This is a genomic window from Haladaptatus sp. AB618, from assembly GCF_024136965.1.
Classification (GTDB): domain Archaea; phylum Halobacteriota; class Halobacteria; order Halobacteriales; family Haladaptataceae; genus Haladaptatus.
The window spans coordinates 1-57,671 of sequence record NZ_JAMYJX010000015.1 but is presented as its reverse complement, the minus strand read 5'-3'; the positions used below and the strand labels follow the sequence as shown (position 1 = coordinate 57,671).

The 57,671-nt window shown below is 51.4% G+C and carries 38 protein-coding genes and 1 pseudogene (1 of these 39 running past the window's edge); 19 read left to right on the top strand and 20 right to left on the bottom strand.

What is annotated here, in order from left to right:
* From NKF26_RS23430 to NKF26_RS23420, 3 genes are all read right to left on the bottom strand, one after another.
* Positions 1-1,063 carry the beginning of a VirB4 family type IV secretion system protein gene (locus NKF26_RS23430; protein WP_253234990.1) on the bottom strand. It extends 2,156 nt beyond the left edge of the window, so the window shows 1,063 of its 3,219 coding nt (coding positions 1-1,063); it begins with the start codon at positions 1,061-1,063; its stop codon lies beyond the left edge, outside the window.
* Between the two features lie 56 nt (positions 1,064-1,119).
* On the bottom strand, positions 1,120-2,214 hold the full coding sequence (locus tag NKF26_RS23425) for a hypothetical protein (protein ID WP_253234989.1): 1,095 nt from the start codon (positions 2,212-2,214) through the stop codon (positions 1,120-1,122).
* 276 nt (positions 2,215-2,490) lie between these two features.
* Positions 2,491-2,982, bottom strand: coding sequence for a hypothetical protein (locus NKF26_RS23420; RefSeq protein WP_253234988.1), 492 nt, complete (start codon positions 2,980-2,982; stop codon positions 2,491-2,493).
* Between NKF26_RS23420 and NKF26_RS24550 the strand changes: the two genes are divergently transcribed.
* A complete protein-coding gene (locus NKF26_RS24550; RefSeq protein WP_369682187.1) occupies positions 2,945-3,352 on the top strand; it encodes a helix-turn-helix transcriptional regulator in 408 nt (135 codons plus the stop codon). The genes NKF26_RS23420 and NKF26_RS24550 overlap by 38 nt on opposite strands.
* The gene (locus NKF26_RS23410) at positions 3,342-3,644 is read left to right on the top strand and encodes a hypothetical protein (RefSeq protein WP_253234986.1); all 303 of its coding nucleotides are present in this window, start codon (positions 3,342-3,344) and stop codon (positions 3,642-3,644) included. Before NKF26_RS24550 ends, NKF26_RS23410 begins: the two co-directional genes overlap by 11 nt.
* A 166-nt stretch (positions 3,645-3,810) precedes the next feature.
* Here NKF26_RS23410 and NKF26_RS23405 read toward each other — a convergent pair.
* Both NKF26_RS23405 and NKF26_RS23400 read right to left on the bottom strand, forming a co-directional pair.
* Positions 3,811-4,128, bottom strand: a pseudogene (locus NKF26_RS23405) (geranylgeranylglyceryl/heptaprenylglyceryl phosphate synthase); the annotation flags it as partial.
* 329 nt (positions 4,129-4,457) lie between these two features.
* The gene (locus NKF26_RS23400) at positions 4,458-5,351 is read right to left on the bottom strand and encodes a hypothetical protein (protein WP_253234985.1); all 894 of its coding nucleotides are present in this window, start codon (positions 5,349-5,351) and stop codon (positions 4,458-4,460) included.
* A 150-nt stretch (positions 5,352-5,501) separates the two neighbouring features.
* Here NKF26_RS23400 and NKF26_RS23395 point away from each other — a divergent pair, with 150 nt between their 5' ends.
* The 3 genes from NKF26_RS23395 (at position 5,502) to NKF26_RS23385 (ending at position 8,567) form a co-directional block, all read left to right on the top strand.
* Positions 5,502-6,650: a hypothetical protein gene (locus NKF26_RS23395; RefSeq protein ID WP_253234984.1), complete on the top strand. Its 1,149-nt coding sequence runs from the start codon at positions 5,502-5,504 to the stop codon at positions 6,648-6,650.
* Positions 6,651-6,666: 16 nt separating this feature from the next.
* A complete protein-coding gene (locus NKF26_RS23390; protein ID WP_253234983.1) occupies positions 6,667-6,846 on the top strand; it encodes a hypothetical protein in 180 nt (59 codons plus the stop codon).
* A gap of 596 nt (positions 6,847-7,442) precedes the next feature.
* Positions 7,443-8,567, top strand: coding sequence for a hypothetical protein (locus NKF26_RS23385; protein ID WP_253234982.1), 1,125 nt, complete (start codon positions 7,443-7,445; stop codon positions 8,565-8,567).
* 724 nt (positions 8,568-9,291) lie between these two features.
* Here the strand turns inward: NKF26_RS23385 and NKF26_RS23380 are convergent.
* Positions 9,292-10,146 (bottom strand): hypothetical protein, encoded by an 855-nt coding sequence (locus NKF26_RS23380; protein ID WP_253234981.1) that lies wholly within the window; start codon positions 10,144-10,146, stop codon positions 9,292-9,294.
* Between the two features lie 795 nt (positions 10,147-10,941).
* Positions 10,942-11,841 carry a transcriptional regulator FilR1 domain-containing protein gene (locus tag NKF26_RS24545; protein WP_253234980.1) on the bottom strand — a complete coding sequence of 300 codons (900 nt, stop codon included), beginning with the start codon at positions 11,839-11,841 and terminating at the stop codon, positions 10,942-10,944.
* A 408-nt stretch (positions 11,842-12,249) separates the two neighbouring features.
* Between NKF26_RS24545 and NKF26_RS23370 the strand changes: the two genes are divergently transcribed.
* Positions 12,250-13,587: a cytochrome P450 gene (locus tag NKF26_RS23370; protein WP_253234979.1), complete on the top strand. Its 1,338-nt coding sequence runs from the start codon at positions 12,250-12,252 to the stop codon at positions 13,585-13,587.
* 80 nt (positions 13,588-13,667) lie between these two features.
* The gene (locus NKF26_RS23365) at positions 13,668-14,087 is read left to right on the top strand and encodes a helix-turn-helix domain-containing protein (protein ID WP_253234978.1); all 420 of its coding nucleotides are present in this window, start codon (positions 13,668-13,670) and stop codon (positions 14,085-14,087) included.
* A 445-nt stretch (positions 14,088-14,532) separates the two neighbouring features.
* Here the strand turns inward: NKF26_RS23365 and NKF26_RS23360 are convergent, their stop codons facing one another.
* A complete protein-coding gene (locus NKF26_RS23360) occupies positions 14,533-15,735 on the bottom strand; it encodes a Cdc6/Cdc18 family protein (protein ID WP_253234977.1) in 1,203 nt (400 codons plus the stop codon).
* Positions 15,736-16,331: 596 nt separating this feature from the next.
* On the opposite strand from NKF26_RS23360, the gene NKF26_RS23355 reads away from it, so the two are divergent.
* The 4 genes from NKF26_RS23355 (at position 16,332) to NKF26_RS23340 (ending at position 18,403) form a co-directional block, all read left to right on the top strand.
* Entirely contained in the window at positions 16,332-17,114 is a 783-nt protein-coding gene (locus NKF26_RS23355; protein ID WP_253234976.1) for a ParA family protein, read from the top strand.
* On the top strand, positions 17,111-17,575 hold the full coding sequence (locus tag NKF26_RS23350; protein WP_253234975.1) for a hypothetical protein: 465 nt from the start codon (positions 17,111-17,113) through the stop codon (positions 17,573-17,575). The genes NKF26_RS23355 and NKF26_RS23350 overlap by 4 nt, the downstream gene beginning before the upstream one ends.
* A gap of 106 nt (positions 17,576-17,681) precedes the next feature.
* On the top strand, positions 17,682-17,987 hold the full coding sequence (locus NKF26_RS23345; protein ID WP_253234974.1) for an AbrB/MazE/SpoVT family DNA-binding domain-containing protein: 306 nt from the start codon (positions 17,682-17,684) through the stop codon (positions 17,985-17,987).
* On the top strand, positions 17,984-18,403 hold the full coding sequence (locus tag NKF26_RS23340; protein WP_369682186.1) for a PIN domain-containing protein: 420 nt from the start codon (positions 17,984-17,986) through the stop codon (positions 18,401-18,403). Before NKF26_RS23345 ends, NKF26_RS23340 begins: the two co-directional genes overlap by 4 nt.
* A 49-nt stretch (positions 18,404-18,452) precedes the next feature.
* On the opposite strand, the gene NKF26_RS23335 is transcribed toward NKF26_RS23340, so the two are convergent.
* A complete protein-coding gene (locus NKF26_RS23335; RefSeq protein WP_253234972.1) occupies positions 18,453-18,872 on the bottom strand; it encodes a hypothetical protein in 420 nt (139 codons plus the stop codon).
* Between the two features lie 331 nt (positions 18,873-19,203).
* Here NKF26_RS23335 and NKF26_RS23330 point away from each other — a divergent pair, with 331 nt between their 5' ends.
* The gene (locus NKF26_RS23330) at positions 19,204-19,443 is read left to right on the top strand and encodes a hypothetical protein (RefSeq protein WP_253234971.1); all 240 of its coding nucleotides are present in this window, start codon (positions 19,204-19,206) and stop codon (positions 19,441-19,443) included.
* An 81-nt stretch (positions 19,444-19,524) separates the two neighbouring features.
* Positions 19,525-20,235, top strand: coding sequence for a hypothetical protein (locus NKF26_RS24540; protein ID WP_369682185.1), 711 nt, complete (start codon positions 19,525-19,527; stop codon positions 20,233-20,235).
* Positions 20,236-21,277: 1,042 nt separating this feature from the next.
* Here NKF26_RS24540 and NKF26_RS23320 read toward each other — a convergent pair.
* The 8 genes from NKF26_RS23320 to NKF26_RS23285 form a co-directional block, all read right to left on the bottom strand.
* Positions 21,278-24,193 carry a queuine tRNA-ribosyltransferase tRNA-guanine transglycosylase gene (locus tag NKF26_RS23320; protein WP_253234969.1) on the bottom strand — a complete coding sequence of 972 codons (2,916 nt, stop codon included), beginning with the start codon at positions 24,191-24,193 and terminating at the stop codon, positions 21,278-21,280.
* Positions 24,194-24,549: 356 nt separating this feature from the next.
* Entirely contained in the window at positions 24,550-27,546 is a 2,997-nt protein-coding gene (locus NKF26_RS23315) for an AAA family ATPase (RefSeq protein ID WP_253234968.1), read from the bottom strand.
* Positions 27,543-29,216, bottom strand: coding sequence for a hypothetical protein (locus NKF26_RS23310; protein ID WP_253234967.1), 1,674 nt, complete (start codon positions 29,214-29,216; stop codon positions 27,543-27,545). Before NKF26_RS23310 ends, NKF26_RS23315 begins: the two co-directional genes overlap by 4 nt.
* 477 nt (positions 29,217-29,693) lie before the next feature.
* Positions 29,694-30,500 (bottom strand): hypothetical protein, encoded by an 807-nt coding sequence (locus NKF26_RS23305; RefSeq protein ID WP_253234966.1) that lies wholly within the window; start codon positions 30,498-30,500, stop codon positions 29,694-29,696.
* Complete coding sequence (locus tag NKF26_RS23300; protein WP_253234965.1) at positions 30,493-30,636, bottom strand: hypothetical protein; 144 nt, start codon at positions 30,634-30,636, stop codon at positions 30,493-30,495. Before NKF26_RS23300 ends, NKF26_RS23305 begins: the two co-directional genes overlap by 8 nt.
* Positions 30,637-30,878: 242 nt before the next feature.
* The gene (locus NKF26_RS23295) at positions 30,879-31,211 is read right to left on the bottom strand and encodes a hypothetical protein (RefSeq protein ID WP_253234964.1); all 333 of its coding nucleotides are present in this window, start codon (positions 31,209-31,211) and stop codon (positions 30,879-30,881) included.
* Positions 31,208-31,588 carry a hypothetical protein gene (locus NKF26_RS23290; protein ID WP_253234963.1) on the bottom strand — a complete coding sequence of 127 codons (381 nt, stop codon included), beginning with the start codon at positions 31,586-31,588 and terminating at the stop codon, positions 31,208-31,210. Before NKF26_RS23290 ends, NKF26_RS23295 begins: the two co-directional genes overlap by 4 nt.
* 56 nt (positions 31,589-31,644) lie before the next feature.
* Positions 31,645-32,127 carry a hypothetical protein gene (locus NKF26_RS23285; RefSeq protein WP_253234962.1) on the bottom strand — a complete coding sequence of 161 codons (483 nt, stop codon included), beginning with the start codon at positions 32,125-32,127 and terminating at the stop codon, positions 31,645-31,647.
* A gap of 1,327 nt (positions 32,128-33,454) precedes the next feature.
* Here NKF26_RS23285 and NKF26_RS23280 point away from each other — a divergent pair.
* Together NKF26_RS23280 and NKF26_RS23275 are read left to right on the top strand one after the other, a co-directional pair.
* Complete coding sequence (locus NKF26_RS23280) at positions 33,455-35,416, top strand: hypothetical protein (protein ID WP_253234961.1); 1,962 nt, start codon at positions 33,455-33,457, stop codon at positions 35,414-35,416.
* 185 nt (positions 35,417-35,601) lie between these two features.
* Positions 35,602-39,087 carry a helicase-related protein gene (locus NKF26_RS23275; protein WP_253234960.1) on the top strand — a complete coding sequence of 1,162 codons (3,486 nt, stop codon included), beginning with the start codon at positions 35,602-35,604 and terminating at the stop codon, positions 39,085-39,087.
* Positions 39,088-39,101: 14 nt separating this feature from the next.
* On the opposite strand, the gene NKF26_RS23270 is transcribed toward NKF26_RS23275, so the two are convergent.
* From NKF26_RS23270 to NKF26_RS23260, 3 genes are all read right to left on the bottom strand, one after another.
* On the bottom strand, positions 39,102-40,448 hold the full coding sequence (locus NKF26_RS23270) for a DNA cytosine methyltransferase (protein ID WP_253234959.1): 1,347 nt from the start codon (positions 40,446-40,448) through the stop codon (positions 39,102-39,104).
* A 46-nt stretch (positions 40,449-40,494) separates the two neighbouring features.
* Complete coding sequence (locus NKF26_RS23265; RefSeq protein ID WP_253234958.1) at positions 40,495-43,437, bottom strand: helicase-related protein; 2,943 nt, start codon at positions 43,435-43,437, stop codon at positions 40,495-40,497.
* A gap of 116 nt (positions 43,438-43,553) precedes the next feature.
* On the bottom strand, positions 43,554-47,618 hold the full coding sequence (locus NKF26_RS23260) for a TaqI-like C-terminal specificity domain-containing protein (RefSeq protein WP_253234957.1): 4,065 nt from the start codon (positions 47,616-47,618) through the stop codon (positions 43,554-43,556).
* A 266-nt stretch (positions 47,619-47,884) separates the two neighbouring features.
* On the opposite strand from NKF26_RS23260, the gene NKF26_RS23255 reads away from it, so the two are divergent.
* The 4 genes from NKF26_RS23255 (at position 47,885) to NKF26_RS23240 (ending at position 57,164) form a co-directional block, all read left to right on the top strand.
* Complete coding sequence (locus tag NKF26_RS23255; RefSeq protein ID WP_253234956.1) at positions 47,885-51,685, top strand: helicase-related protein; 3,801 nt, start codon at positions 47,885-47,887, stop codon at positions 51,683-51,685.
* 8 nt (positions 51,686-51,693) lie between these two features.
* On the top strand, positions 51,694-53,646 hold the full coding sequence (locus NKF26_RS23250; protein WP_253234955.1) for a hypothetical protein: 1,953 nt from the start codon (positions 51,694-51,696) through the stop codon (positions 53,644-53,646).
* A 51-nt stretch (positions 53,647-53,697) separates the two neighbouring features.
* Positions 53,698-54,639 carry a phospholipase D-like domain-containing protein gene (locus tag NKF26_RS23245; protein ID WP_253234954.1) on the top strand — a complete coding sequence of 314 codons (942 nt, stop codon included), beginning with the start codon at positions 53,698-53,700 and terminating at the stop codon, positions 54,637-54,639.
* A gap of 281 nt (positions 54,640-54,920) precedes the next feature.
* Positions 54,921-57,164, top strand: a complete 2,244-nt coding sequence (locus NKF26_RS23240) for a DNA cytosine methyltransferase (protein WP_253234953.1) — start codon at positions 54,921-54,923, stop codon at positions 57,162-57,164.
* The last annotated feature ends 507 nt before the right edge of the window (positions 57,165-57,671 follow it).

Genomic DNA, 57,671 nt, shown 5'->3' with positions numbered 1-57,671 from the left:
ATGGCGTGTCGGTCGTCTCCACTGCTTCAGGTCGTGGACTGTCGCCGTCCTCGGCACGATGTGGCCACACCGCTGCATCGACGTCTTTCGTCACACTGCTGGCGTCAAAGGAGTGCTCGGTGCCACTCCAGTACCGACCCAGGAGGAGCGCATGCTCAGCTGGGCCGACTTGCGTCGTCTCACACCCGTCGGTACTTCCGAATGCCCGTGAAAGCCGAGAGAGCCGACTCTTCACTTCACGCTGCATCCGTCTACGTTTGGCATCCCACTGTTCGTCGTCGCTGCCGAACAACAGCGACCGGATCTCACTCTCGTCGGTCGTGTCCGGCACCGCCACTTCGTCCGGGCGAACTTCGACGACGAGATAGTGCTGCCATTCCCGTGCATCGAACCGCGGAAAATCGGTGTTCTCGGTCCACTGAATAACGCTTCGAAGGAGCTCTCGCGCTAGCTTCCACTCCTCGCCCGCGTACTCCGAGGAATAGAGTTTCGCCCGATACTTCTCGGTCACATCGTGGGGGTCAATCTCCAGCGCCGTGCTGAACAGGCGGAAATTGAAATCGCTCACGTGTTGGTCAAGTTCGCCACGAATCCGGCCAATCATTTCTCTGGCGTCACTCGTCTCTTGCATCGTCGTATTTCGACCAGAGATCCGTGCTAGGGCAACGAGTCGCCCGTCGTCCATCTCGGCAGTGCCGTCGGCGTGGATTCGATTCACTCCGTGGACAGTCGCCGCTTCATCGCCTGACTTTGGGAAGCCGCGCTTGGCCTTCACGTAAGCGATCGGGGTTTTGATGCGATCAAGTCCCGTCGAGTACTCGCCCGATGAGACGGCCAGTCCAATACCACCGAGTCCACCAAGCACGCCCACACTGGCACCCAGCAAGGAGGGGCCGAGTGGGGCACCGAATAGGGCGGCAAGACCGCTGGCACCGACGATACCGGCACCGGGCGTGCCGTAAAGCAGGTCGTTTACTTTGAATCCCTGATAATCGAGCCCGGAATCGACGAATGGCGGTACGAGTTGACTCGGGTCCTTCGGTGCATCTGCGTTGTCTGTCATGGGTAAGGCCCGTTCCCAGCCTTGCACCGGGATGTCGGCGTGAACCGAAACGGGGGTCAGTCGTATCGCTGCAGTATCTCACGACCCTGATTCAACTCGTAGTCAGCGCGTTCTTGCTCCTCGCGTACGTCTTGGGCGTCGATACCGCCGTCTGCGTTCAACGCGTTGTTTACTGAATCGTAGTTTACAGTGTCCTCCGTTGCCGACGTGCCAGCGCTAAACGTCGAATTATCCGATTGTTCCCAACTGGAACCATCGTTGCTCTGGTAGTCTTGGTACTTCTCGTGAACATTGTGGCCGACGCGATTGCCCGCTTCGCCGATGTATTTCCCTGCTTTGCGCTGGTTCGCTGCTGAAGTCCCAAGGGCGATCGAGGCGGCGTCATTCGCGTGGGCTAGCATCTCCTTCGGGAGAACGAGCAACGCGAAGACGAGTCCTCCAACGACGAGAATGAACGTCTCTAGTACGCCGAGTGCGCCTGATGTCCAGGGCAAATCAGCGAGTAACCGAAGGACGAGTGCCTGAAAGAGTTTCGTGACGATCACGACGCCGAAGAGATAGACGAAGGTGTCACCAATGCTCTTCAGAAAGCCCGAATACGCACGACAGGCCCAAGAGAGCGGCCACAAGAACACGCACACATAGATGAGGGCTCGCTCGAGGCCGAGGATGAGGAGCCCGACGGCGATCGTACCCGATTGAAGAAAGCCGAGGAGGACACCGAGACCAAGGCCGACACCGAGTTTCGCGAGTTTTGCGTTTGTTTGGATGAACTCGGCACCGTTGGGGGCAACTGACATTGCAGTCTCGTTCGCCAGATGGAGTAAGAGCGGCGGGATAATCCAGGTCGTCGCAACCATGACAAGCGCGATGCCGACGCGCTTCCACGCCTGACGTTTCTCGTACGGATCCGACCGATAGAAGGACATCCCGAAAGCCGCCATCAACACGACACTCGCGAGACCGGCCGTCCACGCCGAGGCTTTGTACACACCCGGCCACAGGCCGTTTTGAGGATTAACCCACGTACTCGGCCTATCTGGTTGGCCGGGTGCAGGCACCGCAGCGACGCCGTCGCGGACCATATTCGGGATACCCTTCCCGATACCGAGGAAAATTCCGGCGATGGCTTTGAGTTCTCCCCTCGCCATGTCAACCGGGTTGATCGATGGAACCAGCCCTCCGAGATACCCACCGCCGTCGCTACTGTTCCCACCGTTTGTCGAATTATTCGATGGTGCCGTTGTCTGGCGGTCACCCGGACTAGCGCTCCAGTGATTCTGGGACGTCGTTGAGTTGGTTGCACTGGCTGAGTGTGCCGTGACCGGAACGGCAAGGGACGCGACACTCACGATGAGAAGGAGCACCACCAGCCAGCTACTGGGTCTGTTCTGTATCATAGTCGGAAGAGGAGTGCCTGAACGCACTCACATTATATTCGCAAAATTCACGCACGAAAGCGTGCTCACGCCAGCCTTGTCGAGGACAACAGCGAATAGTGGGAAAAACCACGCACCACAGAATGTGATCACCGCTCCACGCGCCGCGTCACGACCCTCTTTCTTTTTATCAGAGCGAGCGCTCCCCATCTTCAGCCAGGCCATTGCACCGCGGAATGCGGCGAGCAGAAACATCCCCATCGTGATCATTCCGAACGCGAGTGTAATGACGGGACCAAGGCCAGACGAACACATCACGTCGCCTGCCTCCTGAGTGGCTTGGGCCGCCACTGGGACTGAAAACGCCGCCGTTGTGGCGACGATGCCGACGCTGCGACGAATGAATCGAGTGGGAATCGCTTCACACTTCTCAGTCACCAAGTCCACCAGTGCGTGATACTCCTGGATCGAATCGTCTGTCAATCGGTGAAATCGGTCAGAGATGTGTCTCTGGGCCGATTTCGGCTTTTGTTCATCCATTGTACTCACTCCCACATCTAGAGGGCTAGATAAATACCTTACGCACACACTGAGATGCCGTATACTACCGAACGAAGCCAGTGTGTGCGTAACCTATTTATGTCATACCCTAGGGCTGTACTATATGCTCCCACACAAATCCAGCAATAGAGTCTCTCTCACAAATGTCGACAAGGAAATTCTCGCACTCCTCCGTAAAGGACGGGCAACACAATCATACATCGTCGACGAAACGGGCCGCTCGCGTCAATACGTTCACAACCGACTCGGGATACTCACTGCTGCTGGGTACCTCAAGAACATCCATGCGAAAACGGCCTTGTACGAGTTAGTCGGTGATCCGCTTGCTGACGAGGAAAATGGAGGATAAGGACATGCAAATCCCACCTCTATCGATCGAAGCACCGAACGAAACTGCGCGAGATACACTTCGCCGACACGTCGCGGTACTCATTGGTATTGGCAAACTCATTCTCGTCGGAATTCTTATTCAGATACTGGTTCTCGGAACGACCGGTGGTATCGCTCTGTATGTCCTCAACGTCTCGAATTATGTCGGTGGTTGGATGGTTATTTTCTCGTGGTTTATCGCCGCGTATCTGATCAAACTCTATGGTCGCAACATCTTCCCGGTAAACGCCGACCAATTCACTCGGATTTGAGACCTCACTCCCTTCATGTATTCTGCTACCGTTGAGGTAGCAGCGTCTGAACGCCGATACGCCAGCAGGCTATCCAAGTTAGTATATTATACTAACCTCTGCGCGACCGATTGTAGACTCATTCTTTCAATCATCCCAATCATCCCTTGAATAGTGAGAGACACGATTATAGCTCGTGATGCGCATCCTTTGCTCCACGAACCGTCTCGGCGACGGCCTCGATACCAGCGTCATGAAGTACATCACCGACAATGACCGTATCAGCGACACTCGCCATCTCGTAGGCAGAGTCGTAATCGTGAATCCCGCCACCGTAGAAGAGCTGGGCTGACGAGAGTGCATCTCGTGCGGCAGCCACGACAGCTGGATCACCAAGAGTGCCGGAGTATTCGAGATAGACGATTTCTTGGCCAAGGATCTGTTCGGCGAGTTCAGCATAGGCGACGACGTCATCGGTCTCAAGATTACAATCCACCTGCGTATACTAGATTTAGCGTAGTGTATATTTTCAAAAATAATAGGCACAAATCTACATTAACAGGCTGAAGATAAGAATGTTGATGATACTATGACAGATAAAATCTATGCGTCATCTTTATCGTTTTAGGGATCCTACATTATCTTGACCGCAAGAAGGACCATGAGATGATTGATGTGATTTGTGCAAATCACATCGAGTGTGGTAGATCAGTTAGTACTCGTGGGCGGGTATGACGCGTGTCAAAACCGAGCCTCAGGTGTAACGGGGACACGCATCCTTCTAGTTCCTTTGATTAATGAGATTCTATGATTGCTAAGGTAGAGGCAGATATATCAATACGTAAGATAAGATTCAAAAGCACTTGATATAGAAGGATGTGGTGCATTCGTGGCTACATATTCACATATCTCTTTTTTGTCGCCTTCACTCACGCTTTCTCTAGTATCATTAGTTCCGTAGGGGGCGATTTTTCCATTAAACCACATAGATATTCGTTCCGGGACTGTCATCCCATATGCAGTTGGAATAGATAGAGGCTCATACTCTATCGAATTGGGAATAGTAGCTGCTTTCGCCCAACGATCTTCGTTTTTTAGCTTCGCTACTGGTGGATCCAATTGGTTGAAGCTATCATCAGATGATTTACATTCGGCGATTCTGTGAGAAAGGAGTCTCGCTAATAGTGAAGTGGGATAATAAGCATCTGCTTCTACACAATTTACAAGAGGAATATCTGTTCTTTCACGCAATTTAGTGATTCTCCAGTGTACTGGGCGGGTTGACTCAATACCACCACGGATAATCGTGATGGGAAATTGAGTGTCGTTTCCGAGTAGATCATCAATTAAAAGAGCGGAGAGAATAGGGAAAACCTCTTCAGGTTTTTTATTACCATGTTCACTGGTGTTATGATGATATGCATTTATTTCTGAATATTTTAATATACTTGGGCGATTAAAAAGGAATTCATAAAAGCTCGGATGATAAGTGTCATAATGAGTTTCATTATGTCGTTCAAAGAATAACAATACTTTATTATCCTCGTGCCTGTCTGGGTGCTTCTCTATAGCAGCATGCTTTGATTTTCTCATTTTGTGTATGATATCTATTTCATCATCTCTGTCAGTCTTTACACCGACAGCAACAAGATCTTCCCCCTGTTTGTCCCAGGCAATCTGAATGGAAGATGAGTATGTCGTGTTCTCCCCCTTTAATTGAAAATCCATAGTAACGTTTCATCATTAGACTGCATAAAAATGACGGATATTTGCTAAATAGACAAGCTTTTTACTTTTAAAATAATTTCATTTATATTACCAGTTTTGTAAATGTAGGATGCGAAAGAGTTTCGTATGATCATATCTTAGGATATTTCTATGGGAATTGTCCCGAAGAAGGTATCTCAAAATAGGAGACAAATCATTTGGGGAATGATCATTCTCGGTTTACTTGTCTCACTTTCATTTCTAGTATATGGTCTGGTGATTCTGAGAAAAGATGGAACTAATCAAGCGAAGAATTGGATTCAATTTTCATCTAATATAGGGACTTTAGTTGGAGTCGTGTTCGCAGCGTGGGGAGTATACTTGACACAAAGTCATTTTGTTGTAGCGTACAATCGAGAGAAAAGAGACAGAGAACAAGTTGCATTATATTATTTACAACAATCTTGTCATCGGATTAAGAAAAAATTACTAGATATCCAATCTATACCACCAACCAATGAAGAACAAGAAAAGCAAGACGAATATCATGTTGACACAAAGATTCATGAACCAGACGCTTACAATGTGATTGAGGATAATATTCATAAACTAACTAAACTCTTCCCAGGCGATATTTCTGGAGAGGAACGATATGAAATAATCAAACATCAAGGAATTGTTAAAGATATTGAAGATCTAGGAAGGGTTTGGAACCGAAATAAAAACAAATATCCAATTGAGTCGACAAGTGGAAACGATGAATTTGAAGCGATTCTTTTCGATCTTATAAAACGAACAGATGATCGAATTAATGAGTTATCGACGATGTCTGTGGATCCGCTTTCGGCCCGTTCCGACGATAGATCAACGTTGGGGGCGAGTGACCACACTGACTCAAATATGTTGGTGGGTGGAGATAGTTTGGCAACAACCGAAGGGATAGTGGAGCGAGAGACAACGTACACTCCACGAATGTACAAGGCCGGTGGATTCTTATTGATGTTATCTGGGGTTATCGGCACGATCGTCGGGGTTGGATTGCTCATCACGAGCGACAGTATTTCGATGCTCGGGTTGAGCGGACTCGGTACCGCAACCGTCGGCATTATCGTCCTCGTGTTCTCGATTATCGAGTTCGCGGGTGGTGCGTCGGCGTACAGAGGGCAGAACTGGTACGGCAGTATAACCGCAGGTGTGCTGGGTCTGGTAACGATCTTCACGCTCCCACTCGACCTCATTGGCACACTTCTCATCGCACTCGGTGAAGGAGAGTTCGACCGTAAAGAGGAAGTGGAAGAAGAACCGGAACTGATGAAATAATCGGAAGATCAAGAACGTGGCAACCGGAGAACCCGAGCGTAAAGTGGCTTCTGACCAACCGCAAGAAGACAGTCGAACGCTGTTCATCCAGTTTGTCAAGGAGTATTCCGAAGAGGAATTGGCAATCATACTGATCGCAGCCGGTGTCGTCTCACTCTTTCCTCCTAAAATTCAATCTAAATTAGATAAAAATTAAGTGGCCTAATCCTCTCTCATGCGGTGGATCATAAATCGCGAACGGATTAATTCGGGGGTTCCGGGGGCTTTCTACTTCCGCTTACTCCGTAAAGCGGCAGTGATCAAGATACTGCCACGTGTAGTGTAAAACCCTGATAGAACCCTTATATCATACAATATCAGCAGTTTAGAGATCCATAAATCGCATATCGCTACATCGAATTCGATGATCGCAGGAACAGTTTCAGTGTTTGGGTTTTGATGCGTGCCTTCTATTCTTCAGAAGTAGTTATGAACGGGAGATATCTGGCGATTCTGATTTCCCCATTTAGAAAACTTTCTAGCTTGCATTCTCAGTACGAGTTCGAAAATCACCGGAAGAGAACCTAATCAGTCTCATCTGTAGTGGAAATGAGGCACGCATCACAACCAAAACTCCGAGGTTATACAGTGACAACCACATAAATTCGCACTTGGTTGAAAAGCGAAATACAGAAGTTTAACGATAAGATACTACGTGGCAGATAGTCAAGACCAATGAGGAACACATTTTTCATTTTCAATGACGATCCGATTTCGAACTATGCCCAAAACCCTCGCAGAAAAGCCGAACAAGTGATTGATGAACTCTCCTCAGACGAGATATTGAGTACAGAAGCAGAGGATGTCGCAGAGTATGCAGTAAACCAACACGAGATTGACCCACTTAATCTCGAGATCGACAATCCAAAGGTGACTATTGATGACTGGGGTAGCGATGAGGAGCCAACGCTCAGATATCGATACACCGGCAACGAACGTATTCTCCACTTCCAGCCAAATCCACACACAAGGTCAGAATTCCGAACAGAAGTTAACGAAGATGAAAATCACGTAGACGTCTATTTCCCAAGAAAGAGGGACGGGTATTCCAACAAACAACTCAAAAAACAGCACGAAAAAATTAGCGAGTTCGTTGAAGAACACTACCAGAGGGTTCAGAGTAACATAAACGAACACTACGATGAGATCCGAGAACATGCCAAGCGTTTGCACGAAGAACAGCAGAAGAAGGTCCAGGAACAACAACAGCAGTATTCTGATGTCGGATTTGATGTCACTCGTCGGAGAGATGTCAATAAAACGCTAAAAATCGATGAGCCGAAACGACGAAGCGAAATCACTATTGACGACATTAGCAAAGAACGCCCCGACCCAGGCATTTCTGACGATACCTATCATGAAATTATCGAAGCAGTAGATGCAGTTGGTCACGGTTTCGAGAAATCACCGGAGACCTACTCAGACTTCGAAGAGGAAGATTATCGGAATGTCATGTTGACGTTCCTTGAAATGAATTTTGAGGGCTCTGCTACTGGTGAAACATTCAACAGAATGGGTAAAACCGATATACTCCTTCGGCATGATGGTGATAATATTTTCATCGCAGAGTGTGGTATGTGGTCTGGCCCCCAGACACTTTCTGGCTCTGATGATGAAGGCGGCAAAATTTCCCAGTTGATTGAACGATATCTTACTTGGCGAGACTCGAAGACGGCGGTAATCCTCTTCGTTGAACGTGAGTCGTTCTCTAATATCTTGGAAAAAATTCCGGATGCGATTGAGGCTCACCCTCTTTGTGCAGGTGAAAAAGAGAAGAAAGCTGAAAACTGGTGGCAATATTCATTCGACCGACCCGATGACCAGGAAAATCCGGTTGATATAGCAACCCTCGCCTTCGATGTGTCGACTGATCAGTAGTGATCAACCCCTTGAGAGCTTGGGGCAGCGGTTCCGCTCTCATGTTCTATCTCGACACATATTTTCTTGAAAATCTGATGAAATTATGTGCTTCCGCAAGAGCGCCGCACTCACCTTTCTCTATTCGCAACCCGATGAGAAAAGTGAGAAAAAACGCTCTCAGCAGTAGCCGACAGATGGTTACATGTCGGAGAGATCATAAATTGCGACCCCCTCGTCAGCGGTGTGTTGCCGGGGTGCCCCGAGAACACACCCATCTTCTCCGAGAGAAAAGCAACAGTGTGTTTAGCTCACCTCCGCTGTCGCACTCGTCAGTGCGACCATTCGTTCGCCCACTTCGTGCTCAATTGCATTGGCCAGCTCGCTCTGCACGTCCATATCGTCACATTCCTCAACCGATTGGTGTATGAGAAAAACAGAAGATGAAACTACCCGATTGATAACTGCTTACACAAAATCACCCTTGAACACACAAACGCAGCTGAAGTCAGAAATAATCACAAGAATGACGAGTCACACCCGTTGTGACCGGATACGAAAGCGAAACCACGAGGTAGCTGTAACATACACATACACCACTTCTGAAAAAATAAGCTCTTTTCTTAGTTGTAACTAGAATAAGAGGCGTCGGAGACGTGAGGAACCACCCCAAGCCGCAACCAGAGGCAGTCTACACGTCACGTCTCGTCCAACGTATCAACCGTGTTTTGTTTTCGCGCCGTTCTCACACCCCACTACCGTCACGTCCGGTCACAACGGGTGTGACGCCACCCGTGACCGCTCCATCCTCGAGGAGATCGAACTCGTGATACCGCATTTCATTCAGCCCTTCAACTGTATCCATGTCCATTGCCACGATCTTGATTTTCTCCTGTTGCTGACTCACACGGCGCTCTTTGACCGTCACGTCCGACCCACCGAGGTCGACGAGCGCGTCCCACACGCGAGTGATCGTCGTCCCGTGCGGTTTCTCGCCATCGATGGCAGTGATCGCTTCCTTCAGATCCGCACGTGTCCAGAAGATGCTCGAGCCGTTTTTCCGCCGCGTGGCGAATTCGTCCCATCGTCGGGCAGCCGTCACTGCACGCCACGAGTTCTTTTTGTTTTTCTCGTCGACGAGCCGCTGTTTCACTTGATACGGCGAGCAGTTCGCGTACAGATCCAGGGGAGACGTAGCCGGATCGACGTCACCCGGTAGACCAGCGGTGTTCGACGATTCGTTATTGTCTTCGATTTCGGCCTCGAGTTGGCTGACCTTCGCCGTGGCCGCTTTCGATATCTCCCGTGCAGTCTTTGCGTTCTCGCTCGCCTCGTGTGCGTTTGCGGCTAAGTCCATCCGTGCCGTACTCGCCTTTTCAGTGGCCGTTTCGAGGTCAGCAACGCGCTGTTCAAGCGTGTCGATCTGTTCGGCCTGATGCTGGATCACCGCCCACATCGTCTCCCGGCTTGGGACCTCCTGCTCAGCCATGTCCACGTTCGACGTGTTCGGCTCTTGCAGGTCCATCCCCATTGCGGTGGCAAAGTCGTCGTCCGAGACAGTGTTCTCGTCAACTTCGTCGGGTGACAATCCGATCGACATCAGTACTCACCTTCCAAATTCGGTGTCTTCATCGACGCTCACCCAACGGAGGAAGTCCAAGATCCTCGGGCAACAGATCTTCCAGTCGGTTAGCGACTTGGGAAAGTCCCTGCGTGTCGGGGTCATAGATTCCGTAGTGAATTAGCCAGATGCGTGCTGCCGTCTCTGACACATCGAAGTGGGCGGCCGTACCCGCGATTGTTCCTGCTTGCTCGTAGGCAGTCCGCAACTGCTCTGGATCACGGTACGGATGCTGCTTGAGTTCGTCAGCAGTCGTCAGCGAGGATAGTGCCGTTGAAAAGCCGAAATTCGAGGCAGATTGGTTGGGTGAACTCGAGATACACTCGTTATTCGTGTTTGTCCACTGATCTAATCGGCACTGCGTGTCCGGTAGCGGGGAACCTTTACAAGAAGTGGTTTCGAAGTTTTGGGTACTCTGGGACATGATCATTGGCTTGTGGTTGAGTCATGATTCCGATGCCAGAGGTAGCCGGTGCGTTCGCGAACGAGTGATTGGACCCACGTACGTTCGCTGCTTTGCGCACCGGTGCTACCGACCCGAGAGCCATGCGATTCTCATTCATCACTTGGATAGCATCAAGTGACGTGATGTCTAGGCTAGCGGGTCGGGAATTGGCCTCCGGCGTGGCTACTGCTTCTCACTAAGGTGTATTATCTGCACCGCCGTTTACGACGTAAAAGCATATGAAATGTTTTAGAAACACAGCAATATTTCCCATCAGGTTATTAAAACAGGAATGAACGACAAAAGGACTTCTGAACTACCTAGCAGCCCTATTCGAGCAATATCTCGGAAGCAGGTCGTGCCTTCGCTCGATAGGATTCATACAGCTCAGATCCCCAGTCAACGAGCTGGTCGTTCGAACTGATGATCATCGCAATATGTCGCCCATTTCCATCCTCGTTGTACGCTGCAACAGCGACCTTGCGGTCGTCGTAGAGTCCAATTCCGAGCGTCTGGGGCTCTTCCATCACGAGCGGCCGATAGTTATCGTACCTACCACTCCTGACTGCATACCGTGTCCCTCTACCGGCAGCTGCTTCTTTGGCCGTTGGCCAGTCTAGAATGGCCTCCGATTCGATGCCGAGTTCCAGCAGCCCACGATATGCTTGAAAGAGAACGGGGTTATAAACAGAACAAAGGCATCGGAACTGGCTGATGTTTCGGTCATACAGTTTGAGACACGTCTCAAGAACCGACGCAGGGTTACGAGGATTAGAAACGACGAGATCAGCATCAACGAGTGCTGCGACTGGGAACGTTGTGGCATCCAGTGGAAGTCGCTGCAGCCACGGCGCTTTTTCGATGAGTTGCTCAACGGCCGTGCACAGTTCACCGTACGCAAAACAGACATCCTTTCCTGTGGCTGTGATTCGTTGGAGACCCCCCTCGTCAGAGACCCATTCGTACTCAGCAAAGGTCGCAAGAATACGACGAATCGTCGATTGAGACGGCAAGTCGCTCGAAATAGTCTGAAGCTCACTCAGTCGATACGGGTGCTTCGTAAGCGCCTGTAAAAGGATGAATGGATGCACAGATCGGGAGAGATACGAGAGGGATTCGATGGAGATTGTCTGCAAACAATTTTCGATTACCTTGAGAAACAAGAGACCGCCTGCAGTCACCTTGATTCCATCTTCGTGACCGTTCACTAATCCCTGTTCCTGGAACACAGTGAGATGAGGGGAGACAGCTTGGCGAGAGACATCAGCAGTATTAGCGACCGCAGTTTGTGTCGTTGGGGTAGGAAGCTCCCTGAATGCACGTAAAATGGCCAAACGCGCTGATTCTACCGTTTCGCTAATAACGGAGCGAACGTTGAGGTCTTCATCAGTGAGAGGATGTCGTACAGTGACAGTCACGGTTTGGCACCAGTGATGCACGTTCGATTTCCCGTTCTAATATAGGATTTGATTTGGGCTGAAATAATTGTATGATGTTCAGATTAATCACCGAGAATACGAAAACAGACGACACTAATCGGACAAATAGCTTATACATTTGTCACAGTAACGCAATCAGGTTGTAAGATGTAGAATCGAGTCAGTGGCTTTATCTGACTCCTCACTTGTTGTGGGTGTATGAATCCGGAACCGCGGCAACCTCCCTCCCCGTCCGGTCTCCCGGTCCTCGGCCACACTCTCGATTTCGCTCGCGACCCATTCGAGTTCACGTACAATGCGATCGAAGAGTGTGGCGATATCTATCGGTTGGTCCTTCCAACCGAAGAAATCTATGTGTTAGCTCACCCCAAATTTTTTAGACAAGTCTTGATCGACGACGTGGAGGCATTCGGTAAAACAGAGGATTTCCAGATGGCGTTCGGTCAAGGAGTGCTCGCTACCGAGGGCGACCAATGGCGCCGACAGCGGAACATTCTTCAACCACTGTTTCATCGAAAGCAGGTTGCTGGCTACGGAGACTACATGGTTGAGGCAACACAGCGTCGTCTCGAGGCGTGGTCACCAGGCGAAACATGTGATATCGAATCAGAGATGCAAAATCTCACCCTCGAAATTCTCTTTGCGACACTCTTCGGCCGCGAGCTAGCACCCGGAGAAGGGAACGAACTCCGAGCCGCATCAGATGGTCTCAATAGCTGGTTTGCACCAACGTCCTGGTTGCTACCGAATTGGGTCCCGACACCGTCACGCCGCCACTTTTCCGAATCAAAGGAACAGCTTCGATCAGAAATTCGCAGATTGCTTTCTGAACATGGTGAGAAGTCAAAGCCTGACAGCCTCCACCAAGAAACACTCTTGTCAAAACTTGCAGAGGCTCGTGAAGCGAGCGGTCAAGATCATCTGAGTACCGAGGAAGTCGAAGGACAGCTACTCACGATGCTCTTTGCAGGCTATGAAACGACTGCGGCCGCTCTTGGGTTTGCTTGGTACGCATTGGCCCAAAATCCCGAGATTCAACAAGCGTTTCACGAGGAACTCGATGCAGTACTAGACGGCGATCCACCGACACATGCGGACATCACTGACTTAGAACTCACACAACGGATTGTGACCGAAACACTTCGTATGTACCCGCCGGTGCACACGATTCCTCGCCAAACAACGCGGGATGTGAACGTCGATGGATATCAGGTTCCAGCAGATACGCAAGTCCACCTTCCACTTCTGGCGATACACCGTGATGAGCGATTCTACGACGATCCTTCGTCATTCCGTCCAGATCGGTGGACAGGTGAGTTTGAGGACTCGCTTCCTGACTACGCCTTTATTCCATTCGGTGGAGGACGTCGGACGTGTATCGGGCGAGAATTTGCGACATTGGAAGCAACACTTGTGCTAGCGACGATTGGTCAACACTGGACGCTTGAATGGATGGGGGAAGAGGCAATTTCAATCGAACCAGAAATGACGATGAAGACACAAAATGGACTCCCGATGCAACTTCGGTCGCGTTAAGTATACTAGCCGGCTCTTCTATCGGTAGATTTAGTGAGTGTGTGAGAAAGACCTATTAACGATCACTAGTCCTCTCACATATGAAGACAGAAGATAATGAGTTGGCAGAGGGGACAGTACTCTCAGATGAACGTGTAGCAAGATACGAGCAATTACTGGATGAAAAATCCGAGGTGGAGCTCACGGAGACAATGGCCACGGTTTGTGGAGTACATAAAGCATCATTCCGTGTATATCTGACCGTACTTGATTATCCACACAGTACGATCGCTGAAATCGCTGAAGTTCTCGACCGTGATCAGAGTACGATTGGGAAGCAATTGCAACCGCTATACGAACAAGAATTGATCACTCGATATCCGCGTACCGTCTCCAACGGTGGTGTCAAATATCTCCATGTCGCTCAATCGCTAGCAGAAACCAGAGAGTGGCTGCAGCAAGAGCTGGACAAATGGACAGACTCGGTAATAGCCCAACTCACGCAGCTCCATGTGACGTGAACATTTGTCCACCAAGTAGCAACTTGCTGACGATGAATCGGAATACATCGGCGAGATACAAGCCGACACTGGCGTTAGTATTATATACTAATCCAGAGATATGCCGATACTTTGTGATCGGATTTGGCAGACTGCGGTACGTCTGACACCCCGCATTTCATGAGTGTATGCTAATCTTTAGCATTAGTAGATGAAGAAGTCTGTTGATAGGCTATTCCTCAGTCCATCTATCCGGCTATTTGGATAGTCGAATATTCGACTATTTGGACATTCAAATAGATGGATACCCGAATAGTCGAATATGCGCCTATCCGTACAGGCGAAAAGATGAATTTCCAACTGGTAAAATAGACACAAATTCTACAGTGGCTAACAGTGAATACCGTGCAACGACCTCGTGACTACTGACGAGAAAAGGACACAGGAAGGATATTATTCACGCAGCTCACTCTTCAAGTGACGCCAATCGACTATCCTCGGATAAGACTTCACGTGCTAGATCGGGCCGAATACTGAACGAGTATTCGTAATAACTCCCACCATGAGGGCCCTCATTCTTCTCATTGACATCGAGGAATCCCTTAAGCGTGAGTTTGCTTAGGCTGTCGTGGACCGTTCGATCAGAGACAACCTGGGCGTCGACTCGCTTTGCAGCAATCGTGTACTTCTCATACACGTGAGACCGCTTTGCAGGAGTTCTATCCTGCTCATCGAGTTTCAACAACCCATAGAGTGTGAGTTTTTCCTGTGTCGGAATCTGCGACAGTTCGGCCATGATTTTGTCTTTCTCGACGATCCGATCGGCAGCCCGAACGTGAGATTCGCGAACCATGGAATCATTCTCATCTCGCGCGAGATCACCTGATTTGTAGAGACGTTTGAGCGCTTGCCGAGCACTCCCGTATTTTTGACCGGCAAAGGCAGCACAGAGGGGAATGACATCACCTTCGAGGACGTTTTCGTGGAATGCCTTCTCAGCCCGTTGTTGGAGGATTTGACGGAGTTGATTCGCATCATAGGGCGGAAAGTGAATTTCATCATCGCATAACGAGTCTTTCACGCGCGCGCTCAGGTTATCACGGAATGTGAAGTTGTTACTAATTCCGATCACGCCGACAAGCGTATCATCGACGTTTCCGTTATCATTGCAGCGCGGAAGTTCGTAGAGGATATCGTCATCTTTGCCGATCGAGTCGACCTCATCCAAGACAATCAAACAGTGCGTTGCATCGAGGTCATTGAGGTGGTCCCAGAGCATATTATAGACCATTCCCGCAGGATATCCCGTCGCTTTGATTTGCTCTTCCGGGGGACGGAATTCATTTACGAGATGGGCCGCGACCTGATAGCTGGAGGAAAGCGTTTTGCAGACGAGTGAAACAGTATGGAGATCGAGATGGTCGTAGTCTTCCTGATCCGTCCGAAGGCGATCAAGGACAAGCTCAGTCGCGAGTGTTTTCCCGAGACCGGCATCGCCGTAGAGGAAGATGTTCTTGGGCTGGGCACCATTGATCACAGGACGGAGCGCCGATTGATATTGAGCAAGCTCGTCGTCACGACAGACGAGTTGGTCTGGAGTATACGAATCGCGGAGTACGTTCTCGTCTTGAAAGATTGTTTCATCCGGTGAAAACTTCTCCAGACCCATCTTGGGATAGTTCTAGATAGCATATGATATAAAACCACGGTTCACGAGTTTCACGAGTGGCAACTCTTTAAAACACCCCCTCCCCCCATTCTTCACGAGAGTTCCTAGACAAACAGGGGGAGGGGGTGAAACCCGCTTTCTAGAACCAGCATCTATAAGTCCCTATATCTACAACAATACCCGTAATACACTTAACACTTTTATTTCATAGTAGATATTGTTTAGAAGAGCGTCAGACATTGTTTCTGAACACACGCTTGCGAACCAACTCTCGTGAAAAGTGGGGGGAGGGGGTCACCGCATCTACGGTAAAACACTCGTGAAACCTGGGGGGTGTCTCACCGTCAACTCTCGTGAAATGCGGGGGGAGGGCGTGATCGAATTGCGTGGTCTCCGCCGTGGTGTCTCGTGTCGAAGCTCCGTTTCTCATGACCGAGAGACGCACCCCTTCATTAGTACTTCATACTAACTCTTGCATACTCTCTGCCTTGACAGTCTGTCCCGTTGAATATGCGCATATTCACAAATTCGAATAGTCGAATATTCGGATAGGCGTCTGACGCACCTATTTATCAATCCCGTACAGACGCCTATTCATGGCGTATAGTGTCAGCGTATCAAACCAGAAGGGTGGCACCGGCAAAACGACTGTTGCAGTCAATTTAGCGGGCGCACTTGCCAATCGAGGCAACAAGGTGCTCCTCGTCGACCTCGATCCGCAGGGCTATGCAACCGAATCAGTCGGTATCCCCGACGCATACGACGCTGATGGACTCACACTCCATGACGTGCTTCTCGACCTCGACAAAATCTCTCGGACTGACGACTTGGTCCGAGAAGCCCCCGAGTTTGACGTCATTCCTAGCAATGTGGCTCTCACGTCGAAGAACACCGAGACAAATCTGCAGAATGCACAAGGTGGAGAACGACGGGTCGGGATGGCCCTCGACAATCTTTCCACTGACTATGACTTCATCGTCATCGATTGTCCCCCTGGACTGGGTGCGCTTACTGACAACGCTCTTCTGGCAACTGGGCGTGTGCTGATTCCGGCGGAAACCAAGGGAACGAGTAAACGAGCTGTCGAACTCCTACGCGATCAAATCGACTCGCTCGAAATGCTGTTTCCCGAAGCTAGTATTCAGCCTGTTGGGGTCGTCGCTAATGACGTCCGCCAAGATGGGGTTAGTAATGAGATGATCGAGTGGTTTGATACGGTGTTTGGGGAACTCGTTCCTGTCTACGAACTCCGGAAGCGAGTGGTCCTCCAACGTGCCCAGATGGCCGGTCGAACGATTTTCGAACATGATGAGGAGTGTGACATGGAGGGTGTGTTCGATGACATTGCTGCGGATCTCGAAGGGAGGGCTGCTGAATGACTGATAATCGTGCCGAGGAGTTGTCTGGCCGGTGGGGAAACTCAGACGATGAGAATAGTGAACAGGCGGATAGTCAGATAGACGAACAGGCGTCTGGAACGAATGGGCAGACAGATAATGAAGACGCACAGGCGAATAGTCGAATAAGCGGTAACGATGAACAGGCGTCTAATACGAATATGCGCATAGGCGATAAAGACGCACAGGCGAATAAGCGTCGGAAACTGACGACGAGAGAGCGGGAGAGTCAAATGGTCTATCTTCGGCCTGACCAGTATGAGCAGCTCCATGGCACGTGGTTAGACTTGGAGTATCGGTTCGGCCGAAAGCGCGGAATCGACCTGGAGAAGAGTCGTGATTTCCTCGTCCCACTGCTTGAACTAGGGATGGCCCAGCTAGGTGATGTAGAATCTCGAGATTTAGATGAGTTGGCGGACCTGCTCGGTATTGAAAACGAGTAACAGGTATTTTGAGTAGTTCGCCGATTTCCCCTGTCTTCCAGTGATCTCGTACCAATGTCTGCTCTAGGAGAAAGGCTTACCTATGAATAGCACTAGACTATGAATAATGAGTAAATCAGAACAACCAAGCGACTCTGAAAAGGAGGTCGTCGCCGTGACAAAACATGGGCAGGCCACGATCCCCAAACGGTTCCGCGACAAACTCGGAATCGATGCCCCGGGGAAGGTTCTGTTCCGAGAAACCGACGATGGCACTGTTATCGTCGAACATGTCCGCTCACCCAGTGAAATGCGGGGCTTCGCTACGCGAAGTGATGCACGGACCGACACTCCAGCAACGGAACTGCTTCGTGAGAAACGCGAACAAGACCGAGACGAGCGCGAAGCCCAGTTTTCATCTGAGGACGAGTGATGATACTTGACCGCGTTGTTTTCGATGCCGAGCCGTTGATCGCTCATGCAGACGATGAACCGGGAAGCAAGACCGTTGAACAGTATCTCAATGCCGTTGCTGCCGAAAATACTGTTGGATACGCCAGCTGTGTGAATCTCACCGAAGTTCGGTATACACTCGCTCGGAAGTACGACCGAGCGACTGCTGACGAATATCTAGAGTGGCTCGACGACCTTGGCGTCGAACCAGTCAATGTCGATCAGGTGTGGATGGATGCTTCCGACTATATTCTTGAGTACAATCCCGCTCTTGGCGATTCGTTCGCACTTGCGACCGCAACTCATCTCGACGCAACGCTCCTTGTTGGTGGGGATGACGACTATGATGAAATCTCATCAGAGCCGATTGAGCGCTTTCGCGACGGGTCTGCGTAGCGATCCTTTCGAGCGCCGGTCGGAACTTCGTATTTGCGGGATGGGCTGTTTACACCTGCTCTTTCCGAATCGTCACGATATCCGCTGCCACTCGTTTTGATCCCTCCGCTGCAATCACAAGCATATTGGGTGCCGGTGTGCAGGGTGCTCGATCACCAACGTGAAATCTTGCATCTGCAGCACCGGGGAGTTGCACCTGATACCCATTGCCTGCGATTTGGAGAGAGGCGTTTGCGACTCGGTGGATCGAAACGGTGTCGAGCGCGGCTGACGTTGCGAGTTCGACGATGTTCTCGTCTGTGATTCGGTCGAGATCGACGACGAGTAGGAGACCGTCGAATGCAAACACGCGGATATTGGCAAGATGGGCGGGCTCGTCGTCAACCTCTTCAACGAGTCCGGCGGCTCGAGCAGGCTTTGTGACCTGGAGAGCGAAGCCATCGCCGGACCGTTTGATCTTGTTAGCCATTGGTGGTTAGTATAGCATACTAACGCAAGAAGATTCGCTTTGGTAGATGCACTCTTGACTCGGCATTGTTCGTGAGAAGCGTTGGGGTCTCAAACCCTCTCATATGTTCTCAGTTTCACTTCCACTCTGGTTGGCTGAAGTCTTTACCCGTCGGGTACCAAGTGTTGAGTGCAGTCAGCGTAACCCAGCAGGCGATGTGGATTCTCGTACTCATCCCAACCCATGTTCCCATGGCGTCTGCTTTTTCCCCTTGTCACAATGAGATAGGTAGTGTCACGAGTGGACTCTGTCCGAGGGTTTACCTATCGCGTCCTCGAATTTGGGAGTACGAATGGGTCCAAACGAGACGTCGCCACTCACACCACTTGCGCAAGAAGCACTTGAGGCACTCGCGAGCACGATCCCACCCGGTGGTGAACTCACCTACGAGCAAGCATATGCGATTCTAAAGGAGAAAGAAGATCTTGAGCGGCCTGCTGCCGAAGATATCATCGAACGACTGTACAATAAGGGCCACCTCTACGAAGTCGAGGAGAAACTCCGACTCACTGATTACGGCTCTGATCAGTAAAACTGGACTCTTTTTGAGATCAAACCATTTAGTATCAATGTGAAACTTCTTGTATTAGGATTCGACAACTGATAGGTATCAATGACACGAGAGGATGATATAGGTCGCTTTTACTCCTTGCTTTCGCGGCTTGAAGACCGCGTGGGTGGAAAACAAATACTCGAAAACTGCACTGGCTACATGGATTGGCCTGATCGAGGTGTCTATTTCTTTTACGCGTCTGATGAAGCATGTGAGACAACTGATTGCCTTCGAATAACTCGTATCGGGACACATGCTGTCTCAGAAGGCAGTAGCACATCACTTTGGGATCGACTCAGAACACACCGTGGAGCAGTGAGTGGAACGTACGAAAACGGAGGCAATCATCGTGGCTCGGTGTTCCGAAAACGCATCGGTGAGGCCATTATCGACCGCGACGAGTTGAATGAGGCGTATCCAGAATGGGGCAACGGATCGACTGCAAAACGAGACCTTCGATTGGAAGAACTCGAGATGGAACAGCAAGTGAGTGGCTACCTTCGGGAACTTCCCTTTCTCTGGCTTAACGTGGATGACGAACCCAGTGCAGACAGCCAGCGGGCCTACATCGAACGGAATACGATTGCACTGTTAAGCAACTATCAACAGGAACCGATTGATTCGCGTTCCGATGACTGGCTAGGGAAATACAGTCGAAGTGAGAAAATCCGTCAATCGGGTCTATGGAACGTAAACCACGTTGATGAAACATATGACCCTTCCTTCCTCGATACGTTTGAAGAATACATCAAAGAGACCTCTTCTCCATGAACTGCCGAAAAATCTCCCGTCAAGAAGACGAACGATGATGCAGGAGATTCAAATCGATTGGGAGGAGCTGACGTCTGCAGCGACGCAGTGTGTTGACTGGGCTGGGTTGTCGTGGTCTCGATGGCACGAGCTCAATTTGATCCGGTCCGTGAAACGACCGTACCTTCCGGGAGTCTATCGTATTCGTCACGCTAACTATGCAGGGCTGGTATACATCGGCGAAACAGGCCAGAAGAAGGGACTCAATGGCCGACGACTTCCAGCACTTGCTGATAATGTCTATGCTGATAAGCAAACACTTGCGTTAAATCCGGATCCGAAAGGCGAACCGCATACTGCCGCCCCGAGTCTCGTCCACCTTTGTGAACGTGCTGGTGATCACGAACTACAGGTTTCGTATGCTACTCCTCGAGGTGCGGAGCATGGAAAATGGAAACGACGGGGTATCGAAGCAGCACTCATCGCGCTCCATCGGTTGGCTACTGAACGGTCACCATGGGCGTTTGAGCGCCGACCTCAGCACGATGATTGGAGTGATCATGCGCCATCGCTATCTTGGGACAACTGGCGTGATCCCCAGAGTAGTAGCTGGATGGGCTTAGATTGGACGCCAGTTCAACGGCTTAGTAGTCTCTCTGCTAGTTCTGTTCCAGAGGTCGGCGTGTACCGAATCTGGGACGAAAATGACGATAAGACACTCCGATACATTGGGGAAGGAAACGTCTTTTCACGGCTTGATTCTCACGTCGCGATTGACGGGGAGGATGCTTTGTTTTCGGCTGCACCCCTTCCAGACCCTGCGAGAGGCACTAACGAGAAGCATCGGAAAGATATCGAGGTTGAACTCATCGGGGCACATACTTTCGGCACTGGCGTCCCACCAGCTCGGCAATTCAACCGTGATCCAACCGCAGGTTCGTTTAGTGGTCTCTCCCAATCACGACTATTTTAGCCGCGAGACTATCTTATTTTCATCCAAATAAACGGAACCGACAGTCACTCTGTAAGTCGCCGACCGTGGAACCGATGGAATTGCACCTCTCTACTGGTAGTCCCCAAGTACCGCTTGTGTCGACTCTCCTTGTACTCGTTGACAGAGCTGTTCGATTGTCCGTGGTTTTAACTGGTCAACGCTGTTGATTCGCTGTGCAAAGTTCTTCAAATACAGTCCTTTGAGACCGATTACGATCGTGCCATGCGTTTTTGCGTCTTCGTTCCGCGCCGATATCGAAATGACATTATCGAATTGCTCACCAACCAGTTCACGGTTGAACACTACTCCAATCCGATCTGCTGGGATTTCCGTTACTATCTCGTCGATATCGATACTTGTGTAGTAGTCTTTCCCGAGTGTGAACAAGACGATATCGTAGCTGATCTCGTTTAATGCCAGCTTCATTTCTTGCGGGATGTGTAGCTGTTCCGACCGCTCGCGAATCTCGTTAGCAGTCATCGAACTAAACGTTACTTCATACGGTGGCAATTTCTCGTCTTCCCGAACCAGGCCGAATCCTGCACTCACAAAGTACCGACTTACATTGTGCCCTCCTGCTTTGAGTCCTTGCACTGCCTCTTTCACGTATTCTTGCTGACGCCCTGTGTAGAGGTCTCGTGCGATGATACCTGGAACGTTTTCGCGACTCAGGAGTTCGTCTTTCGTGAATTGGTCGAGTTCATCCTTCTCGAAGATCGGTGAATCCTCTGGCACCTCCTTCGATCCCGAACACTGGTCGATCACGAGAATGTCGAGTCCGTCTTTCGTATCGATTTGGGGTGGATGCGGGAGAAAATCCCACCCAACGACGTAGTTTTCACCGAAAGAGGTGAGGACACCTTCGCGTAACTTCTCCGCCTGTTCGAAGGTCTGTAATTCACATCCAACGCTTTCGACCGTATCAATAACTGAATCGTTGAGCTCAGTGCTGGGCGTATGGATGTACGCTTGTTGATAGCGCTGGGCGATATCCGCGAGGTTCGTTGCCATTTTATCGGCATCGAATGAGACCGAATCCGGTGTTTCCTCACACCACTCGTGGAAGCCATCAGCATCAATCAGTCCGATTTCGGCCACTGGAAGATCGTGGACGTGCTGCCAGAACGTGGGGTGCTCTTCTCGTAGATACTCCTCTACGGTATCGTAATCGCCCTGTGTCGCATTTCCAGGTGTAGCGATCAAGGTTTTCGGAAGATCCCGTGCGAACTCGTCGTAGAACCGCCGTGTGTTGTGGAATCCTCGTCGTCGGTTGCGGTCATTTCCACGGAAGATACACACTTCGACACCGTGTTCTGCACAGATCGGGCAGTCACACTTCTCCCACGGGCGCGCTTTGAGTGTTTGGTAGTATTCGTCGAGAAGGTCGTCATCGCCAATCCATGTCGCATACTCCTGCACGACAGTCCAAATTTGATCAACGGCCTCTACGTCGGAGTCCTCATCAGTGGATTCAACTTCCGGTAGCATTCGAGGATACTTCTCGAACTCGTGCTCTGCGCGCTCTAAGAGGTCATCGTATTCCGCAAAGTCGACTGGATCTTCGGATTCGTCCTTCCGAAGCAGCTTGACTACTCTACGGCGAAGGTTCGCGCTAAAGCTGGCCTGTAACTCCCTTGCCTGCTCGAAATCAGCTCGGAAAACTGATTCCACATCACGAAGCCGAGAAACGTTGTACTGCTCGTCGTGGCGGTGTTCGCGTAGATAGTTCCGTGTTTCTTCCAACACCGGATTCGCTTTCGCCTTCCAATCCTGTAGCGCCTCGGCAATTGGTTCGTTGGCCGCATATGCCCGAAGCGCGGCGAGTGTCTCTCGACCTCTTAATGACTTTTCGATAGACTCGTCGAGATCGTCACGGGTGGAGGGGTAGCGAACACGAATTGCATCGTAGCGTTCGTCTGCGTCAAGTCGATAATTCTGCCCGCCCGTCCAAGCCGAACGGAGCATACTGGCACTGTCGAAACTCGACATTCCAGAACGACCGACGGTCTCGAACGCTTCGGTCTTTGCAAATCCAAGGACGTGTGAATCAACACGGGTGTCGTTTTTCCGTTCGAACGTTTTGACGACCTTCCCAACTCCGCTCACGATTTGCCGGACGTCGTGAATCGGACTCCCTGCAACTCCACCGAGGCCGAGGTAATTGTATCCAATATCGAGGACTTCCTCGGCGGCACTGGTGTATGCATCCGGACACCACCCCTGGATCGCCACCATCAAACGGAACGGATAGTCGCCGTCCTCGTAGAGGTCGTACATCTCGCGGGCATTCCGGAGTGTTAAGTCGTATCGGAACTGCTTGTCGTCTTCTCGGTAGACTGCACGGGGATCGTCAGCGAGTTGTGTGAGGACTTCGTCGGCGTTTCCTTCGAATATTTCCGGAGCAAACGGTTTAACCTCCTCATCTGAATTGATTCGAATAGATGGTTCATATTCGTCAACGAACGACGGCCATTCCTCTGGCCACTCGTCTACCATCAGATCGACGACATTGGTTAGTGAGTCAGGGATATCTTTTTGCTTGAAATCACTGTGGAAGGCACGTTTGTCAAGATAGAGGAGTCCTTCGTCCTTACCCGAACCCGAAACGAGGTGGTCGATTGTCACTCCGACTGAAACCTCAAGGGCCTCGTAAAAATCGAGCATCTCCTCGTTGCCATATGGAGGGAATGGGAGAGATTTGTATCCCCATGCACCACAATCGCTAATCGTAGGAAGCCACTCCGGAACCGAGAGTACGGGATCGTCATAGACTCCATATTCTTTGAGACGTTTGGCCTTTCGATTGGTTTCTTCTACTTGCTCCCGAGAGATAAGGACACCATCGATAGGTGTTGTTTGTCGGTCAAAAATATCCCAGACGTAGTCTAAATCGCGCTCTTGTCTGTTGAGGCTGGACAATTCATCATGATCGAAATCATAGTCAGCATCGACGGCGTCATCCCACTCAGGAACGTAGAATCTCACGAATGGGATTTTCTATGTCTGAATTATATATTCTTTCATACTGGTGTCCCCTTTTGTAGTGAACCGACCACGAGGCGAAGGATATCTCTGGTGTGAATAAGCGGTCCTAGTTCAGGCTGAAGAAGTTGAACCTGATCGACCATTTGCATAGTATCGTTGATAGCGTATGGGCAATGTCGATTGGGGAGAGGAACAGACGTCACTGTCGGCGCTTGTATCGGTGATTTCCGAGAAGGTGGAGATTCGGCTCAGACACGAAGCTCACTACGATTGAATTGCATTCGTTCCATTGTGTGATTCTGACGCTGGTGCATTGACGAAGTACTTCAGGAAGGTCTCTGGGGAAAATTAGTTGTTTATCTAACGTCCTGTGTCGGATTCACAACCGGAATATTAACTCTGTCAAAGTCCTCAGACTCGCCCACTTTCCGCTGCAACAAGTCTGCGATATCCGCATTCGCTGTCGCGAAAAGGATCTGCCGTTTACCCGTCCTCGCTAACTCAATAAGCAAGTTAAAAAACGACACAGTGTTGATGTCGTCGAGATGCGCAAACGGTTCGTCTAGCATCATCAGTGCTGGCGCCCGTTCATGTGCGATGTTGTTAGTAACGAATATCGCCAACGCTAGTGCCGCCCGTTGACCGGAACTCATGGCAGATATAGTTGTAGAACCTTCCTCACCACGACGCTTGACGACGACGCGATCGCCTTTGTATTGTACCTGCTCGAACTCGTAGGGACGCTGAAAAACTTTGAATAGCGTCGAAATAACGGTCATGTGGTCTGCGACAAGGTTTTTGAGTTTTTCCTCACCACCGGCTCCCTCGAACGCGGTTTCGAGTCGGTCGATACCATCTTTGCAGTTCTCTACTGTCTCATGGGACTTCGAAAGCTGGGCGTCAATATCGCTAAGTTGGTCATCGTAGTGGCTGGGCCCCTCCAATGTGGAGGGGTTCTGTTTGACTTCGTCCAGCGCGCGTCCGAGAACGCGATAATCGCTTTCGACATCGAGTTGCAGATGTCGGACATTTCCCTGCCAGTACTTCTCCAAGATATCCTGACTAGCACTGATGTCATTGGATAGACGCTGATAGTGTTCTTCTAATTGTTTCACATCGGTCTCTGAGCCAGCTACAGCCGGGACACCAGCCGTCAAATCGGATATCAATGCCTCCAAGTCGTCGATTCGCGATTCGATGACTTGTTCAGCTGATAGCGTAATAGAAGAGCTATGTCTGATATCTCGGAGTGCAGTAACAAAGGCGTTCATGGTAGCATTGGTCACTTTAGAGACCATGATCGCATCTTCAGACCCATCCCTGAAGTTTTCCCATAGATGTCGGAATGCGTCTATCCCGCACAAGTCATCGAAGCGCACGGAAACGTCGTAATCAACCTCCTCCCATAATGGTTTATTTATGATGCTCTGGGCCCGCTCCAATACTGCAATCCGGTCGAGGAGGGTGTCTGGCACACTTTCTGAGGGATCGCCGTGGAGCTGCTTAGGTTTCTCTTGGTTCAATATAGTGTCACGGTCTTGTTCCGTGTAGCATGCAGGACAATAGTGCGCATCATCAGTAATCGATAGATACTCTTCGGTCTTGTTTCGGATTTGAGACTGGAGTTCACGACGTTGTTTGTCCAATTCATCGAGCTTCTCAATGTTCGCTTTTTGATTTCGAAGCGCCTCTAACCGCTGGGTCACGTAATTGTCGATGTGGTCCCGCCACCCATCAATTGAACCGGCCTTCATGGGGGCTACATCTGATTCAAGTGCCTCGTCCAGCCCCGTTTGCAAGGCTGCCAGATCGTCAGTGTCGAGCCCGTGTGATCGCAAAATGAGGGCAACGAGACCAACAGAGGCAGGAACCCCTTGCATCGATTGTCCCAGATTATCTCTGAGATCGGTCATATGAGCATGCTCAGCCTGTAGTTCTTTGATGTCTGCAATGTCAGCAGTAATCCTTTCTATATCCTCTTTGGCTTCAAATAGCTCATGTCGAAGCTTACCCGGTGTTACTGATGGCTCTGCGTCGTGGTTCAACTCCTGCAGTGCATCGAGACCGTCTTGTAAGTCTGCAAATCGTTGTTCCCATCTCGCCCACTGCTGCAGATCATCAGGGCCGGGAGATCGTACCTGATTTGAGTTGGGCATGTTGGGTTCGGTCGAGAGCGCGGTCTTAGTTGCGGGCGAGAGTCCATCTGCAGCGATCCTCAAATGAGAAAATACCTGGGAGACACGCTCCTGTGTTTCCTTGATCTCTAGTTTCTCGCTCTCGAGATTCGCGATTTGGTCCTGGGTTTCCCTAATTTGCTCTCTGAGACGTGGGAGTAGTTCTTCCTTGTCATTGCGCGCATCTTCTAGCTCTTCACCAAACAGAAGACGCCGAATTGTTTGTTCGATATCAATGTTAGGGTCATTTTCAATGAACCGCGTGGCAGCGCCTGTCTCATGGTAGTTCACACGATAAAATTCAATGTGTTTGTTTGCTGGTCCATGTGGCCGAAACCCGAACCAATTGGCCACGCGGTTGTTAACAGCTGTCGAATCCGTAGACAGTGGCTCTGCGTCTCCTTGGAGCGTTACATTCAGGCCCTCGTAGTCATCGGCTCTGTTCTCATCATGGCGGATCTGGCCGACTAAGCCGAGGGCTGTGCCATCCAGTATACTCGTTTTGCCAGTTCCGTTCCGCCCATAGAGGAGCGTAAACGGTTCCATATCTATCTGCTTTAAGTTAGCCGTTGGTCGGAACTCACCCAAGTTGGTCGAATCAACGAACCTGTTTATTCGATCACCCGATGTGGCGGGCAACGAAACCGACTCAGTCTCTTGCTTTTGCCGAGTCGCTCCACTTTTGAGTCGCTCGAACTTCTCGTCTCGACTCGAGTCATCAAATAGGAATTCGAGATTCTGGTCAATGATACTCTCGATTAATTCACTGCGGTCGAAGTGGTTGACGATGTTCTCAAGTTTGGCTCGACTTGTCTGTAAAGGTGCGACGAAGTCCGCCAGATTGCCGACGGGTACACAGCGCCGGATTGCGAACCGAGTGTCGTTTTCTAACTCGTCTCGGATATACGGGGAAGGGGGCGCATTTTCCTCCTCATACGCCCAGATAAGTCGAATATTCCACTGGTTTGGTGTCTCATCATCGTAGAATCGAGCCTCCAATTCGTCTATATCCGCTTCGAGCAGTTCTTCTGCGTCGTACCCCACCCCGAGAAGTCTGACTAACAGTAATTCCCCACCGAATGCCTTCCGATCGCGTTCTATCTCGTATAGAGTTCCAGTCCCCTCGACTGGTTTGATGTCCCCGTTAAATCCTTTCGGCAGGTACTCTTTGAGTGTCATCGATCGACCCTCACTAACCCACCTGGGCTACTGACTCGTTCAGGGTCATGATCAACTCGGGAGGCGTCCTCATGGCCTTCAAGCGTCTTTAGTACCAGTCCTGAGTTTCGATCCATCGTGACAATGAGAGGCTTAAACCGTGTGTCAGTCCGCCGTTTGATCCAGTTGTTGAGCCGAGTTGCTCCTTTTTGTTCGCTATTGTTCCCCCATCCGCCCAGTACAGTCAGACACACCCTGATATCCTTGTCCTCGTATTCGGCGTTCATTGGGACATCCTCCAGGCTGAACTCGCCGTCCATGCAGATGTTTAGTTCGGCTGCTTTCTCGAGCATCCGAACCAACCTCTCTACCTCTTCTTTCGGTGACGGATCAGTGCGCCGGGGATGCGACGAAAGCACATGCCCGAGCCGTTCAGTCCCGTCCGCATCTGTGAGCGTCATAAGTGATTTCCAGTTGAAGTGGATATTGGGTACTAAATTTTCATCGGGAAGTTGGTCGAAATCGATTTTCCCCAACGCAATCGTCGCTATCAGTTCCCGTGCGAGGGGAGAATCGGGCAATTGTGAGCACCATGTATCAGACGCTGTGTCGTTACACTCAGGTACACCTGGACTACCTTCGAGGTACTTACTTGCCCCGGAATCCCAAGTCCAAGTCTGGTACACACGTGGTAAGGAGAAGGAAGAGGCCCCAGCCCCGGTCGTCCCTGGATTTTGCTGCTTGAACTGTACGCCGCTGACAATGTCATTTGGCATTAGCCATACGTAGTCACATCGATAGCCCGGTTTCGTTCCGACCAAGCCACCGTTCTCGTACGTCGTGTCGTATCGATCCAGCGGAGACCGACGCTTGGCTTTCGTATAAACCCCGGAGTAACCGAACTTTTGTCCTCCAGAATCGAACGTATCATTAGCCCAGTTCGCACAAACATAGGTGACTCTATTGTCCGACCCATCGAATATCTGATTTCGAAAATCAATCCATGTCTCGTTGAACGGTCCGGGGTTGCATTGGACGTGGACCACGATAGTATCGTTCTGGCGAGCGAAGCTTTGGACGTCTCCACGCAGATCTCCGTCCATGATGTCTGAGCAGGTCCAGCCAATGACGGTGGACGCATGCCTGGGGTCAATTTTCCAGATGCAGTCTCCCATAGCCAAGTTCGCCTGCTCGTTCGCAAGCACTCCATCGCTCATGGGTTGGTTCTTGTATTGTACGAGCACCGCATTGTTATCGCTGCCCTCTCGTGCCGCTGCCTTGATCGGGATAATAGTCGGCGTCAGGAATTCATCAGTGCTGCAGTCCACATCGGTTGCCTCATAGACATCGTAGTTGTACTCGACTTCTAATGTCGCAATGACTTCTTGTCTGGTGGCGTCTCGAATGGGCGCACACCCCAATACGAATAGTGGACTGTCTGCTGCAAAGAGGTAGTCCACATGGTTTGTAATCCACTCGATATTGTAGGTCCACTCGGGAGCCGCCCCAAGATGACATCCGTTTTCGGTGGCTCGTTGGAGGAACTGACCGGCCTTCTCCTGGAATGCAGGCTCGGGCGTCGGGAGGGTGGTGATATCGTCAACCGTGCCACTTGGTTGCCAGATTACGATATCTTTAGGGTTTGATCCTGGGTCAAATATGGAGTATGTGTCTGGGATGAGTCCGCCCAACACTCGGTCAGCTGACCGGAGTCGCTGTCGATTGGACATTTCTTGAGTCCTACAAACGTGTCTCTCATTTTAATCTGTTCGATTCGGTATTCTTCACGTTGAAGAATTGGGTCGAGAGAGGTTGTGGACTGGGATGTGCTTTGGCTAGTTCAGAGAACTCATTCTAATAGCCATACCGCAACAGAGAGCAATCCCTCAGCACCTCATACAATCGATATTACGCGTCTAAATGAGGTCTGTTCTCACTCATGTCCTCCTCAATTGTCGCTGGTAAGGTAGTCGATTATAACGTTGTAATAGAGGGGGATCGCGAACACGACCCCTCCTATTTCGCAGAAATAGACGCAGAAAAAGACGCACTCCACCGTAGCTAACACACTACTACCACCATGTGTCACCGGCAAAGCGGTGTGAATCTCGTGTGGTGGCGTCGCCGAAATGGGGGTTCGCAGAACCCCCGTGATTACAACGCTATAATTAGCGCCCTCCATTCGCTATGTCCGCGTTGGCTTCGTGAGCTCGCATCCACCCGGCGAGGTCGGGATGGGCGAACGTGATCTCGATATGGTGGCCACCGATACCCATCGCGTCGTCCACACACAGCGTTCGAGATTCCTTGTAGGTCACACCAGGAACGCGCTCGGCCATCTCTTCCATCACCCGATAACCATCGTTTTTGTACGCACAGCCGTAGTGAGTTGCAACTTCGCGATAGCCTAACCGTGCGACCATCACATCGTTCGTCTTGGCGACGTTCTTCGCGTGCTCGAGGACATCAAGATACTTGTCCTCGACTTGTTGACTCTCGGCTCGCTTCTCACGGAAGTTCACGAGCTCGGTGTTCTGTTCCGAGCGCTGAACCGTCTCGAAGAGCTGACGGCCTGCATTCGATGCTTCCGCAGCGAGGTTCGGCGAGTCGTCATCAACACCCTCTTCAGTTTCGTAATCGCGCACGAGGTTGATTATACGCGAGACTGACGCTCGCACCCGACTATTCTTCTCTTCAGCGTCGGTGAGGTCGTCGATATCCGATTCCATGGTCTCGGTTGTGTCTTCGAGACCACTGAGTTTCTGTCGGTCTTGAGCACGCTCTTTTGTCGCCTCCTCGCGATAATCTTCGAGGTCGTCAACTCGCTGCTCAAGTTCGTTGATTCGCTCGTCTTTCTCAGCGACTTCTGCTTCGAGATCGTCGACGCGATCACTGAACGACTGAACGTGCTTGGCGAGGTCGCTGATCGAGACATTCTCGAGAGTGGACGCTCCGGACGTGGTGGTCTCACTCATTGGCACGCACCTCCACTGTGGCTGCAGTGTCCTCTGCTGGCGTCGAGAGACGCGGGAGGTGGGCGATGGTGGTGAGCGTGCCGATACAACGAGCAGTCGTGTCAGTAAGTGTGTGGATGTACTCGAGAACAGTCATGGCAGAATTGGGCTGACTGGTGCAGTGGAAGGTGGCTTGCTGAACGTCATCCTGTGCCGTCGTGGTGATCGGTGGTACCGTCAGAACAAGGTGTGGTTCATTCCGTGTTGGTGGGTTCGTTTCTCTCACCGTGAGGATCGTCCGTGGCAACTCGGTCGTGGTGATGCGAACGCGATCACCGGACGAGAGATGCTGAACGAGTGAGTCGGCATTGCGTGGGTTCAACGGTCGTGGTGCGTTGCTCACGCCTGCTCACCTCCTGTCGGATCGACGATGTCCTCGACCATTGCGTATGTGCGCAACCACGCGTACTTTCCTGACGGAGTACGGCCGTACCGATCGAGGTCGGCTTCGGTATGTTCGATGGCGTCGTAGTAGCGGTACTGCAACCGATACAGATCGTTCGATGGCGTGGCAACGTACAGGACGTGCTCACCGGGCTCGGGGCCACGACAGGAAAGCGTGGGCTCCGAATGCTCGCACTGATAGACGACACCCGTGAGCGTGCGTTGCTGCGTGTGGATCTGAATCGGGTCTGTACACGCTAAAGCGAGGACCGTCTGCTGGTCGGTCATTGCTCGGCCTCCCGTTTCTGGCGAAGACGCTGACAGAGCTGGCAGGGTGTGTACTGGTCGTCTTGTGCCGCTTCACGAGTGCAATAGGCGAGTGGGTTGTCGGTCTGTAGCGTACAGAGCGAGTGGTTGTCCCCGTCGAGTTCGTGATAGGCAAACGCGCCGCCTGCAGGCTGGTCGACGATAGCGACCGTCTCATCCCCAGGATACGGGTCGGCAGCGATACGCTGGTCGCGTTCGGCGTCGGTGAGAGTGGTTTCGGAATTGGTCTCACAGTAATGGGAGTCAGTGATTCGAATCGCGTAGGTACCACAGTGGGGACAGCGTTCGAACGTTTCTTCGATATCGTCGGGGGTGATCTCTCCGAACGGACGGCTCATCGCCCATCATCGCCGATGGCTGTCGCTCTCTGAGAAGGGCGTTCTGTGAGGGACATCTACGCGCGCACCTCGGTTGTGGTGGTGTGGGTGGTGGCGTCGATGTCGTAGCACCGTTCGAGGCTACGCTGGTAGTGTGTGCGGGTTTCTGTGTGGGTTTTGCCCGGTGGTGTCGAAGGGAGATTCGGGTTGCCCGTTTTGGTGGTTGCGACCGAGCGGTAGGTCTCGGTGTCCTCGGGGATGCGGAAGCCCTCCTCGTCGTAGTCGATTGGGTAACGTCGTTCGAAAAATTGCTGGCAGTCTGGCGTGGCGTAGATGCAGTACAAGTAGGGGTCTTGGTCAGTGGTCTTGGTTCGGGTTTCGAAGCCCACGCGGAGTTCGACGAGGTACGCACGGGTAATCGGCTCGTCGGTGTCGGGCGTGGGTTGGTCGGGGTCCTGGGCAGTGGGTTCGAGGCGTTTGACTGGGTGGAAGGTTTTCTCGCCGAGGTGGGCCTCGACGGAGAGGACACGGCCGTTGGGTTTCTCGTCGAACGACGCCATTAGTCCTGTCCTCCGATGCGGGGTAGTTGGTAGTCGATGCGTTTTTCTACGGAAGGGGGTATTGCTAGTCATGCTTCTGTAGTCCAGAAGCGCGGTCGGTGTCCTACCACCGGCCTTTCTACAAGACGTTCCGCGCTTCTACAACTATGCCTTTGTTTCACAGGGAAATAAAACTATGTATTGCATAGTGCTATGCGATATCCAAAGTAAACTATTTTGCATATCAAACCATATTTTGTACTGTACTGCACTATGAATCGCATAGAAATGGTCAACGAGGATTTCGACCCTTCTGAAGATTGTGACCGAGTTCTTAATGTATTCAAGGAGGGCCAAGAGAGCGACAAGCCGTGGGGGCGTGCGAACCCTCGCTTCATTATTGATCAAACAGGGATTGAAAAACCGAATGTCGAGTATCATCTTCGTCGATTAAGGGATGCGGGTTGGATTACTCGCTGTGCTCGCGGTCTCTATGAGTATGTAGAGGACCCAAGAGTAAAAATAGATGAGTAGAGGCTCCTAAAGAAAACATCACAAGTGAGGGCTGTAGAGCAAGAGAAAGGGATCCCCAAAATTGCACATACATTGTAAGTATCGTGTACAATTCGAAGCGATTGCGAGTTACTCGGCGCTGCTCCGATGGAGCTAGATTTCCAAGAAACGTGCGCAATAATATGCGCCTACGGACGACCGGCGAAAAGACGAAGAGCAAAGCGCTCGACCGTGCTGATGAGTTCTATTATCAGATGCGAGGGCACGGCGGCGGTTCCGAATGGTGCGTTCGTCGTGTTGATGGAGAAAGCCAAAGAGCAAGGAAGTATGACGCCCAAGGAGATCGCGAAACTGCTTATGTCTTCACCACTGGTATTCGACACTTTTTCTCTACTGTTATTGTTCTCTTCTCGACGACGATCACGAAATCTGGGTCATCGTGGAGAGGTTTACAACCTGATCACTGAGAACGTAGGGATTCGTCGTGGACTATAGATTCGTATGTTTGTACGTGGTAAACAGAAATTGTATAAATCATCTCAAAGTTCAATGAAGGAAGACGTTTTGTTCGAAATGCTTAGAGTTCACGACGGTGGCATCGTCAAGTGTCATGCCACAACTCGAGGTCCTATTCAGCAGTCTTTTGGAGAGTGCTCTAATTAGAGTCAATCAGTTGAATTATATACCATTAATTTCTACAGTAAATTAATAGATGGCTGGGAAATGTGATATTTGCTTAATTCCGAACCCGGAGCATACTGTAGGAGGTGTCAGAGTCTGTCAAGAATGTGTTGAGGACAACACACGAGGACGGCTCGTCTTCGAGACGTTCAATTTGTACGAAGAGCTTGCTGAACAAAATATCCGATATCTTTTGACACAACTTTCAGTTCACAGCAATATCGGACAACGGATTACACAACTTCCGATCCCAACGGATCATGCTGGCCTCCCCCCTAAGGCGTACAATTATTTGAGTGATATTCTTTTGGAGGTTGGCCAAGAATCCGACCAGCTGGATTACAAGGCAATCCTCGACGCCGTTGATGAAACGTATTGGAACTTCGTTCAAGTTGCTGCCAATGGGGTGTCCCGAGGAATAGATGCGCTCACAAAGCGCGAACAAGCTGAGTATCTTCACGATCGTGAACTCCTCGCTGGAGGGTTCGCGACCGGTGGACTACGGCGACTGGTTACCTTGGCATGTTATCGTCCATATGAAGCACAGTTCAGGGAGAAATACGGCACCACGATCGATCATATCATTGGATTGATTGATGCGCTCGCAGATCCGATAAGCGATCGATACGATCGGATCATCCCTCCACAGCAACTCCTACAGATCTATTTAAAAAATCAGTTATACCCTCTCGACGGTGGTTTCGAGAGAGGTGTCAAGAATGCGGTCGCCAACTGCACTCCGGACGAACTCGACTCACTGTGGTTCTCTGAGGAGGAGCTTTGGCGGATGGCGGAATCCAGCTATGACTCGCGGACGGCATTCAGCAACGCCCTTGACGCTGTGACAATTGATATTAATGCGGCATCCGGAAAAGCATCCAGTGACGAACCTAAGTATGGTTTTACACGCCCGTATCGACTTCCGCGGGACGTCGGCACAACCGAAAGATACGTGTTTATCCGTAATCCCGGCGACCCGGATGAGTACTTTCTCCCATTGATAAAGCGGGCATATGAAGCTGTTCTCATGCGGTTCTGGACAGAAATTGATCGAAGTGATTCGGATGACCGGGAACACAAATGGGGTAACTATGTTGAAGATCTTGCCGTCGAGGCCTTACACCGACTCTTAGAGGAGGCGGAGATATACGACGAACTGTATTACACCGATGAGAATGGAAACAAATCGGAAGTCGATATTGTCGTGCTCGTTGACGACGAGCTCTTCCACTTCGCATGCAAGTCACGAGACCTCAAACCGGCTACTCGAGCAGGAATTGATGCGGTTGGTGAAATTGAACGCGATGTGACATCGGAATCTGGGATTGCGGGTGGAATCAAACAGTCGCGACGACTTGCACGAAGCATCCTCTCTGGTGAGACAACGAAGCTCAGTGGCAATGGGCAGGACATTGATGTGAGCCACATCAATTCCGAGGATGATTTCCATAGCATCATTGTCTTTGGTGCACACTACGATCAAGTTGCAATCGATCAGTACGACGTATTTCTCGATAATGTTGATCCAGTTTACGTGACTGACATCTACTCATTAGACATGCTTTCTCGTATTGAAGACACGTACCCGCAATCAATGTGGGGTCTCTTAAATTACGTTGCGACAGTCCCGTCGATTCCCGAGTCATCGCTGGGGGACTTAACTCAGAGCATCCAGCAGATTCGAGGCGTCACACAAGACGAATACCTCTCGTACTGCAGATTCAGAAACTGGTGTTATGAATTGGAGCAGTTTTCAATTACAAATAATGACGAGGCGGACGTGTTCTATGCATATCGTTACGGCCTGTTAGGATATGCACAAACTACGCTATTTCACCAGTTGAGCCTGCCACACGATAACCACTTTACCTCATTCGCATCGATTGCAAGAACGCTGACCGAGTCAAATAAACAAGCCCAGATTTTGTTGGAGACGCTCAAAGTGGATCCCTATGAATGGGATCACGGACTCTATCTCACGTCGTCAAAGGACTCGAATCGCCTAGAGTTCAAGCTGGATAATACAACTGGGGACGCCGGGACTTTACTGAGACTTAGTACTGTTGGTGCCTATTTAAACAACGGTAAGTTCCACCCACTAGTCTCGACCACTTAAATACGGATTATGTCAATTGTATACCTGCTACTCGTACTATTGGTTCTTCTGTAGCCATCGTCACCACGTCTGAGCTCACTCCCAACGCCGTGGAGTCAACCTTATTGTCTACTATTTGCCTCTGCCATTTGTTATACTACCGCAAATACAATATACTGGAAATACAAATGAAGAAATAGGAAAGAATGTCATCTCAATTTGACATCGGAGATCAAGTAGCATTCTATGGCGGTGAAGGAAATGTAATTGCCGTTGAAGGCCAAAACCTCCAAGTTCTCACCACTGACGGATCTATTCGCAACATTTCATCAGACCTTCCAATGGTGCGGAAACTGGAGGAAGCGGAAGAAGGTGACTATGTTGAGTTCCTTGGCGGTCGAGCCTATGTGGTGTCCGTACAGGAACGCAAGAACCGTCCAGACTTGCTCTACCTCCGTACTGAGGATGACAATCTAAAAAAGGTTCCCGCCGATCTGGCAGGCATTGAACCCGGACGTTCTATTCCTAATCGTCTTGCTGCGGGGGAATTCGATGACCCGGTCCGATTTAGTCTTCGTGAACGAGCTGTCCGTTTAAGCTTAGCGTATCGATCGAACCGTTTCCTCTCTCTATCTGGGAATCGGATTCGAATTGAACCGTATCAGGTCGATGCTGCACACCGAATACTAACTGCATACGAACCTCGGTTCATGATTGCCGATGAGGTCGGTCTCGGAAAAACTATCGAGGCGGGCATCGTCATTGAGGAGTTGATTGCTCGCGATCGAGCAGACCGAGTTTTGATAATCACCCCCGCATCGCTTCGAGATCAATGGCAGCGGGAGATGAAAACCAAGTTCGGACGAGAGTATGTGACATACGACCGTGGATACGTCGACACGCTGCACAAGGCCCATCCAGGAACAAATGTCTGGACGCATGAAGACAAGATTGTCGTCTCCATAGATTTCGCGAAGCAGAAGGACATGCTCAACGATCTGCGCAAACTGGAAGAGCATTGGGATATTGTCGTCTTCGACGAAGCACATCACCTGACGGCCCGTGAGACAAGCGACGGTATCGATCGAGTCGCACGTTACCGTGTTGCAGAGGCTGTAGCCGGAGACACTGATGCACTTCTCTTTCTAACGGGAACGCCTCACAAAGGCAAACCTGATCAGTTCTTTCACCTTCTCCGTTTACTCGACCCTTACCGGTTCCGAGGCCCGGCAGATATCACTCCCGAGGAGCTCGAGAATCTGATGATTCGGCGAACAAAGACAGATGAAAGTATGATTGCATCAGACGGAACACCAATGTTTCCGAGCCGTGAGATCACAACACTACCTGTCACACTAACTGTCGCCGAACGACAGTTGTACGACGATCTGACGGAATACATTTCGGCAGTATATACGGCCAACGCCGAATCCGATAGGCATGCAGCTGGATTCACGATGGTGATTTACCAGAAGCGCCTCGTCTCGTCGATCAGAGCTATCGCCCAGTCACTGCAAAATCGACTAGACGATCTTGACGAAAAAACAGCGGTAGAGAAGGATATCTCTTCACGGTTGCAGACTGTAGACGATACCGTAGAAACAGAAGCCGATGTGTTAGAGCAGTTAATCGCCGCGGCAAACAATATCGGTGTCGATTCCAAAGGCCAGCGACTCCGTGAATTCATTGACCGGGTTCTCACAGAGGATTCTAGCGAGAAGATTCTACTATTCACCGAGTACACGGACACTCTGGAATACCTTCGCGACGAGGTTCTGTCTGGGTACTCGACTGTAGAAATTAGCGGTCAAATGGATCAGGAAGCGAGACGTGAGGCAATCAAAACATTTCGAGAGGATGCTAATATTCTACTGGCAACGGATGCAGCCCGAGAAGGACTGAATCTTCAATTCGCGCACATTATGGTGAATTACGACCTCCCTTGGAATCCCATCCGAATTGACCAGCGGATGGGCAGGCTCCACCGATACGGACAGGAACAGACGGTTCAGATTTATAATCTATTTGTTAAGGATACTAGGGAGAGCGATATCCTCCAGTTGCTGGTGGATAAAATCGATCAGATTGAATCGGATATAGGAATGCGGTCTGACGTACTTGGAACAATCCTTGATGATTACGATGTTGAGGCTGCGATCATGGATGCGGTGACTGGAGAGCGAAGCTCCAATGCGGTAAAACAAGAGATCGAGGCTGCCGTTGAGGAACGAAAAGAGGCTGTCGAGAAAATCGAGCGGGAATTTCTGATCCGTGATAAGTTCGATGCCGAGGACCATGAAGCAATAGAGAACATAATCGACCTTAGTGAAGAAAAACCAATCAGTGAGGATGATATCGAGCAGCTCGTCCGGGAATTCTGCATAGAATTTGGTGGTCGTGTCGTGAGCAGCCGTCCCGCCAGCGATTCATCATCTCCACTTCTACAACTGGACGTACCCGACATCATTTCGATGAATACGGAAGTAGAGGAACGATACCAGAACGTCACGTTCTCGCGGACAGTTGCTTTGGGTGAGCCAAATGCAGAACTGATCTCGCTCAACCATCCGCTCGTTCAGTCGATTACTGAATACTGCCTAGACGGCGACTGGATCGATGGAAAGGTCGCTGCACTGGTTGCACAGAATCCATCAATAGCACCAGGCATTCTCGCTACCTTCCGACTCGGCTATGTGAGTGGTGATGGTGAGGTTCCCACCGAGGACTATACGCACGTTTACATTGATGTCCAAGGGAAGGTGCACGTAGACCCTCCCTCAATAGTCGGTGTACTGCCTGCACAGCCGGCAAATACTGGCTTGAAAACGGACGAAATAGCAAGGAGCGCCAGTGAGTTTCTGGACCAAGCGCGCCAAGAAGCCACAATCGCTGTCGAGGGACTCATTGACGGAGTCCGGGACGAACGAGCCCAAGAAGTCGAAGTCAAGGAACAGCATGCAAAGCGGTACTTCCAGCATCAGATTCGGAAATATGAGGATCGGCTCCGTAAATATGAAAAGGACGCTGTTGACACCGAGAAGGACATGCAGGTGGCAATTGATAGCACGCGAGCTGAAATACGAAAGCTCGAGGAGGAATGGAGCCAAGAGCAGGAACGCCTCGATCGTGAACGGCAGATCATTCCTGACGAACCCGAGCTGGTAAATGCCGCTTTCGTAACCGGGTCAGTTCCTGCGCTCGAAGCCCAAGATATCTCTTCGCTGAGCGACATCCCCGACGCGATTGAAGACGGATCGTCACATCTAACCTTCGTCTCATCTCATGCCGCGATTGGCGATGTAGGCGATCTCAAATCCGCTGCACGGCTCTTTCGACCATCTGGATGGGCCACTTCCCTCGATGGTTTCGAGTCCATAGCAGTGGGTGAGTATGAAGTCTGGTGCGCCTCATCGCAAGCATCACTGCCCGATGGGGATTCCCTCACTGAATTCAAGAAGCGCTTGAGTGAACACCTACAAAGCTTCGACAGCGATGTATCAGTGGGTCTATGCAGTACCGACCAAGCTGTCGACGCAGTACTTCGTGATGGAGAACTCCTCTGCAATGTTCAATTATTTCAGGTCGTTCCAGATGCGTACTGGCAAGTCATATTGGCTCGAGAATTGGTCTATGCGGATCAGTCAATACCAGCTGAGCGCCGATACGAACGTATCCAGCGGCTCCTTACGTAGATTTCACGCCACAGCTAGTACTCTAGAACTTCTTCTTTAATGGCGTGTCCCACTGCGTGCCCTAGCCGTGGTGGTACGGCGTTCCCGACAAGCCGGTATGCATTCGTCCTACTCTCCGGAAGCCAGTAGGAATCTCTGAATGACTGTAACCGTGCAGCTTCCCGGACAGTGAGCGATCGGGCTTCAGTGGGATGAATAAACATGTGGCCATCCTTCTGAATATGCGCGAGAATAGTCGAGGCAGGTCTTGTAGGGTCCTGTTTCTTGTACTTATCCGGGAAGACATCGTCCCGGTAGGGCTGAAGCTCTTGACTCACATCTCCGATAGTCCATCCAACACCATGCCCGAGCAGTTTGTAAATCGAGAGGTCGAGATGATTGTGCCACCGGCAACTGTGGTTTCGTAGTACTTGGTCGTCCCACTCTTCGTCCTCGGGAATGTCACGTAACCACTCTTGGTACGGTGAAACTGGGGGGAGTGTGTATTCAGTCGCTTTTTTAGGTGGCATCTCACCTCCAGGCGAAACCGGAGGTAAGTCCATGATTGCGTCGGCAACAGTCAAGTATGGCTGTCTACTGGTGTCGTTAGCATCGAATTGGGAGATTGCTGGCTCTGTACCAAACGTGGTCTGGGATGATTCTTTGAATGCACTGGGACCTTTCCGAATCTGCATTTCTCGCTCTTGCTCGGTTTTAGGTTCACGATGGGTTTTCCACTGATCGAGTTTAGGGAGATCTCCCTCGTCACGAATTCCAATGAAGAAGACACGCTTTCGATGCTGTGGTACTCCGTAGTCGGCTGAATCGACGACCTCCCAGTCCGCGTGATAGCCGAGTGCCTCCATCTCCTCCAGAATAATCTCGGGAACAGGTGTCTCCCGACCAACTGGGTTTCTATGGGATGCTGAATCGGTCAGGAGCGACTGCTGAATTGTACCTGTCTCAATGAGAGCGGTATCACTGAGCAATCCTGGGACGTTCTCCATGACGAAGGCAGTCGGCTCGAAATAATCAACATACCGGAGGAAGTCCTGATAGAGGACGTTTCGGTCGTCTTCCTTGGCCGATCTGTCTTCTAGCGAACCGAGTTTTGCTCGACCGATGGTAGAAAATGAGGGACAAGGTGGGCCACCTGCTACAAGGTCAAGTGCACCCGGCTCGATGTCCGGTCCGTCCGTCGCAGGTTCGGATTCTCGGATATCGGCTTCGATTACGTGATCACCGTGATTCCGTCGGTAGGTTTCTACGGCAGCAGCATCGTTGTCTATCGCCCAGCGTACATCGAATCCCGCGCTTCGAAGACCCTGCGTGAGTCCTCCAGCACCACAGAACAGGTCAATAGCCGATGGCCGCATTTCCATTGTTTGGGACATGAATAGGGATGAGTAAAGCAGTTTGGACCTGTGTTCAGTGCTCAAAAGCGTCGATGACGGCGGCCATATTGACGAGTTCCGGTTCGTCGGGAATCACCTGCCCCTCTTCTTCGAGTCGGGCCAGTGCATCGTCACGCTCGTCACGCAAGCTCTCAAGTTCGCTCTTAGCTTTCGCAATAACGACTCCCATGTCCTCATCCGGCTTTGCACCACGCTCCTCGTACTGCTGGATACGTTCCTCGAGGTCCTTGATCCGGTACTCGAAGTAGTTCTGTGTGTGTTCGCGTCGAATTCGCACTTCCCGCTCTCTTTCCTCGCGTGCTTCGTCAGCCAGATCTTCGATGACTTCCCAGGCAACCCCTTCGGCGCGTTCGAAGAGTTCATCGGCGCTGGCCGTAATCGCATCGATGGCAGGATAGTCGTCGACTACGGACGGTGGCAGTCCACCGGTGAGGTTGACCTTGCCGGTCATTGTATGTCCGTCGCGGGTCACGTACACTTGGACGAGACGTTCGGTGACGGTGTCTCCAGTTCCCGAAAGGTATCCAACTCGGAAGTGACAGAGCAAGCCCGGTGTATCCAGATCGCGACCTCCGGTCAGAACCGCTGTCTGTCCCCCGATTGCATCGGTGTCGAGACAGTACTGCATCATTAACTGGACGACCGGATGGTCGAGAGCAATGAACTCCAAGTCCTCATCAGCGACTGCATTCTCCCGATCGAACGTTGCACCATCGTAACGCTCCTTCACCTCGCCTCCCGAGATCAGGTCAGGGACCACGAGGTCAAACACGTCACCACCATCATCGGCAGGACCTGACCGGACATTCACGATGCTGCCACCGAACTCGTTGCAGACAGTCCTGACGAGGTACTCTACGTCCGCCTCGCTGATCGTGTCCTCAGCACTCTCCTCTATGACGTCGAGTATCTCCCTGTCCTGTTCGCTCAGGTCGAATCGATCGCGGATGAGCAGCTCTTCGTCAACCCGTCTGACTGCCTCTTCCTGATCTTCGACAATCGCGTCTATGTCTGTTGCAATCTCCGTTGACCCATCTGGGTGGGCGATCGCCGTCATGATCTGGTCTTCGAGGTTGACGTCCTCCAGAATGAGTCCCAGCACGTCGGAACTCATTCCGAGGGTTTCTTCGATCTCATCGAGCTTGTTCATCAGTAGTTCGAGGATGTCGCTCTCCCGCGTGTCGTCGACGAACAAGTTTCGGATCTCCACCGTCCGGTCTTGGCCGTACCGGTGGAGTCGACCAATCCGCTGGTCAATCCTCGTTGGGTTCCACGGGAGATCGTAGTTGGCCATGATGTGCGCGAACTGGAGGTTCAGCCCCTCGCGGGCAGCATCCGTTGCTAGCATAATGTTCGCATCCTCCTCGAACTTCTTCATCTGTCGTTGACGTTCCTGCTGCGAGAGATCGCCGTAGACCTGCGCAACGTCGTGGTCACTGAACACCCGGTCACGGAGGTACTCCAAAGTGTCTGTGTACTCGGTGAACACGAGTACCTTCTCGTCCGGTTCTTCGGCTAGGACACCGTCAACAAAATCACGCAACTGCTCAGCTTTCTTGTCGACATCGATGGCTTTGGCTTGGTTGTACAGATCTCGAACAATCGATAGTTCCTCTTGGATCTTCTTCGGGTCACTCGACGCCGCAACTCCTCCAAGTTCCTCCTCTACCTTCTCGCGCTGGGCGTCGGTCAGCATCTCCGGGTCCTCGCGATACTGGGGTAGCAGGCTCTTGGTGATCTGAGAGAGATCGTTCGGGTCTGCACCTCCGGCTTGGATGGACTTCATCCGGTTTTTGAGTGACTTCCGGATCGCGTGAATTGATGAGACGAGGCGCTTCTGGTAGAGCACCATCGCGAATCCCGCGGTGTCGTTGTCCTCGCGATGGGCGAGGTTGTAGTGTTCAGTGATGTACTCGGTGACGTTCTCGTAGAGTTCACGCTCCGCGGGTGAGAACGTGACTGGCAACGTCTTGATGTTCTTCTCCGGGAACATCTTCGAACCGTCGGCTTCGTACATCTGGTCCTTCAGCCTGCGGATCATCAGGTCCCGAAGACCCTCCTTGTTGACGTCATGCTCGTCGCGGAATCGATACGGGTCGAGTAGAGAGATCATGAAATAGAACTGATCACGTTTCCCCTTATGGGGAGTCCCGGTCAGGAAGATAAGCCCATCCGATGTCTCTGACACCGCTTTACCAACCCGGTAGCGCTGCGTCCTGTCAACACCGCGTTTTCCCTCACGGCGTGCTGTGAGGTGATGAGCCTCGTCGATTATTGCAATGTCCCACTCTTCCTCCAGATTGTCGAGCGCTGCGAGCATATCCTCCTGCTTAGCGAAGTCAATGGACGTGATGATATGATCATCGTGCGTCCAGACGTTCATTGTGGGATGGGCGTTCCGCTTCGCATCGACGTAGTCCCGGTCGTACACGACGTAATTGCTGTCGAACTTCTCGCGGAGTTCCTCCTGCCACTGAGTCGTGAGCGGTGCGGGTGCGACAATCAGAACTCTATCGGCTTGACCTCGGGCAGCGAGCTCTTCGATGACGATTGCTGCCTCAATGGTTTTGCCAAGCCCGACTTCATCACCGACCAAGTAGCGGTGGTCGTACGACGTGAGGATGTCGTAGGCGGCTTTCACCTGGTGGGGCGCGATGTCGATTCGACTGCTTTCTAGGGCAACGAACCGGTCCTGCCGGTGGGCGAGGTCGAGTTCCGCGGCCTGAGCACGGAGATTGAATCGCTCGGGTGTATCGAACTCGCGCTTTGCGAGCAACGAATCGCTTCCTTCAACCTTCTCGACGACGGCACTCGGACGCTTTTCTTGGCCGGAATCGGTCAGAAGAGTCAGCAGACATTGACCGGTTGGCCGATGATTGGCCTTCGCGACCTCTCCCTGACCGCCCGCAAAGCTAACGCGGTCACCCACATTGAAGCCGCATTCACATTCAGACATCTGTCGATAGTTCCCAATTGATATGTTTTTGATTTTTGTCTGTCGCTATGTCGTTCAGGGGGTGATATGGAACAACCTCTATCTCTTGATGAGATTGCATCAATTGGTGGAGGGAATCAGGGTGCTTCATTGCTAACTTCTTCAATTTTCTCGATTTCCTCCTCCGTAAGTTCGAAGAGTTCATAAACAATTTCATTGATGTCTTGATCCGTTCTCTCTATCTTTGCATCAATTTCTTCGGCGTGTGTTCTTGTCTCAAGATAGTTCCTTAGTCCCCCACGAACATCATCAACGGCGGGAAGGGTGAGTTTTCGAATTCGATCAACAAGTGAATTCGTCTTGGTGGCAGTCTCGCGGAAGTTAGCGAAGCCACCTGCTTTATCGAGAGCAACGGGTAAGAACACCTCAATCAGGTCTGCCTCGTCTTTGGTCAAATCAGAGATCTTTAGCGCTGGAAGAGGATCAGTCTCTGTATAGCCCCATTGGTCTGTTTCGAATTCGTCATTTTCTTTGGGTTTATAACGTGCTGTAAGTCGAACTTCGATAGACGTCGGTGATTCACGGATGACCTTGCCTGCACCAATCCGTAGATTTTCGCGATCCTCAGCAGTCAGTTCTAGTATCGAGTCAGACATTCCTTTGGGTGGTTGATTGAAACCGATCCCAGCGAGTGTTTGACCGTTGGAGTAGGAGCCAAAATAGTCGAGTAAGTTAAGGTTCAGATTCTTCCTGCTCCTTTTATATTTCTCCATCTTCTTTGCTAGTTTTGTAAGGGTTTCTTCGACATTGCCATTTATTCCCGTGTCCTCTGGTCCATCTATAGTGATATTACTCCGCTTCGCAGGTATGGGTAACTGTTTAACATTTACTGCTTTGACTTCTGCAAAAGTTCTTCCCTGTTCAGGGACGATTTGTTGATAATACCAGTTCAAGGCATTTGAATTCAAACATGAAGCGATGTAATAAGGATTTATCTCATCAGGTATTACTAAATGAGTTGTTTTTAAGCTGTAGATTCCTTCAGAATCAACCGCAGCGATTAGATGGTCTCCTGTTTGTCTCATTAGGATCTTTGGTGCTGCTTCGAACATATCCCTATCTGTGTTACTATAGAGTTCTTCTTCGTCAAAATAGATGTAAAGAGAATTCCATTTAATGTTGTATCTGGTGATATCACGTCCTCTAACTACTTTTTCATGTTCTGGTTCAGTCGCAGAATCTGATAAATACTTTTCATTATCACCGGAAACAATTCCCGCATACATTGTAGATTCTTCCCCTATTGTAGAATTCACAGATTGTATTTTCGACAAGACACCTAGCTTTGAAGGCTCAAGTAATATTTTCTGATATGGAATATCTTGATACTTATCTTGGTATACGCTATCAACCACCTCAAAATCCCTATCCTCATCAAGACGAACTATTGATACTTTTGAGGATTCATTTGGTTTGGTATTCCTTATTATTGGAATTGTTACTCCACCGGTTTCCACTTCATCGAACACCCTTATGCCTGCGTCAACTACAGTTGCGATCTCAAATTCGGCGAGTATCTTATTTCTTATATTTTTAAAGTAGTAATTAGTTAACAGGGTATTTGGCACAACCATGCCAAAGATTCCTCCTTTGGTCATCAAATGGGTCGATTCGTCAATAAATATGGTGAAAAGATTTTGGTTGTACTCGGATGCTTCAGGGTATTTATCTCTGAGATACTTTTGAAGATCCTCATCAGCGGCTTCTTGTCTTCTACCATGTGCTAACGCTCTGTAAGGTGGGTTTCCAATAACTGCATCAAATCCTGCATTTTCCTGTATTTTACCCTCATTGTCGAAGAATACTTCTGGGTACTGAAGTTCCCAATGGAAAAAGGACATCTCTTCATGCATTTCCTGCGCTGTTTGGAACCAGTCTTTCTCTCGTATAGCAATCCATTTGTTTTCGTCGTCGATTGCTTGAGCCATTTGTTCATAAGCCTTCTCTGGAACATCCAAATTGAATTGTTCAGCGGTATGCACGTTTGTTAACTCAAACAAACGCCTATAAAATGGGTCCTCGCGGATTTTCGCGTATATCTCTTCCATCGATTTAACATCTTCGAGTGTCTCATTATCGATCTCAAGCAACTCTTTCATCCGGTTCATTACATGCTCTAATGTATTCTGACGGACACGGTCTAATGCCTGTTGAAGGGTTAATTGTCCAGAGTTTGTCTCAGTATCATTTGAGAGTACCTCGGTTACGTCTGAACCTACTAGTGAATTCCCTGTCTTAAGGTGGTGATCAAGGAACGCTAGCGGTTGTTCAGCGGCAAGCGTGCGTAGCCACAGCGAAACTTTTGAAAGTTCTGTAGCAAGTGGGTTCAAATCAACTCCAAAGATGCAGCGCTGTGCCACCTTGCGGCGGGCCCAATTGATGTCTCGGAGTTCTCCTTCTTCAGTCCGAGGTTCGCTAATTGCTTCTTCATCACCCCTCTTGACTGCCTGCTGGTCCTGCCGCTCTTGTGCATCGATGATCTCTCGTGCGAGGTAGTCCACCGCGTTAACGGGGAAATGCCCGCTGCCCATCGCTGGATCAAGTACCTTCAGATCAAACACGCGCTCAGCGAACTCCCCGGCAAAGCCACCCTCATGATACGACTCCGTTCCGACCAAGTCCTCTCGTATATCGTCGACGAGTGGCCCGAGCGTCCCGTCGACGATGTATTCGACGACATACTCTGGCGTGTAGTATGAGCCGGTGGCCTTTCGCTCACCATCATCCGTACGAAGGTACACGTCGCCTTCCTCAACAGCAACTTCGTCATCATCGACGGCAGGTGAGTACTCACCGTCCTCAACCGTCAATGGCTCGTCAGCAACGTCCAGCTGGTACTCAAGCAGCCCCTCGTATATCGACCCAAGGTGACGCTCGTCAAGCGATGAGTAATCGACGAAGACTTGACCGTCACCCTCGTCTGCGTCACGGCGAGTCAGGAGATCGATTACCTCTGCGAGGTGGGCGTCGTCAGCCTCGTGTGTTGCGAGGAATCGGGTCTCTTTATTGTCGTCTGGGTCAGGGTTTGTTCGAAAGAGACCACCGTTGTAGGCGGGAATGTAAAGCTGATCCTTCGGAATATTCTTCCCTTGGCTCCCTTGGTCGATGAGAACGAAAAGTTCCCCTAGCGTATCCCAGAGGTTCGTCTGCCAAGTTTGGTAGTGTTGTTGGGTCTCGTCGCGCTTGTCAGCGACTTCCCGTTTCAGTTCGTTTAGACCGTAGCTCTCGCTGTAGATTTCGTTGTCTGTAGGTAAGAGATCCCGTCCTTCGCTCTCGGCATACAGGACGAATATGAGGCGGTACAAATAGATGAGTGAACTGTCGTGGATTAACGGCAAGTCGTCCTCGTCGAGATCGTCGTTCGAATCGAGGAATCCTTGCGCAAGGACGCGAATTGCATCGTAGATGTTGTCTTGGAGGTCCTCACCAATCGCTTCCGCGAAGACACTCGACTCGTCGTAGACCTCGTCGAGGAAACAATTCCCAGACTGGTCGGCGAGGAATGCCTTCTGCCGGAAAAAGAGATAGAAGTCCTTGAAATCCTCGAACTTACCATCTTCCTCAACATCTCGGAGGAGTTCCGGCAGATCGATTTCGTAGTAGGAGTCCAGTCGGTGGCTAGTCGGGCCGTAATAGAGTCGCCATTGCTTCCCGTTGGTTAGGACAGCCCACTGAACTGGCGTTTCTTGGAGATAGGCGTGAATCTGGTAGCTCGGGTTCTCGAAGTCGCGCTTCTCTTCGCCACGTGTGTCGAGCTTCCGCCCCCAGCGCTTGGCGTCCGCGACGGCAATTGCCTCCTCGTAGAAGTCGTCTCGATCGAACGCAGCGTCCGCAGCATCCTCACTAGAGAAAAATCCGTAGTCTGGCCGACGTGCATTTCGCTTAACTGTCTCTTCGATCTCGAAAGGGATATTGAGAATATCGAAAATAGGGCGGATGAAGTTCCGTTCTAACTGTGCTTCATTATAGTCATCAACTCGCTCTTGTTTCTTTTCCCAGAGTTTGCGAATCTCTTCATATGTATCACGGACCTCGTCCTGGTCGACGTCCTGCCAGGGTTCGGTCTGCCGTAGGTGTTCCGTGAGATAGTGGTTTGAGAAGAGATCTCGGTTCGTGCGGTATGGATGAGATTGCTGAGCCATGCGTGGTTGTCAAGATGCCGCTAAGAAAGCGCCATCTGGTGATACTCGCATAGGGACACTACTGACATATAATATTTGATGAAGCTCTTCTGGCAATTATTGTTGCCGAGTTTTCCCGCGTGCTTGCGTGCACATGCGCAGCGAGCACGCGCCGCGCTCTCGCGCACGTCGTTAAAATCTCAGACCAGCACCTATTTTATAAATTTTAAGGTGCTGGTCTGAGGCGAAAGTATAAGTGGGTGGCCCCAAGTGTCGCTAGGCGAAACATGACAGGGGCCCATCCTGAACCGGACGACGGTCCTCCGGACGACGAGGAACGCATCGCACGACATCTCCGAAAACGCATCACTGACCGGGTGAGCGGTAACCTCGACGGCGAGGACGCGCGGGTCAAGCGAGACGCCCCGAGCGACCAATTCTTCGCCGGGGCACTTGCCCCCAAAGAGAACAGCGACCTCGAAGACAGTGATGACGACCTCCAGTCGAAGATGGAACCCACCGCTATCGGCACCATGACTCGCATCCGAAACGGGTCTGCGAGTGACACGATCTCCATCGACATCACGGGGAGCGTGTGGGTGCGTGTGAACCCGACCTACGAGGAGATGGACCGCCGCGAGGAATACGTCTCGTTGGCAGATCGTGACGACGACGAAATCGAAAACACCACGCTTCTTCCGGTCTTCGAACGCCTCGAACTGGAGGTGCCGCCGATCGATGTACACTACGAGGCTATCTCCGGCGGGACTCGGACGACCCCGGAGATCGTTCGGGAGCGTGCCACCGAAGCGATTCGAACCGCCGTGGACGATGTTCGCGAGCGGGCTGCAGCACGTGACGACATCTACCTCGACAACGGGGACGAGAAACCCGACGAAGACGTTCCGAACTACGTACTCGAGAACGAGTCCAAGTTCAACGAGTATCTCGAGGAACGGGACGGCACGCCGGCGATACCAGATTGGGACTTGTCGGTAGAGATCACTGCCACCGAGGATCGGGAGAGCAACGGCGACGAACTCCTGCTCGACATCGAGGTCACGAACACCGGCACGCAGTCGAAGCGGGACTACGTCTACACGCTCCGTGACCCAACGCTGTTCGAGGTTCAGCTTGACCTCAGAGCAAACGGTGGCGTCGAGTTCACTCCCTTTACTTTTGATCCTCTCCCAGAGGACTTCCGCTACAACCGGGACCTGTGGGGACACGGACGGAACTGCACAATCAACGCCCCCAACTACGTGGAGACACTTGGCGATGCCACTCCTGGTCGATCAGCGCCTCGTGCGGACCCGCACACGAACCATCTCCGAACGGACTTCATCCCCGAGTACCGGCAGCTAGTCTACGAGTCTGCTGATCGAGATGTGAACCCCGCGTTCAGCGAACTCGCAGATCTCCATGGTGGCGGATACGAGGTATTGGAATCGGTCGCGGACGCCATGGACACATACCTCGAAACCGCCTACCCGGAAGCCCTCACTGAATATCGCAAGCGCGGCGACTGGACGGACGCTGACCGCGAGGACTTCGAGGAAGACAAAGCCGCATTCGAGCGCGAAATTGTCCGATTCCGCCGTGGTATCCGCGTACTTCGTGAACATCCAGACACGGTCGGTCGCGCATTCGAACTGATGAACGAGTCCATGGATCGGATGCACGACTTCGACACGTGGCGGCTGTTCCAGCTCGTGTTCATCGTCATGCTCGTCCCCGACATCGCGGGGCGCGAGTATGAGGAATGGGACGAAATCAGCTGGCGTGACGAGAAGGACCTCTCTGAGCGATTCGAGGAGGCCGAAGGCGCCCTCGACGTCGTCGACGTGCTATGGTTCCCGACTGGCGGCGGGAAGTCCGAGGCGTTCTTTGGTGTTGCCGTCTGGAACATGTTCTTCGACCGCATCCGCGGCAAGCACTTCGGAGTGACGACATGGACGCGATTCCCGCTCCGGCTCCTGTCGCTCCAGCAACTCCAGCGGATGTCGGAGACTATCATGTACGCCGACCTTGTCCGACGTGACCAGGCCGACATCGGTACCCGTCCGTCTCGCCCATTCAGTGTCGGTTTCCTCGTCGGGAAGAAGAACACACCGAACGCGCTTACGGGCTACAACAACGACAACTACACCCGGTATAAGCAGGATGAGAGCCTCCGGGAGGAGGCGAAGGTTGTTCCGGGCTGTCCGGCCTGTGGCGCCCGGGTCGAGATGCGAGTCACGGACGACATCCGGCTCGCACACGTTTGCACCGGGAACCCCTTCGAGTGCGACTGGCAGAAACGCGAGACCACGTCCCAAGAGGTATACGCGGATGACGAACTCCCGATCCACGTCGTCGATAACGAACTCTACCGCTACGCGCCGAGCATCCTCGCCGGGACCATCGACAAGATCACCGCAATCGGGTACCAGCGGAAGATGGCTCACATCCTGACCGGAGAGATGGAGTACGAGTGTCCGACACACGGCTTCGCCAGCCTCGGTGAGTGTACGGAGAAGTACGGCTGTGACACCGACAAGGATGAATTCGAGTTGACGGCATCGCCGATAGAGGTGTACGACCCGGCGCCATCTCTGATGGTCCCCGACGAACTCCATCTGCTCGAGGAGAGCGTAGGAAGCTTCGACGGGCACTACGAGACGGGCGTCCAGACGCTCCAAGAGATCGTCGATGCTGGAAAGACCAAGGTGCTTGCACCCACGGCGACGATTACAGCGTACGAGGACCAAGTGTACCATCTGTTCCTTCGGCCCGCAGAGCGCTTCCCGTCACCGGGGCCTTTCCTTCGCGAGAACTTCTACGCGATGGAACAGCCCGAGACGCAGCGCTACTACATGGGGCTCATCCCGCATGGAAAGACGCACATTAACTCCATAATCGACGTCCTCTTTAGCTTTCACGAAGAGGTCCAAGACCTCTTCCTGATGGCGATGGAGTCGCCAGAAGATCTCCTCACGGGCGTCGCACTGGAGGGGACCGACACCAGCGAGTCGCTGTCCACGGACTCTATCGCGGAAATCATCGACATACTCACGCTCTACAGCACGAGCCTGACCTACCTGCTATCGAAGAAGGATGGTGACCGGCTGGATCAATCGTTCGTCAGCCAGCTAAACGCTTACTTCCGTGGAGAGGGTCGTCCGCCACTCAACTCAGAGCGTATGACTGGTGGGACACCCTTCGAGGATGTCCAGACGATTCTGGACCAGCTCGACGATCCGTGGCAGGAGGAAGAGGATGAAGACCTTCTGCACAGCCTTGCAGACGACGATCTCGTCGACGAAGAGGTAATCCCGGACATTATGGAACTCCGTGATGTCCTTGCGGCGGAACTCGACGAGGACAGAACTTCGCGGACGGAGTTCCGGGTCGCCCTTCGCGCGGCGTCCTCCGAAGTTCGGGAGGGGCTCGCTTGGCTACTCGCGTACCGTCCTAACACGGTGACGGCCACCAGCATGATCAGCCACGGAGTGGACGTTGACCGGTTCAACATGATGGTTTTCTTCGGAATGCCACGCGCCACTGCCGAGTACATCCAGTCTAGCTCCCGGGCTGGTCGTGCACATCCCGGTCTCGTGTTCAACATTCTTCATCCCATCCGGGAACGCGACCTGAGCCACTACCATTTCTTCGAGAAGTACCACCAGTTCCTTGACCGACTCGTTGAGCCTGTCTCGGTGAACCGGTGGGCGAAGAACAGCGTCAAGCGGACGCAGTCGGGGCTGTTTATGTCGCTCCTGCTCAACCACTACATGTACACCGACGGAGGAGAAATGATGTACTTCGGTGACCGTGCCGAAGAGTTCCTCTCGACGGTGGATGACGTCGACATCGAGAACCTTCTCGTAGACATGTACGGTGGTTCGGAGGTCCCACCGGAGTTCAGCGACAACGTTAGACAGCTAACTCGCAGTGCGATCTCCGAAGTCCAGCTGAGTGACCGACAGTGGACGAGCGGACGACTCCCGAGCTCACCGATGAGAAGCCTCCGCGACGTCGATGAACAGCTCCCGATTCAGCCCGAGTGGAAATACAAGGACCTCCTTAGCACCTACAACAATCGATAACAATGTCAATGGAACGTAGCAAGTCACAGGTACTTTACCAGTTCCTGCCCGAGAACACGTTTGACTACAGCGGACAGCGCGGCATCTGGAAGACCACGCGACTTGAAACGAGCGACGCGAGTGGTACTGTCAGCAAGAATTACATACTCGGACGCGTGCTAGCACGCGTCCGAAACTGGGACGGTGGTCAGAACGGGTTCGTCTCGAACAATACCGACCACTATCACTTCGGCGTGCCAGAGGGTGTTCGCGCTGAGCCGTTCCCCACCACCTACGAGTGCCAGAAGTGCGACAAAGCCCACGGGTACTACACTGCGGACGAGGTCAAGGAAAGCAACCCGAACCTCACTTGCGAGCGATCCGGCTGTGACGGTATCCTCGAGCAGTACCAGTTCGTGAGCGTTCACACATGTGGTGAAATTCGTCGCCTTTACCCGGTAAAATGCCCAACCCACGGGAACCAGTACGTCAGGCTTAACCGTCGTAACAGTCAGCGAGTCCGGAACTTCCACTGGAGCTGTGAGGTCGGTGACTGTACGTGGGAGACACCCATTCGGAACTACCAGAACTGTAACTGTGACTACCAAGCACCCGAAGCGGAGGAGAACGACGGGATGTACACAACGGTCCACCGGGCAGGGAGTGTCTTCTACCCCCACTACCTCTCAACCGTGAATCTGCACACCGCAGGCATCGGCCATCTTCGGAACTCCGAAGACGGTGCAAAAAGGGCGATTGCAAAGCTATTTGGATTGTCCGAAGCGGACTCGCTCCAAGACGTCAACCTTCACCAGCGAACCGGTCAGGTGGAGGTGGACGACGAGAAGGTCGTAGAGGTGTACAGCTCCCATGACGACATCACCACCCTCGACCAAGCGAGGGAATACCTCCGTGAGCAAGGAACATTGGAGAGTCAGACGATTCTAGGGTGTCTCGGCGAGACACTCGCTCTGGATTCGGATGGCGAAACTTCCGAACTCACGGAAGCAGGTGACGAGATACTTCAGTATGTCCTCAGCCGCGAGTCGCTCACGACAGATACCCTAGACGAACTCGAGTCGGACGCTCGGGATCGTGGCTTCACGGACAAAGCAGACCGCATCAACAGCTATCACGACGACCTAGAGTCGCTTGGATTTAGTGACGTTCGCGTCATCGAGGACTTCCCCGTACAGACGTTCGTATACGGTTACACTCGTGGTAGCCGTGAGGAAGCTGAAGCACAGATCAACGCATTCTCACAGAGCGCGAGTGACGGGGATGGAACGCCGATTTTCGTCGACACGTCCGAAACAGAGGCGGTTCAGTTCGACCTCAATCCTGCGCGAATCCTGCTGTGGCTCGCGATTAATATCCCCGGGACGAGTGACCCGAAGGCGGTAAACGGAGACATTGTACTCCCGGAAATCCGCAGCCGTGACGACGCTGCACTACAGCACGCCCGAAGTGAGATTGAGTCGCTCTCGACTGATGAGCAGTGGGCATTCCTACTCAATCACCTTGCACCCGTCGAACGATACGGGAAGTTCCAGACAAACCTTGACGACTCGGTAGAGGAACAGGTCACAGAGCACGTGTTCCAACTGGTCCATACGCTAAGTCACATCCTGTTGAAGCAGGCTAGTACCATCAGCGGATTCGACCGTACGAACCTCAGTGAGTTCCTCTTCCCCCGTGCGCTCTCTGTTGTCATCTACGCGAACAACCGGGAGGAATTCAACATTGGAGGGATGCATACGATGGTCGAACAGCAACTCGATAACCTTCTCGGCCAGGCCGAAACCCATGGAAACGAGTGTGTGTACGATCCGGTCTGCTCACAGCGCGGGGGCGCGTGTCTATCCTGTTTGCACGTCAGCGAGATCAGCTGTTCGTACTTTAATCAAGTTCTTTCACGCGACTACCTCTTCGGGAGTCGTCCAAACACTGATAAAGACATCGCAGGATATTGGTCGATATAGCACGTTTGCAACGCCGGCTTTGACTAGCCGGTCCTAAAATATACAATAAACATGTCTCACGACGAATCTGAATCGACTTGGTTGCCACTCGCAATTGCCGAACTTGTTGACCGTGACGAGCAACTTCTATCTCAGCTAGAAGGACTTTTGGTACTGTCTAGTGGACGTGACGAGTTGGTGACTCCAACGGGAATTGCGAGTCAAACAGATCTCTCTATCTCCACTGTAGTAGACGTGTTTCGCCAATTATCACGGACTGATGCTATCGAACGGGAACTTTTCGAGACTACAATCGCTAATAGCACCTACCGTGTCAGTGTCAATACATGCCGTCAAATTTTTGAGACCGCTCGATACTCCGCTCGTAGTATTACTGCCTACCAAGAACGCCAACCACCGACAACCAAAGCAACACCACTGGTTACGTTCCCCGCCGATCCTGCATTCGAGAATGTGAATCCAACATCGTTTGGAATGTCGTGGCTTATGCCGACGCTCACTCGACAAGTAAAGCAAACAGATGAGGCGATTACACTGCTTGTGCCCTTTTTCGAGGCTGATGGCTTTGCCCACCTTAAGGAGGTCCTTACTACGGCGATGAAACGTGGTGTAGATGTCACGGTAGTCTCTCGATATCTCACGGATCCTACGTCCTACAACTATGCAGTATTGAAGTCCTTCGCGAAAACTGCTATCGAGGGAGATATCGATACTTCGCACCTTACATTCGTCGACTATACTCGGTGGGATGCCGGTACTCCTTCGGAAGAGCAACGCCAAGATGGAGCGATACCCGCGTTCACCCTCCATGCAAAGGTAATCCTCTTTGACGACTCGGCAGTGTATATCGGTAGTGCGAATGTTACTGATTATGGGTTTGAACAATACTTGGAAACCGGTATTCTCTTGGAAGGACCTCCTGTTGCCGGATTCTCCGAACTCATATCCTTCCTGCTCGATTCCGATGCAGCGACGTCGGTTTCACTTGTTTGAGTGAGTTTTCTTCGCTCTTGTGTACACACAGCTATTCGAAAGAGACAACGGAGACTATCTGGTTCTCGTTGTACAGATTGGAAGACCTAGATGAGAGTAACACCGATTTGAATTCAGGATAGGACATTCTTTGAAAAACAGGGCCCTGAAGAGAGATCTCGTCTCTCTATCCCCTAGTAGATGTCTTTTCCTCTCCTAACAACTTGGTTACCAGCGGTTTCACGAAGATGCCTCAACTCGTGACCAGGAGATTTAAAACACTCCTCTGTGAAAGAAGAGGTATGCCTGAATCGGTCATGTCTCGCGGTTCTTCACTGGCGATAGTAGATACTGCGCCAACCGCTGAGCGTGAATCACACAAACAATTTCTGCTGGAAAATGTTGAATTTCTCATCGACACATTAACGGCAGAGCATATGCAGCGCCAACGATTCCCACCCACTGGCTGTCCGAGTGCTATCCCCGAGAAACTCGCGCGAAAACGATCCTCAAATGCGGATATTTGCCGGTACCTTTCCTTACATCGACGAGTTGGAGAGACCAATGATCAGAGATGTATGTGTCAAGATCCATTGGCCGGCAGCGATGATCCCCTTGACGCAGTTGCCGCAGTTGTTTTAGGTGGCGAGGTTACCGCGCCTTCAGAACGGTTCTTTGAGCGAGTACCAAGAAAAATTGTCGCGAAACTTCGTGAGGACCGCACTTGGAGAGAAATCGCTGCAATGGATACGAACGAATTACATGAGGCACTACAAAGTGCAACTCCTCGAAAGGGCGTTGGTTCTGAAAGGGTCGCCCGTTTGGATTCCCTTCTCGATAGGATCCAAGAGACGGATTATACAGATGACATTACTCTTTGTGGGTTCTCTAACGTACAGTATTCCACGTATGTTGAGTTCCTAAAAACCATCCCCGGAATCGGAGAAGGTGACGCATGGTGGCTTCTCCAGACAGCGTTTGACAAACCTATATGGCCGGTTGATTCGTACGTTGATGACTTGCTGTACTCACTAGGCTTGCTCACTTCTGAAGAACTCTCAGCGACTGAGAGTCGCCGTATAGATCTGGAAGATCAGCTAATAGACCGTCAAATTCCAGCGCTGTATAGATCACTTGCCACGCACGTTATCAGTTCAGGGCCGGATAGCTGCGGGAAAGAGTGTGAGATCCGAAAGTTCCTGCTCAGTCATCGCCTTCGGAAGCAACAATCAGAACAAGAGGGCCCGACGGTGGTCGATCTGTTCGCTGGTGCAGGAGGCCTATCTTGCGGTCTTTCTCGCTCAGGTTATGACATTCGCTGGGCAATCGATATAGAGCCTGATGCAGTTGCAACATATCGACTGAACCATCCCGAGATTCCACATGAAAACGTTATCTGTGATGACATCCGTGAGGTGAATCTCTCAGCCAGTATCCGCGAAGCAGTTCAAGACCCCGATGTTATTGTGGGTGGGCCACCTTGCCAGTCTCTCTCCCAGGCGGGCTACCGGTCTCGTCGCGCGAATGATGAAAGCTACAGCATTCTCGGCGATGAGCGAACGACATTGTATACAAAGTACGTTGAAGCCGTTGACGAGCTCCGTCCCAAAGCGATCGTGATGGAGAATGTTGAAGGGATGGTCAACGAGGTAGGAGATACTGGTATACGCGTCATCGACTGGGTTATTGAAGATCTTGAAGCGCTAGGTGGATCAGGAAAAGGATATCAGGTTGATTTCTGCCTTCAGGATTTGGCCAGACTTGGAATCCCGCAAAATCGGGAGCGCGTTCTGTTAGTCGGTATTCGTGACGACTTGGTGGAGGGTGAAGATGAAGTGAATGACCTCCTCAATAGTCTTTCAACAACAGATTCGGCCTGTTCAATTCGCCAAGGGCTTTCTGGTCTTCCCCGATTGCGTCGAGGGGAAGGCGGACGAGTTTTAGCCAAAAGGGAAAGTGGTGGTAAAAGTGACTATGTGAAGAATAACAACATTTTGGATGGAACTAATCTCTGCTTCAATCATCAAGCACGAGAACATCCAATGGAGAAAGATCAAATTCTCTTTGATGAGGGGCTTGAACCAGGAGATACGGGATGGGATGTTAAATACAACTCCGATGGAGAGTACGCCAAGTATATCGAATACGATGTTGGTACTGCCGAAAATCCTCGCTTCGGAGACAAATACAGAAAGCTCAGATGGTCGGAACCATCTCCCACGATTGTCGCACATCTTGCAAAGGACGCGAACGGGTACGTACTCCCGGATTACTACGAACACGCGCGTCCCGATCCCGAGCGCGCGGATCCAGAGAGAAACCGCGGAATAACGCCTCGTGAAGCAGCACGATTACAATCATTCCCTGATAAATATATTTTCCTTGGTTCGTTTACCAGCTGGTTCAGACAAATTGGGAATGCTGTACCACCGATTGCGGGTAAAATAGTTGGAGATGCCCTCAAGTCGATATTGACTGAAGATACCAGCCATAATATACAGACTACTGAGGGACATCTGTCTCCCCAAACCGCATCTAACGATTAATTCTGTTTAAATCGTGTTCAAGTTGTGGGTACGATCAACGTCCTCCCCGATCGTGATGTACCTCTTCACAAACAATCTGCCGGAGTTCTTCGAGTTTGTCGGGACGATGCTCGGCTAGCACAGCAATGTCTTTTGGGAGTTCCTCTGTGATTCGCTTACTCACGCGATAGACGGCCTGATCACGCTGTTGGTTCGAGGGATCACTTTCACCGCTGATATGCTCTCGATCGGTCTCCGTCATGATCGCTCGATATCGGCTCATTGCATGCGGTTTCTGATTCAACATAGTTCAATCTATGCACCTTTGCCCACTTCAATTCTATGCACTGGTGCAAAGCCGGTAGTTTTACTATGCACTAGTGCATAGTTTGGCGTAGGAAGAACGGTGCCCTCGGGCGTGTGTAGAAACGCGCCGGGTGTATCAGCACCCGGCACCGGTCTTCCAAATCCAACCAGAAGACCATGTCAACGAAATCGCCTAGTGAACTTGAAGCTGACGAGACGGCA

Bases quoted from the DNA above. Each gene is read 5' to 3' on its own strand.
- NKF26_RS23425 (WP_253234989.1), bottom strand. From the start codon at position 2,214: ATGGCGAGGGGAGAACTCAAAGCCATCGCCGGAATTTTCCTCGGTATC.
- NKF26_RS24550 (WP_369682187.1), top strand. From the start codon at position 2,945: ATGTGTCTCTGGGCCGATTTCGGCTTTTGTTCATCCATTGTACTCACT.
- NKF26_RS23420 (WP_253234988.1), bottom strand. From the start codon at position 2,982: ATGGATGAACAAAAGCCGAAATCGGCCCAGAGACACATCTCTGACCGA.
- NKF26_RS23410 (WP_253234986.1), top strand. From the start codon at position 3,342: ATGGAGGATAAGGACATGCAAATCCCACCTCTATCGATCGAAGCACCG.
- NKF26_RS23400 (WP_253234985.1), bottom strand. From the start codon at position 5,351: ATGGATTTTCAATTAAAGGGGGAGAACACGACATACTCATCTTCCATT.
- NKF26_RS23395 (WP_253234984.1), top strand. From the start codon at position 5,502: ATGGGAATTGTCCCGAAGAAGGTATCTCAAAATAGGAGACAAATCATT.
- NKF26_RS23380 (WP_253234981.1), bottom strand. From the start codon at position 10,146: ATGTCGATCGGATTGTCACCCGACGAAGTTGACGAGAACACTGTCTCG.
- NKF26_RS23370 (WP_253234979.1), top strand. From the start codon at position 12,250: ATGAATCCGGAACCGCGGCAACCTCCCTCCCCGTCCGGTCTCCCGGTC.
- NKF26_RS23365 (WP_253234978.1), top strand. From the start codon at position 13,668: ATGAAGACAGAAGATAATGAGTTGGCAGAGGGGACAGTACTCTCAGAT.
- NKF26_RS23360 (WP_253234977.1), bottom strand. From the start codon at position 15,735: ATGGGTCTGGAGAAGTTTTCACCGGATGAAACAATCTTTCAAGACGAG.
- NKF26_RS23355 (WP_253234976.1), top strand. From the start codon at position 16,332: ATGGCGTATAGTGTCAGCGTATCAAACCAGAAGGGTGGCACCGGCAAA.
- NKF26_RS23350 (WP_253234975.1), top strand. From the start codon at position 17,111: ATGACTGATAATCGTGCCGAGGAGTTGTCTGGCCGGTGGGGAAACTCA.
- NKF26_RS23345 (WP_253234974.1), top strand. From the start codon at position 17,682: ATGAGTAAATCAGAACAACCAAGCGACTCTGAAAAGGAGGTCGTCGCC.
- NKF26_RS23335 (WP_253234972.1), bottom strand. From the start codon at position 18,872: ATGGCTAACAAGATCAAACGGTCCGGCGATGGCTTCGCTCTCCAGGTC.
- NKF26_RS23330 (WP_253234971.1), top strand. From the start codon at position 19,204: ATGGGTCCAAACGAGACGTCGCCACTCACACCACTTGCGCAAGAAGCA.
- NKF26_RS24540 (WP_369682185.1), top strand. From the start codon at position 19,525: ATGACACGAGAGGATGATATAGGTCGCTTTTACTCCTTGCTTTCGCGG.
- NKF26_RS23315 (WP_253234968.1), bottom strand. From the start codon at position 27,546: ATGACACTCAAAGAGTACCTGCCGAAAGGATTTAACGGGGACATCAAA.
- NKF26_RS23305 (WP_253234966.1), bottom strand. From the start codon at position 30,500: ATGAGTGAGACCACCACGTCCGGAGCGTCCACTCTCGAGAATGTCTCG.
- NKF26_RS23300 (WP_253234965.1), bottom strand. From the start codon at position 30,636: ATGACTGTTCTCGAGTACATCCACACACTTACTGACACGACTGCTCGT.
- NKF26_RS23295 (WP_253234964.1), bottom strand. From the start codon at position 31,211: ATGACCGACCAGCAGACGGTCCTCGCTTTAGCGTGTACAGACCCGATT.
- NKF26_RS23290 (WP_253234963.1), bottom strand. From the start codon at position 31,588: ATGAGCCGTCCGTTCGGAGAGATCACCCCCGACGATATCGAAGAAACG.
- NKF26_RS23285 (WP_253234962.1), bottom strand. From the start codon at position 32,127: ATGGCGTCGTTCGACGAGAAACCCAACGGCCGTGTCCTCTCCGTCGAG.
- NKF26_RS23275 (WP_253234960.1), top strand. From the start codon at position 35,602: ATGTCATCTCAATTTGACATCGGAGATCAAGTAGCATTCTATGGCGGT.
- NKF26_RS23270 (WP_253234959.1), bottom strand. From the start codon at position 40,448: ATGGAAATGCGGCCATCGGCTATTGACCTGTTCTGTGGTGCTGGAGGA.
- NKF26_RS23265 (WP_253234958.1), bottom strand. From the start codon at position 43,437: ATGTCTGAATGTGAATGCGGCTTCAATGTGGGTGACCGCGTTAGCTTT.
- NKF26_RS23260 (WP_253234957.1), bottom strand. From the start codon at position 47,618: ATGGCTCAGCAATCTCATCCATACCGCACGAACCGAGATCTCTTCTCA.
- NKF26_RS23255 (WP_253234956.1), top strand. From the start codon at position 47,885: ATGACAGGGGCCCATCCTGAACCGGACGACGGTCCTCCGGACGACGAG.
- NKF26_RS23250 (WP_253234955.1), top strand. From the start codon at position 51,694: ATGGAACGTAGCAAGTCACAGGTACTTTACCAGTTCCTGCCCGAGAAC.
- NKF26_RS23245 (WP_253234954.1), top strand. From the start codon at position 53,698: ATGTCTCACGACGAATCTGAATCGACTTGGTTGCCACTCGCAATTGCC.
- NKF26_RS23240 (WP_253234953.1), top strand. From the start codon at position 54,921: ATGCCTGAATCGGTCATGTCTCGCGGTTCTTCACTGGCGATAGTAGAT.